A 56,233-nucleotide genomic window follows, 5' to 3' on the forward strand; every position below is an offset into this window, starting at 1 on the left:
GAATGCCGGCCTTTTTCGTTTTGGGATGCCAGTTCCGCATGAATCCTTCCGGATGTGGGTAGTGCCGGCCGCTGGCCGGCGCCTCATGAACCCATCCGGATATGCCAGCAGCCGGCCAGCGGCCGGCACTACCATCTGCGCCGCGCTTACAACGATCGGCTGATGGTGAAGCTGCCGAACACCGGCGACTGGCGCTGGCCATCGAATTCGCGGGTGCTGTGGTAACGGGCCACCGCGAATTTCCAGCGGCCGCGCATCACTGCAATGCCATAACCGCCCTGTGCCACGACGTGGCGCTTGTCCACGCTGTGGCTGCTGCGGAAGGTGTTGCCGTCCAGCGTGATGTCGCGGATCACCCATGCTGCATCGGTGGTCACGAACATGTGCCACGACCAGCCACTGGCACGCCCGCCCCGGGTCGGTGCGGTGTTCTCGCCGGCCGGGCGCAGTGGCGTGCTGCCGAAGTCGTCGGGCAGCTTCCAGCCGAAGCGCACTTCGCCACCCGCGTTGGCCTTGGTTTCCAGGTTGCCGATTGCACCGCCATAGTGGCTGATCGCGTCCCAGCCCCAGCCACCAGCGTTCACGCTGGCATCGGCCGGCCAGCGGCGCATGCGCTCGTGGGTCAGCATGAACACCGGCTCGTTGTGCAGCTGGTTGTCCCAGCCTTCGAACTTCTTGTCGTTGAGGATGTTGTGCACCGCATCCTGCACCTGCTTGCCCTGTGCCCACGGGCCCACCACGCCCAGCGCCAGCTGGGTGGTCTGCAGGCGGTCGCCGCTGCGCGCGTTGAAGCCGAAGCTGGCCAGCAGCACACCGACATACGGGCGGTCATCCTCGATCAGGTCGCGGCGGGTCGGATCGGTCGGGGTGAAGATGCCCTGGCCGATGCTGAAGATCATGTTCTGCTGCTCGAACTTTCCCGGGTGCAGGCCTTCCAGGTACTGGTTCACCCAGCGCGCCATGCGCGGCAGGCAGGGGTCGTCGGTGTAGTCCACCAGATTTGGTGAGACCAGGGTCAGCTGCGCGCCATTGGTGTAGCCCTGGTCCTGGTGGCGGCCACCGAACAGGTCGTTGTCGACGCGGAAGTTGATCTGCGGCGGGTGGTCGCGCATTGCGTCCGGGCCACATTGTTCGGCTGCCTGGGCAGCAAGGGGAAGCGCGGTGGCCAGCAGGCCAGACAGCCCGAGGGCTATGAAACAGCGTTTGGAAGGGGGGCTCATGGGGGGCGGATTCTATTTGTCGTTTTCAGCCGCGACACGGTACCCCCAGGCGGTCCGTGAAACGACCACACTGCGCTCACTTGTCTGTTCCGAAAACAACATTGTCCACCCGACACAATGGGATACAGCATCTGGGGGGCATCGGTCGGGAGGGGCCGCCGGGCACAGGGATGGCTCAGGATCCAGGCACTGGCGGGGGGGCGACCCGGATGTCCAGTCAGCTGCGGTTGTGGTTGGGGGCACCTTGCCCTATTCTCTGCGCCGGCGCCTGGGGGGCGTCGCAAAGGATTCAGGTCCCAGACCCTTTCTCAACCCATGGATTGTGCTTCGCCGTCGGCGAGGTGCTGGATGACTCTAATGAACAAATCGAATTCGCTCGCCCATGCGCTGGCCTACGCGCTGCTGGGTGTCGGTCTGGTGGCCATCAGTGCCCCGGCTTCGGCTGGCCTGCGTGACAGTTTTGCCAACAGCCGTACCTCTGCCCAGGAGCAGAGCAAGAAGGGCCAGGCCGAGATTCCGGTGTGCGCCAAGCCGCTGGGCTCCATCTCGGTGATCGAGCCGGAAGACGTGGTGAACTGGTGGACCGGCCAGCAGCTGCCGGCGCCTTCGAAGCTGATCAAGGTGTTCGTCAACAAGTCCAAGTGCTTCACCCTGGTGGACCGTGGCGTCGGCATGGCCGCGGCCCAGGCTGAGCGCGCGCTGGCCAGCGAAGGCCAGTTGCGCGGCCGTTCCAACATCGGCAAGGGCCAGATCCGCGCTGCCGACTACGTGCTGGTGCCGGACCTGATCTCGCAGAACAGCAACTCCGGCGGCAACGCCATCGGTGGCCTGCTGGGTGGCCTGATCGGCGGCAAGGCCGGTGCCGTGGTTGGCGGTCTGAACTTCCGCAGCAAGACTGCGGACGTGACCCTGACCCTCACCGACGTGCGCTCCTCCGAGCAGGTGGCCATTGTCGAGGGCAACTCCAAGAAGACCGATCTGGGCTGGGGTGCCGGTGGCGGCCTGTTCGGCGGCGGCGGAATCGGTGCGATGGGCGTGGGCGGTTATGCCAACACCGAAATCGGCCAGGTGATCACCCTGGCCTACCTGCAGGCCTACACCAACATGGTGGCCGAGCTGGGTGGCCTGCCGGCCAATGCGTCGGCGGCCAACGCCGGCCAGGCCGTGACCATGCTCAAGGCCGGTCGCCTGCTGGCCAACGCCAAGGGCACCGGCGCGCCGGTGCGCTCGCTGGAGCCGGGCATGCTGCTGTACCCCACCGGTGTCAAGGAAGGCACGATGTGGGAAGTGGAAGACGAAATGGGCAACAAGGGCTGGGTCAACTCCACCCTGATGGAAACGGCCAAGTAATCGGCCTGCGTACCGGCTGCGTACCGGTACGCGCCCACCGGGGGCCGGCCTTCATAGGCCGGCCTTTCCGCTTGCAAGGCCCCCCTTGCAACGCAGCGGCTCGGCGATGCTGCGTCTGACGTTGATGAATACTCTTGGGTTTGTTGCCTCCCGGCCCGATAATGGGGGCATGGAAATCAAGTCCGACAACCCCGACCACGGCTTCCAGTTCCCCGGCCAGTTCGAGCTCAGCGCGATGGGCCCGGCCAACCGCGGCCTGGAACATGAGCTTCCCCGCCTGCTGCTGGCTGCCGGTATCGATGTGGTCAATGAACGCATCAGCTGGAAGCACTCGACCAATGGCAGGTACGTGTCTGTGCGCATGGTGTTCAAGGCCGAGAGCCGCGAACAGTACGATCTGGCGCACCAGGCACTGCGTGACCACCCGGAAGTGAAGTGGACGCTGTAGCCGACAGCTGCCCGGCCGAAGCCGCCCCGGAACACCGTGCGCCGCGTCCGGCGGTAGTCCGTGATCTCGGTCGCCAGGCCTACGAGCCGGTATGGCGTGCCATGCAGCGCTTCACCGACCAGCGCGGCGACGCCGATGCCGACGAGCTGTGGGTGGTCGAGCACGATCCGGTGTTCACCCTCGGCCAGGCGGGCAAGGATGAGCACGTGCTGGCGCCGGGTGACATCCCGGTGCTGCACGTGGATCGCGGCGGCCAGGTGACCTATCACGGCCCCGGCCAGATCGTGGTCTACCCGCTGCTGCGCCTACCGCGTCTGGGTATCGGCGTGCGCGACTATGTGTGCCGCATCGAACAGGCGATCATCGACACCCTGGCCGAGTGGAACATCGGCGCCGAACGCCGCGACGGCGCCCCCGGCGTCTACGTCGGTGACGCCAAGATCGCCGCGCTCGGCATCCGTGTGCGCCGCGGCTGCACCTTCCATGGCCTGGCCTTCAACGTGGCCATGGACCTGGAACCTTTCCACCGTATCAACCCCTGTGGCTATCAGGGGTTGCAGGTGACCTCGGTAGTAGACTTGGGCGGGCCCTCCGGGATGGAGGCCGTCAAGCCGGTGCTGCTGGACCACCTGGCCCGCCAGTTCGGCCTGCTGCTGCAGCACTCGTCTGAACTGCCTGATTTTTCTGCGGCCGCCTGACCGCCACCCGGAACTGCCATGACTGAATCCACCGCCCGTTCCATTCCCCTGCAGATCGTGCAGGGCGATTCCTCGTCCGCCGCGCCGTTGCAGGCCGGAGTCAAGCAGCTGGGCGGTGACAAGATCAACCGCTCGCCGGTGCAGTTCGCCGACGCGCCGGTGTTGCGCAAGCCGTCCTGGATCCGTGTGCGCATTCCTTCGGGCAATGCGGTGCAGAACCTGAAGGCCAAACTGCGTGAGAACCGCCTGGTGACGGTGTGCGAGGAGGCCAGCTGCCCGAACATCCACGAGTGCTTCGGCCACGGCACGGCAACGTTCATGATTCTCGGCGAAGTCTGCACCCGCCGCTGCTCGTTCTGCGACGTTGCCCATGGCCGCCCGAAGCCGCCGGATGCCAACGAGCCGGCCAGCCTGGGCCAGACCGTGGCCGATATGGGCCTGAAGTACGTGGTGGTGACCAGCGTCGACCGCGATGACCTGCGCGATGGCGGTGCCCAGCACTTCGTCGACTGCATCAGCGCGATCCGCGAGAAGTCGCCGGGCACCCGCATCGAAGTGCTGACCCCGGACTTCCGTGGCAAGGGCCGCATGGAGCGCGCACTGGAAATTTTGGCGCAGAACCCGCCGGACGTGTTCAACCACAACATCGAGACCGTGCCGGACCTGTACCGCAATGTGCGCCCGGGTGCGGACTACCAGTGGTCGCTGAACCTGCTGAAGAACTTCAAGGCGCAGCACCCGGAGGTGCCGACCAAGAGCGGCATCATGCTGGGCCTGGGCGAAGAGTTCGAACAGATCAAGGCCACCATGCGCGACCTGCGCGCGCACGACGTGGACATGATCACCATCGGTCAGTACCTGCAGCCGACCGCGCACCACCACCCGGTGCTGAAGTACTGGACCCCCGAGGACTACAAGGCGCTGGAAGACTACGGCTACGAGCTGGGCTTCAGCCACGTGGCGTCCGGCCCGATGGTGCGCTCGTCGTACCACGCCGACGTGCAGGCCAAGGGCGCCGGCGTTTCCTGATGCCCCAGGCGGGCGCGGCCCGCCGCCTTCGGTGGGTGCGGACCTCCTCACTGGTCGGTGCGAACCTCCTCACTGGTGGGTGCGAACCTTGGTTCGCACGCTTCCGCCGGGCATGGCCCGGCGCTACCGGTAGCTGCTGACCTCTTCCCGGGTGGGTGCGGACCGTTGGTCCGCACGCCTTCGCCTGCATTCACAATTTGCTACACCGGCCCCGCTAGGCTGGTTTTCCACCGAACGCGGCCGGGTGACAAACCTGGCAACTTTCGGCACTGTCGTGGTGTCTGAACACCCCGCAGTCTCCCCCTTGGCAAGGCGCCTTCGAGCACGTCAATGAAATTCAAAGCCCCCGCATTCCTGATGGCCCTGGCGCTGGTTGCGCCGCTGGCATTGGCGGCCAAGGCCGACTCGCCTGCATTGCCCGCAGCGGCCACCGCCGATCAGGTGACCACCTCCAAGCTGGTCTACGGCCTGCTGTCCGACAGCCGTTATGCCTACCGCCCGCGCGCGCTGGACGAGGCCACCTCCAAGGACGTGTTCAAGCGCTACCTGGAGACGCTGGACGGCGGCAAGCAGTACTTCACCCAGGCCGACGTGGCGCGCTTCGCGCCGTTCGAAGCCAATATCTCCTCGGCCATCCGTGGCGGCGAGCTGGAGCCGGCGTTCCAGGTGTTCGCTGTCTACAAGCAGCGGGTCGGCGAGCGTGTGGCCTATGCACGCAAACTGCTCAAACAGGAACCGGATTTCACCGCCGACGAGCGCTTCGAATACGACCGCAAGAAGGTGCCGTGGGCGGCCAGCAGCGGCGAACTGGATGAGCTGTGGCGCAAGTCGGTCAAGAACGACTGGCTGCGCCTGAAGCTGGCCGGCAAGAAGCCGGATGACATCCGCAAGACGCTGGACAAGCGCTATGCGACGCTGCAGAAGTCGGTCAATGAACTGAAAGGCGAAGACGTCTTCCAGTTCTTCATGAACGCGTACACCAGTGCGGTCGATCCGCACACCGATTACTTCACCCCGCGCACCGCCGAGAACTTCAACCAAGCCATGTCGCTGTCGCTGGAAGGCATCGGCGCGCAGCTGCAGCGCCAGGACGATGTGGTGGTGATCCGCGAGATCATTGCCGGTGGTCCGGCGGCGGTGGACGGCACGCTGAAGCCGGGTGACCGCATCGTCGGCGTCGGCCAGGGCAAGTCCGGGCTGGTCGAGGACGTGATCGGCTGGCGCATCGACGATGTCGTGGCCAAGATCCGCGGCGCCAAGGACACCGAGGTCAAGCTGGAGTTCATTCCCGCTGCAGAAGGTGCCGACGGCAAGCACCACACCCTGGTGCTGACCCGGCAGAAGGTGCGCCTGGCCGAACAGGCCGCCAAGGGCGAGACCATGACCATTCCGGCCGCCAACGGTGAGCCGGCGCGCAAGGTGGGTGTGATCAAGCTGCCGACCTTCTACCAGGACTTCGAAGGCCGTCGCCGCAACGCCGCCGACTATGCCTCGGCCACCCGTGACGTGGCCAAGCTGCTGGCCGGCTTCAAGACCGACAAGCTGGACGGCGTGGTGCTGGACCTGCGCAACAACGGTGGTGGTTCGCTGGATGAAGCCATCGAACTGACTGGCCTGTTCATCGAGCAGGGCCCGGTGGTGCAGGTGCGCGAGTCCGGTGGCCGCGTCACCGTCAACAGTGACCGCAACCAGGGCGTGGCGTGGGATGGCCCGCTGGCGGTGCTGATCAACCGCGGTTCGGCTTCGGCCTCGGAGATCTTCGCAGGTGCCATCCAGGACTACGGTCGTGGACTGGTCATCGGTGAGACCAGTTTCGGCAAGGGCACCGTGCAGAACATCGTCGACCTGGATCGCTGGCCGAGTGGCGAAACCCAGCGCTTCGGCCAGGTAAAGCTGACCATTGCCCAGTTCTTCCGCATCAGCGGCAGCAGCACCCAGCACAAGGGTGTGGTGCCGGACCTGGCCTTCCCGGCCAGCGTCGATGCCACCGAATTCGGCGAGAGCACCTACGACAACGCGCTGCCGTGGACCCGCATCGCTGCCGTGCCGCACACCCAGTACGGCAACTTCGCGCCGCTGCTGCCGAAGCTGGAAACCCGCCATGACGCGCGCATCGCCGCCGACAAGGAGTTCCAGTGGTGGAACGAGGACGTGGAGCAGTTCCGCACCGAGGCGGCGAAGAAGTACATTTCGCTGAACGAGGCCACCCGCCGCGCCGAGCGTGAGCGCCAGGACACCCAGCGCAAGCAGCGCCAGGCGATGCGCAAGGAACTCGGCCTGGCCCTGGACCCGCTGGCCGATGACAGCAACGACGACGGCCTGACCGGCAACGAGCGCGACATCGTCAAGGATGCCGCCCGCGAGAAGGCTGCCGAGAAGCGTCCTGACCCGCTGCTGCGCGAGTCGGCCTCGATCCTCGCCGATGCAGTGAACCTGCTGGCCAACGACCGCCCGCTGTCGGCGCAGGTGCTGCCGCAGTCGACCGGTGCCGGTCGCTGGGCTGACTGAGGCTGGTTTCGAAGCAACCCGAAGGGGCCGGCAATGCCGGCCCCGTTTCGTTCCAGGACCTCGTTTCCGGTAGCGCCGGGCCGTGCGCGGCGAGCGAAGCGGATCGCGCGCTTCCGCCGGGCATGGCCCGGCGCTACCGGCGCATGAACCAGCAGCAACGGGAGCGGCCCGGAGCGCCGGTTTCGACCTGCCGCACACGGCTTCAGGACTACCCTTGGCGCTACCGTTCTCGCAGGAGTACCCATGCGGGCCTCCCGTCTTTCCAGCACTGCCGTGGCCCTCAGCAGTGCCCTGATCCTGTCGGCCTGCGGTGGTCGTGCCGCCGACAACACCGTGCTGCGCGAATCCTTTGATTCCGGCGATACCTTCTCGCGGACCGTCGACGGCCGCGCGCCTGACGCCTGCGAGGCTGCGCGGCGCACGCTGCTCAGCCAGGGCTATGCGATCGCCCGTTCCGACGATGCGCAGGTGGAAGGCAACAAGAACTTCCAGCCGCGCGAGGATGACCACGAACAGTTGGTGCTGCGCATTTCCTGCGCACCACGCGGCAACCAGGCACTGGTCTTCGTCAGCGCGGTGCAGGACCGCTATGCACTGAAGAAGAGCCCGACCTCAGCCAGTGTCGGGGTCGGTGCACTGGGTTCGGTGTCGCTGCCGTTCGGCAGCAACGACGACTCGCTAGTGAAGGTGGCCAGCAGCACGGTGACCGACGCCGAGTTCTACCGTCGCTTTTTCCAGCGCCTGCAGCAGTACCTGCCGGCGGATGCAGGCAAGCCGGCTGCCTCGCCGCCGCCCGCAGTGCCTGAGCCCGCACCGGCCGCCACGGACCAGGGTTGAGCGTGCACCGCAGGTTGATGTGCGTGGCCCTGCTGCTGGCCTCACCGCTGGTCACGGCAGCTCCTGTCGACTGCACGCAGGGCCTGCTGCAACGGTTGGGCTGGCGCTTTGATGAAACCGCGCTCAGTGCGCCGAAGGTGCACGGCGGCCCGGTGTGCACGCGCGCATCGCTGGCCGAGGCGCAGGCGGCGGGTGATCTGCGCGTGCAGTGGCCGGCAGACATGCCCACTGCAGCCCGACAGATGCTGCTGCAGGCGCTGTTGGACGATCCGGCCACGGTCTGCGCCTATGCCTTCCAGCTGGGGGCTGCCACGCAACGTGCGGCCTCGGCATTGCAGGGCAACGCCAGCTTCCGCTTCTCCGGTCCGCAGCTGGGCTGGATCGGCTTCGGCCTGCCGGGCTCGCGCGCGCAAGGCTGGCAGCGCACGCGCAGTTTCGGCCGCGGCTTCGTGCCCAGCACGGGCAACAGCCAGGCGCTGCAGGCCTTCTACAGCGGTGCCGTGCGTGCCGAATGCGGGGTCGGTCGCCAGGTCGCGCAGCTGGCCACCCAGCGCGAACTGTATGGCGATGCTGCGTTCGACACTGAGTTTGCAGCGGATGAACTGTCGATCGGTACCTTCCTCGCACTGCACGATACCGACAGCATTCTGCTCGGCGCGCACGCGGGCGACTTCTTCGCCGATGGCAAGGCGGTGCGCACCTCGGCGATGGGGCGGCAGGCGTTCGTGGGCGTGCCCGGTTTCATCGAACATGTGTACGACAAAGGCACGCTGGACGATCTGAGCAACCAGGCCGAGAACTTCGTCGTGGTTTCGGTGGGCGAGGGGGCGGCGCAGGCGCTGGCCGTACACGGCGGCCTGGCCTGGTACGACCAGCGCAATGCCGAACTGTGGACGCTGGCGCAGCGCATTCCGCGCGTCGGCCGACGCTATTTTGAACGACTGCTGTTCGAGCGTGACCCGGATCTTCGTGCACGGCTGGAACCGCGCTACCACGACTCGCTCGCGCGCATGGACCAGCTGCTGGACGATCCGTTCTACCAGCAGTTCGTGATCTATGTGCATCCACGCGGTATACGTCCCATCGGCTACCACGTCGCCCGCCTGCTCGATCGCAACCCGCGAACCCCGTTTTCGATCGACCTGGCGGTGCACAATCTGCATACCACGCTCTACCGGCGTTGGCGCGAGGCGCAGCTGCGCCACTGCGCGGCTACCGGCAGGCCAGGCAGCCTGACCCTAGACCCCAACTGAAGGTGAAACAATGGATATTGCAATGATCGGCCTCGGCCGCATGGGCGCCAACATGGCCCAGCGTCTGCATCGCGGCGGCCACCGCGTGGTCGGCTACGACCCGGGCGAGGGCGCGCGCCAGCGTGCCGCAGAGGCCGGCCTGGAGGTCGTTGATTCGCTGGCCGCTGCCGTTGCTGCGCTGCCGGTGCCCCGCGTGGTGTGGTTAATGGTGCCGGCGGGCGAGATCGTCGACCAGACCCTGGGCCAGCTGACCCCGCACCTGGCCGAGGGTGACATCGTCATCGACGGCGGCAACTCCAACTACCAGGACTCGATCCGTCGTGCCAAGGCACTGGCCGAGGTCGATCTGGGCTACGTCGACTGCGGCACCAGCGGTGGCGTGTGGGGCCTGCAGGAAGGCTACAGCCTGATGGTGGGGGGCGAAGCGTCGGTGGTGGAGCAGGTCGCACCGCTGCTGCGCACGCTGGCACCGGCAGAAGACCGTGGCTGGGCGCGCGTCGGTCCGTCCGGCGCCGGCCACTTCACCAAGATGGTCCACAACGGCATCGAGTACGGAATGATGCAGGCCTACGCCGAAGGCTTCGCGCTGATGGAGCGCAAGCAGGAAATGGAACTGGACCTGGCGCAGGTGGCCGAGGTCTGGCGTCATGGCAGTGTGGTGCGTTCGTGGTTGCTGGACCTGAGCACCGAAGCCCTCAAGCGCAATCCGTCGCTGGATGGCATCGCGCCATATGTGGAGGATTCCGGTGAAGGCCGCTGGACCGTGGCCGAAGCGATCGCGCTCGATGTGCCGGCACCGGTGATCACCTTGTCGCTACTGGAACGCCTGCGTTCGCGCGAATCCAATTCGTTCACCGACCGCCTGCTGTCGGCGATGCGCAACGAGTTCGGCGGCCACGCGATCAAGAAGTCGTAAGTCCCGCAACGGGGTCGGATCCCCGTCATGCCGGTAGCGCCGGGCCATGCCCGGCGGAGGTTCCAGCACCGCTGCGCTCGCCGGGTGCGGCCCGGCGCTACCGAGCTGTCTCATTCCGATCATTTCCACGCCATCTACGCATGGCGTGGATCTACGGATCACCCCAACACCACCCGCCGCCCTTCGCGTGCGCTGTCCATGCCGGCCTGCAGCAACCGCATCAGCTGCAGCGCCTGCACCGCGCTCACCGTTGGCTCGCCTTCGCCGTGCATCGCCGCCGCGAACTGTGCATACAGCCGCCGGTAGTCACCCGACAGGTTGTCCACGGTCTCGCGCTGCACGTTGTCCTCCGCATCGCACTGCACCCGCTCGCCATGCCGCGGATCGATGCCCCAACCGGGCGCGCCGGGTGCGATGCCACGGCGTAGCTGGGATTCCTGCACGTCCAGGCCATGCTTGATCCAGCTGGCCTTGCTGCCATGCACGCTGAAGTGCGGCGTCTGCGCCGCTACCAGCGAACCGGCATGCACGATGGCGCGGTGCTGCGGGTAGTGCAGCACCGCGTGGAAGTAATCGATGCCGCTGCCACCCTTGCGCTGCACGTCCAGGTCGGCCGTGATCGCCTGCGGCCAGCCGAACAGCACCAGCATCTGGTCCAGCAGGTGCGGACCCAGGTCATACCAGAGACCACTGCCGGGGCCGTCCTGCTCGCGCCAGCGCTCGCGTACCTGCGGCCGGTAGCGATCGAAGTGGGCGTGGCATTCGGCAACGTCACCCAGCACGCCTTCGGCGATCAGCGCCTGCAGGGTGAGGAAGTCTGCATCGAAGCGCCGGTTCTGGAACACGGTGACAATGCGTCCTGCATCGCGCGCGGCCGCCAATACCGCTTCCGCTTCGATCACGTCCAGTGCGAATGGCTTGTCGACCAGGACGTGCTTGCCCGCAGCCAATGCAGCGATGGCCAGCGGTGCGTGTTGCTCGTTCGGTGTGGCGATCACTACCGCGTCTACCGCGGGATCATCGAAGACCTCCTGCGGCACAGTGCGAACGTGCACATCACTGAATGTGCGCAGCAGGGTGTCGCGCTGCGAACTGACAACGCTGTGCAGTGCAAGACCGGGGCTGTGCTGGATCAGCGGCGCGTGGAAGACGCGGCCGGCAAGGCCGTAACCGATCAGCGCCAATTGCAGGTCGGGACGCATGACGAAGCTCCGGCAATGGGGAAAGGCAGGGTAAACGAGGATGGGCGACGACCCAAACTGAACCGTTGCCGTTCCAGGGGCCGCGATTCACGGCAGCATGACCGTGACGCCACGCGTGCTGCACGAGCTCCCGTCCAGACTGGCAGCACATTCCGCAGGAGTACGACACGATGAGCAATACGACCCGCACGCTGATTACCTCGGCCCTGATGCTGGGCCTGGCACTGTCCTCCTCGGCCGCATTCGCCAAGGATCCGGCCGCGAAGAGCCCGCCCAAGACCGATCATGCGGCGATGACCCACGCTGACCGCCATGATTCCAACGAGCCGGTGACCGACAGCTGGATCACCACCAAGGTGAAGGCCGACCTGTTGGCCAGCAGCAATGTTCCGGGCACTGAAATCAAGGTGGAAACCGTGAATGGCGTGGTCAGCCTGAGCGGTGCCGTGGCCACCCAGGCCGAGAAGGACAAGGCGGTCACCACCGCCAAGGGCATCAAGGGCGTGACCCGCGTTGATGCCGCCGCATTGAAGGTCAGCGCGGCTGCCAAGCGCTGAGCCTGGTGGGCGCCCGGTTGAGGGGCGCCCAGCCACCCCTGTAGCGCCGGGACATGCTCGGCTGCCTTTTGGGTTGCAGCCGGGCATGGGCTCGGCGCTACAGGCCAGGTTTGCGAACCCGTTCAGCCAGCTGGAGCAGAAACTCCAGAGTTGTGACCGCCTGCGCTATATTGCCCGTTCCGCCGCAGCCGGGCCGGTCTCGGCCTCCGCTCCGCGGCCGTGCTGACGAGGAACTATGGCGCAGGTTTTCAGTGACGACGTCTGGGATCGCTGGCGATTGCCGGCCCTGGCGCTGGCGGCTGCCGCGATCATCGTGGTGCCGTGGTTGACCCTGCGCAAACTGCAGCAGGACAACGAACAAGCGATGGCCTGGGTCAACCACACCCAGGCCGTGGGCGTGGCCCTGCAGCAGCTGCAGGCCGATGTCCGCGATGTCGAATCGGCCGCACTGACGCTGTCCAAGGGTGTGGACGCACCGGGTCTGCGCGAACGCATGGCCAAAGCAAATGAAATACCGGGCCGTCTGGCTCAGCTCGGCCGCATGACCCGCGACAACCCCGAACAGCTGATCCGCATCGGCCGCATCGAGTCGATGCTGGATGGACGCCTGGCGGTGGCGCGCGAGCTGGCCAAGTCAGAACCGAACAGCGACCAGCGTGAGCTGGTGCAGGACCTGAGCACGCGTTATCCGATCCGTGGTCTGGTCGAGGAACTGCAGGCCAGCGAGGAGAAGTTGCTGGCACTGCGCGCCGAGCAGGCCGCGCGCCAGCGCAGGCAGACCGAGTTTGTTTCCTGGAGCTCATTGGTGGTGCAGCTGGCGCTGCTGGGTCTGGTGCTGTGGTTGCTGCAGCGACAGATCGGCCGCCGCCTGCACGCGGAACGGCAATCGCAGCGCTCGGCCGCGCGAGCGGCGTCGGTACTGCAGACCGTGCGCGAACCGATCGTGCTGCTTGACCGCGAGCTGCGCGTTCAGCTGCACAATCCTGCGTTCGCTGAACTGTATGGGCTGCAGGATGAGCGCGCCGACGGCCTGCTGCTGGAATCGGTCGGGGACGGTGCCTGGCGGGACCCGGTGATGCGCCAGCGATTGTCCGATGTGCTGCTGCGCGGGCGCGAACTGTGGGACTTCGAGCACGAACAGCGCGCCGCCGACGGCATGGTGCGCTACATGCTGCTCAACGCGCGGCGCATGCCGCTGCCCGATACCGATGACGAAGTGGTGCTGATGACCGTCAGCGACATCACCGTGCAGCGGGCGGTGCAGCTGCGCGTGGAAGAGCTGAACCGCCAGCTGGAAGGCAAGGTCGCGCAGGTGTCCGAGGTCAACCGTGAGCTTGAGGCCTTCAGCTACTCGGTCTCGCACGACCTGCGTGCGCCGCTGCGCCATGTTGCCGGTTTCTCCGACAAGCTGTCGCGCCATCTGGGCGAGCAGGCCGACGACAAGAGCCGCCATTACCTGGAAGTGATTTCCAGCTCGGCGCGGCGCATGGCGGCCCTGATCGACGACCTGCTGGTCTACTCGCGGCTCGGTCGGGCGGCGATGCGCCAGCAGGCGGTGGACATGCAGTCGCTGGTGGCAGACACCCGCGCCATGCTCGATTCCAACCTTCAGGCCGAGGCCGAGAACAACGGCCTTGCACACCATGTCGAGTGGAGCATCGCGCCGCTGCCGATCGTGGTGGGCGATGAAAACATGATCCGCCAGGTCTGGCTGAACCTGCTCGGCAATGCGGTGAAGTACTCGGGTAACCGCGAGCCGGCGAAGATCCGCGTGGACTACCAGCTGCAGCCCGATGGCGGTCATCAGTTCACGGTCAGCGACAATGGTGCAGGCTTTGACATGGCCTATGCCGGCAAGCTGTTCGGCGTGTTCCAGCGCCTGCACAAGGCCAGCGACTACCCCGGTACGGGCATCGGCCTGGCCAGCGTACGTCGCGTGATCACCCGCCATGGCGGCCGTATCTGGGCCGAGGCCGAACCGGATGTCGGCGCCACCTTCCACTTCTATCTGCCTCCCGCGATCGACGCGGACAAACAAGGTCCTTCCGCATGACGACTCTGCGCACCATTCTTCTCGCCGAAGACAGCCCGGCCGATGCCGAAATGGCGATCGACGCCCTGGAAGAGGCGCGTCTGGCCAACCCCATCGTCCACGTCGAAGATGGCGTGGAAGTGATGGACTACCTGCTGCGCCGCGGCGCCTTTGCCAGCCGTGAGGAAGGCCTGCCGGCGGTGTTGCTGCTGGACATCAAGATGCCGCGCATGGATGGCCTGGAAGTGTTGCGGCAGATCCGCGAGCACGAAGAACTCAAGCGCCTGCCGGTGGTGATCCTGTCGTCCTCGCGCGAGGAAAGCGACCTGGCCCGCAGCTGGGACATGGGCGTGAACGCCTACGTGGTCAAGCCGGTGGACGTGGACCAGTTCTTTGGCGCAGTGCAGACCCTGGGCAAGTTCTGGGCGTTGATCAACCAGGCACCGGAACTCGAGTGAGCCCATGCCCCTGACCGGTCCCGCCCTGGGGGCGCTGCGCATCCTGCTGGTGGAAGATTCCCCGGAAGATGCCGAGCTGATGTCCGAACAGATGCTCGATGCGGGCCTGGAAGCCCGTTTCGAGCGTGTCGAGAGCGAGGTCGAACTGCGCCAGGCGCTGGCCGCGTTCGTGCCGGACATCGTGCTGTCCGACCTGAGCATGCCGGGGTTCTCCGGTGACGACGCGCTGCGCATCGTGCGCGAGACCTCACCGGAAGTGCCCTTCATCTTCGTCTCCGGAACCATGGGTGAGGAGAACGCGGTGGCGGCGCTGCAGAAGGGCGCCAACGACTACATCATCAAGCACCTGCCGGCGCGCCTGCCGTCGGCGGTGGCGCGGGCGATCCGCGAGGCGCGCAGTGCTGTTGAACGCGCACGTGTGGAAACCGAACTGATGCGCGCGCAGCGGCTGGAAAGCCTGTCGCTGCTTGCCGCCGGCCTCAGCCATGACCTGCGCAACATCCTGCAGCCGCTGCTGATCATGCCGGACCTGCTCAAGGCCCGTACCGAAGATCCGCAGCTGCATCACCTGGCCGATGTCATCGCCGAGTGCGGCCGCCGTGGCCACGAGATGGCCGAATCGATGCTGTCGTTCGTGCGCGGCTCGCGCAAGCCGAGCGAGCGCATCGAGATCAATGGCCTGTTCGATGCGGTGGCCCTGCTGTTGCGCAGCAACGTACCCGATGCCGTGCGTCTGGAACTGCAGGTGCAGGACGAGGGTCTGGTGGTCGACGCCAACTACACCGAACTGCAGCAGGTGATGTTGAACCTGGCGCTCAACGCGATCCAAGCGATGCCCAACGGTGGCCGCCTGAGCCTGACCGCCAGCCACGCCGGCCAGCGCGACGGCGTGGACTGGATGCAGATCCGGGTGGTCGACGAAGGCATCGGCATGGATGCGGACACGCTCTCGCACCTGTTCAATCCGTTCTTCACCACCAAGGCCGATGGCACCGGCCTGGGCCTGATTTCCTGCAAGCGAATCGTTGAAGGCGCCGGCGGCAGCATCCACGTCAGCAGCCAGCCGGGGCAGGGCACCTGCTTCGAGCTGCGCCTGCCGATGCATGACGCCATTGATGGCAGCGAGCCGATCGAGCAGCTGGTGGCGCTGGGCAGTGGTCAGTCGATCCTGGTGGTCGATGGCGAAGCCACCCGTCTGTCGCTGCTGGGCAATGCGCTGTCCAGCCAGGGCTACCAGTTGCAGCTGGCATCCGATGGCCCGGCGGCGCTGCGCTGGATGCAGCAGGAGGCGATGCCGGCGCTGGTGATCGCCGATGCTGGCTCCAAGCTGCTGCCGGCCAGCCAGCTGCTGGGCGAAATGGCTACGTTGGGTTACCGCGGCCCGGCGCTGGTGCTGGAAGACGCCGAGGTGGCAGTGCCGGCCGACGCGTTCCCGGCAGGCGTGCAGGTGCATGCGCTGCGCAAGCCGCTGCAGATGCAGCAGGTCTTCCGCGCGGTGGCCGAAGCGCTGGGCTGAGCACGCGCCGCCGGGCATGGCCCGGCGTTACCGAAGGCCGTGGGTAGCGCCGGGCCATGCCCGGCGGCAGGTCAGGTTGGTTGTTCCAGGGTTTCCCAGGGAAAGCGCGGCAGGCTGTCCACGGCCTGCTCCAGCCGCCGCGACCAGTTCTGGTGGATGTCGGCATACAGCGCTGAATCCGCCCCCAGCCGCAGCTGTTGGCCGATGCGCAGTTCGCCATCGCGCAGCAGTGCCAGGTCGATCGGCAGGCCCACCGACAGATTGGAGCGGATGGTGGAATCCAGCGAGACGATGGCCGTGCGTGCGGCATCTTCCAGGCGCGTGGCCGGGCTCAGGATGCGGTCGAGGATCGGCTTGCCATACTTGGATTCGCCTATCTGCAGGTAGGGCGTCTCCGGCGATGCGGCGATGGCGTTGCCCAGCGGGTAGACCATGTACAGCCCTGGGCGTTCACCGGCAACCTGGCCGCCGAAGATCAGCGTGGCCTGGGTGTTCACCCCGTCATGGCCGTGCTCGCTGTGCTCGGTCTTGACCTGGCTGTCGACCAGTAACTGGCCGACGTACTCGGCGGCTTCGAACAGATGGGTCATGTCGCGCAGATTGGGCGTGCGCCGTTCGCCAGCATCGCGCCCCAGGCGCGACACCAGCAGCTGGGTGGTGGCCAGGTTGCCAGCCGCCATCAGCACGTAAGCTGCCTGGCCGGGATATTCGAACACGTGCAGCTTGCGGTGCACGCGCACATCGTCCAGCGAGGCATTGGTCCGGGTGTCGGCAGCGAAGACCAGGCCCTCGTCCACCTCGATTCCAACGCAATAGGTCATGTCGGTGCCCTATCATGTGCGTCCCGGATTGTAGGCAGGCCGCCGTGACGACGGCATGTCCACGCCCCCCCAAGTGCCGTCACCTGAACCGCATGACCACCGTGCTCCTGAGCCTGGGCAGCAACGTCCAGCCCCGCCGCTACCTCCATGCCGCGGTAACGGCCCTGCGCGAGCGCTTCGGTGCGCTGCAGGTGTCGTCCGCCTACCGTACCGCCGCGGTCGGCTTCGATGGCCCGGCCTTCCTCAACAATGCGGTGGAGATCGAGACGAATCTGCCGCTGCAGGAACTGGACGACTGGCTGCACGCGCTGGAAGACGCGCACGGCCGTGACCGCAGCGGGCCGCGCTTCTCCGACCGGACCCTGGACATCGACGTGGTGTTCTACGGTGACCTGGTGGTGGAAGGCCCCGGCCATCTGCGCATTCCGCGCCCCGAGCTGAAGCATGCCTTCGTGCTGAAGCCGCTGGCGGACATCGCACCGGACTTCATCGATCCGGTCAGTGGCCAGGACCTGGCCACGCTGTGGCGCGCGCACACGCAGTTTGGCGAGGCGTTTGAGGTGGTGGACCTGGATCCGGGCGCGGTGGATTGATCCGACGCAGCCACCCATGGGTGGCTGAACGATCAACTGACCGTGCGCCCACCATCCACGCGCAGGGTGTGGCCAGTGACGAAGCTGGCCTCGGCCACCAGCCAGTACACGGCCTCGGCGATCTCCTCGACCGTACCGATCCGCGCCAGCGGCGTGCGTGCCAGCAGCGCCTCGCGGGCGAAATCGTCCTTGCCCTGTTCCGGCCACAGGATCGCGCCCGGCGCCACTGCATTGACCCGCACCTTCGGTGCCAGCTCCAGCGCCAGCGAGCGGGTAGCCATTTCCAGCGCGGCCTTGGCCATGGTGTAGGCGATGTGGTCGCGCATCGGGTCGGTGCCGTGCAGGTCGGTCAGGTTGACGATGCAGCCCTGCTGGCGGCGCAGGTACGGTGCGGCCGCCTGTGACAGCAGCAGCGGCGCGCGCGCATTGACCGCATACAGCTCGTCCATCGCCTCGGCTGTCACCTGGCCCAGCGGGGTGGGGAAGAAGTTGGAGGCGTTGTTGACCAGCGCGTCCAGTCGTCCGAAGTGGGTAACGGCCTGCTCCACCAGGTCGGCCAGGGCGTCGGCGTCACGCAGGTCGGCCTGCAGGGCCAGCACGCTGCCCGGGCGTACGTTGTCGAAATCGAACGCGGCCTGCTGCAGTTCGGCGCTGGAGGTGTTGGCGTGCAGCACCACCGACCAGCCACAGGCGTGGAACTGGCGGGCGATGGCCGCACCGATCCGGCGCGCGCTGCCGGTGATCAGGACCACGGGGTGGGTGTCGCTCATCGAGGGTCCTCCAAGGCTCGGCTATCCTGTGCACCATTGTCACCGCATTCGAAGACGCCATGCAGCCCACCTTCCCCCTGCCCGAAGCCGATGCCCTGGCCCACAGCGACCAGCTGGCCGCCGCCCTGCGCGCCGAAATCCTTGCGCAGGGCGGGGCGATGCCGTTCTCGCGTTTCATGGAGTTGTGCCTGTACGCTCCCGGCTGGGGCTATTACAGCGCCGGCGCCAGCAAATTCGGGGGCAGCGGTGACTTCACCACCGCGCCTGAGCTCGGCAGCCTGTTCGCAGGCAGTGTGGCCAATGCGCTGGCCCCGGTGTTCGCCCAGCTGGGCGCGCAGGCGCGGATGCTGGAACTGGGCGGCGGTACCGGCGCCTTTGCCGAGGCTGTGCTGCTGCGCCTGGCCGAGCTGGACGCGCTGCCGTCACGCTACGCGATCCTCGAACCCAGTGCCGACCTGCGCGAACGCCAGCAGCAGCGGCTGCAGCAGAACCTGCCGGCTGATCTGGCAGCACGCGTGGACTGGGTCGACCGCCCGTTCGAAGAGGACTGGGAGGGCGTGGTGTTCGCCAACGAAGTGATCGATGCATTGCCGACCCCACGTTTCCTGATCAGGGACGGCGAGGTCTATGAAGAAACCGTCGAGCTGGATGGCGATGGCAACTTCATCCGTGGTGCGCAGCCGGCCGATATCCTGCTCAACGGCGCGGTGCGCCACATCGAGCGCTACCTGGAAAAGCCCTTTGCCGAGGGCTACCGTTCCGAGGTGCTGCCGCAGCTGCCTTACTGGCTGCAGGCGGTGGCCGGTGGCCTGAAGCGGGGCGTACTGCTGTTCGTCGACTATGGTTACAACCGCGGCGAGTTCTATCAGCACGACCGCGACGATGGCACCGTGCGTGCCTTCTATCGCCACCACGTGCACAACGATGTGCATCGCTGGCCGGGCCTGCAGGACATCACCGCTTCGGTCGATTTCACCGCGATGGCCGAAGCCGGCCTGCACGGCGGTTTCGAGCTGGCCGGCTACTGCAGCCAGGCCAGTTTCCTGCTCGGCAACGGGCTGGACCAGGTGCTGCTGCTGGCCGAGGAGCGTACCGACGAGGTCGGCCGCATCCAGCTGCGCGACCAGGTGAAGAAGCTGACCCTGCCGACCGAGATGGGCGAGCGCTTCCAGGCGATCGGCCTGCAGCGGGGCGTCGACTTCGAACCGGCGTTCGAGTTGGGTGACCTGAGCTGGCGACTGTGAGCCACGCGTTGCCGGTGATCAAGCCGCTGCAGCGGCCGCGCCTGTGGGCCATGCTGTGGGCGCTGGCGGTGCTGTTCGTGATCGTGGTCTGCCTGATCCCGCCGCCGCCGATTCCATTGCCGGAAAACAGTGACAAGGGCGAGCACTTCCTGGCCTATTTCATCCTGGCCGGTAGCGCGGTGCAGCTGTTCCGTCGGGGCCGCCCGCTGCTGTGGGTGGGTGTGGGCCTGGTGCTGATGGGTATCGGCATTGAGTTCGCGCAGGGCGCGCTGACCAGCAACCGCATGGCCGACCCGATGGATGCCATCGCCAATACAATTGGCGTGTTGGCCGGCATGGCCACCGCACTGACCCCACTGCGCGACCTGCTGCTGCGCTGGCGCGGGTAAAGGCGTGCCAACCAAGGTTGGCACCTACCCGTAGATCCACGCCATGCGTGGATGGAATTGGTAGATCCACGCCATGCGTGGATGGAATTGGTAGATCCACGCCATGCGTGGATGAACTGCCCGAGGTGCCGACCAAGGTCGGCACCCACCAGGACAGACCTGCCGTTATTTCCCCAGCGTAACCTCATCCAGCACCCACATCGCCGGGCGCGTATCGCCGGTGAAGTTGATGCACAGGTCACCGGTGCCCTGCGTACCCTTCGGCAGCGCTGCACGCAGGGTCACGAAGCCATCGGCATCGGGCTTGGCCGGCAGCGGCACTCCGGCAATCACCTTGCCGCTGCAGTCGCCGCGACGCACCTGCATCTCGCCGTGCGCACGCCTGGCCTTCTCGAAGCGACGCTTGGGCTCGTCGTGGGCCAGCTGGAAGTAGTACGGAATGCGGCCCGCACGCACTTCCACGCTGCCGATGCCGTCCAGCTGCGCCTGCGGCCAGCGCCAGCACGGCTGGAAAATGTCCACGTTGAACACCGCACGGGTGCCCTCGCGCGGGCCATCGTCCTCCAGGCGCAGCACCAGACCCTTCTTGCCCACGCAGCTGAGCAGCTCATCGCTGCGTCGGCTGAGCAGCGACTGTGCGGTGAATGCCGCCACCGTCGGCTTCGCCGCCAGCATCTGGCCTTGGTAGAACGCGGCGGCCTGCACGGTGGTTGGCAGTTTTCCGGTCAGCGGCTGCTGGTACAGCGGCGACTGCGCAGTCACCGGCTGGCCATCGGTGCTGTAGCGCACCTCATAGCCCAGCGGGTTGGCCAGCGACACGGTCACCGTGTCGACCGCGCGGTTGTCGGTGTAGTCCACGCCCACTTCGAACGGGGTCTGCGCGTAGGCCAGGCCCCAGGCGCGGTAGCGCTGCAGCTGCGCCGGCAGGCGCGCGAGGAAGTCGCGGAAATCGCGATGTTCCGGCGTGCTCCAACCGGTCTCGGCCACCGCGGCCAGGCGCGGGAACAGGTTGTGCTGCAGGCGTGCATAGCTGCGCGTGTGCTCGGTGAACATGTTGGCCTGCAGGCCGAGGATGTGCCCGCGCTTGTCGGCAGCCAGTTCGGCAGGCACCGGTTCGAAGTTGTACAGCTTGCCGAGGTTGACCTGGGTCGGGCGGCCCGGCGGTTCGTTCGGCGAAGCCGTCTGCAGGTAGTCCAGATAGAGGTAACCGACCGGCGACATGATCACGTCATGCCCGGCACTGGCCGCAGCCAGGCCGCCTTCGGTGCCCTGCCACGACATCACCGTGGCCTGCGGCGGCAGCCCCCCTTCGAGGATTTCATCCCAGCCGATCAGGCGCCGGTCGTGTTCCTCCAGGAACGTCTCCAGTCGCTTGATGATGTGGCTCTGCATGGCCATCTCATTCTTGATGCCCAGTGCACGCATGCGCTGCTGCACCTGCCTGGACGCTTCCCACTGGTCCTTGACCGCCTCGTCGCCACCCACGTGCACGTACTTGGCCGGGAACAGCGCGATCACTTCCTCCAGCACGTTCTCAAGGAAGGTGACGGTGCTGTCTTCCACGTTGAACAGGTTCGGGAACACGCCCCATTCGCTGATGGGCTTCAGCGGGGTGCTGATCGAACCCAGCTCCGGGTACGCGGCAATCGCGGCGGTGGCATGGCCAGGTACGTCGATTTCCGGAATCACCTGGATATGCAGCGCTGCGGCATAGGCGATCACCTCGCGGATCTGCTCCTGCGTGTAGAAACCGCAGTACGGGTGCTCCTGGTCGCTGACCGGATCAACACCACCATCGCCGGCCGGCAGGCGGCAGCTGCCCACCTCGGTCAACTTCGGGTAGCGCTTGATCTCCATGCGCCAGCCCTGGTCATCGGTCAGGTGCCAATGGAAGGTATTGAGCTTATGCGCAGCCATCGCATCGAGCACGCGCTTGATCTCGTCCAGGCTCTGGAAATGCCGCGCCGAGTCGAGCATGAAACCGCGCCAGCTGAAGCGTGGCGCGTCCTGGATCTGCACCGCCGGCAGCACGCCGTTGCTGCCGCCGGTAGCGAGTTGGGCGAGGGTGGTCGCGCCATAGAACAGGCCGGTTTCGTTGCCAGCCTGCACCAGCACGCCCTGTGCGGTGCTTTCCAGCGTGTAGCCCTCGCCGCTGTCGCGGAAGGTCGGCACGATCTGGAAACGGATGCCGCCGCTCTGAGGTGAGGCCTTGCCTTTGGCCAGTGCGAGGCGCGGGCCTCCACTGCGGGCCAGCAGGTCGGCGAACTGTGCAGCGACCCGCTGTGCGGCTTCGCCTTCGGCCTGCAGCGCGGTATCGGCGCGGAGGGTGATGCCGCTGCCCTTGCCAGGCTGCACCTGGGTGGGGGCGGGAATCAGCATCAGGCTGCCGGCGCGCAGTTGTGGGCCGGGTGCTTCAGCGGCGGGTGTGGGATCGGCGGCAAGTGCCGGCATCGCCGGCAGCATGGCGAGCAGGCTGCCCAGCAGCACTGCGCTGCGCATCCGGGCGCGGAAAGGCTTGACCATCGGAACGACTCCTTGGAACGGTGCGATGAACGCTATACATGAAAAACGCCGGGCCCGGAATGACCCAGGCCCGGCGTGCGTGCACGACTCGGCGATGTTGCCGCCGCTGGATCAGTACTTGAAGCGGAAGTTGAGGTAGTACTGGCGACCGTTGCTGTAGAACGAGGTCGGGATGGCCGCGGTCTGGTAGTACTTGTAGGTCGGGTTGTTGAGGTTCAGCGCATCGAAGCTGATGCTCAGCCAGTCGGTGGCCTTGTAGCTCAGCGATGCCGACAGGGTGCCGAAGTCATCCTGGTAGTACGGGTTGGCACCGGACAGGCCGATCAGGAACGACGAACGGCGCGTGTAGCTGACGCGTGCACCGAAGGTGTCGTTCTCGAAGTAGGCACCCACGTTGTAGGTATTCTTCGAAGTGCCGAGCAGGTTGTCGGTTCCATCGGCCCAGGTGTGCTCGGTGCTGCCATCGGCGTAGGTATAGTTGGCGTTGACGCCGAAGTACTCGCCGATCGGCTGCTCATAGGCCACTTCGATGCCGCGTACCTTGCCGTCGGCATTCTTCGGACGCGAGATGTCGTACTCCTCCAGCCGGTTGGTCAGCTCGCTGAACAGCATCTGCTTCTCGGTGCTGAAGGCCACGTAGTCCTTCAGGCGCATCGAGTAGGCACCGACCGACAGCATGCCGCGCGGCATGAAGTACCACTCCAGGTTGGCGTCGAAGTTGGTCGAGATCACCGGCTTCAGCTTCGGATTGCCGCCGCCGCCCTTTCGGTTCAGGTCCGAACCGTAGGACGAAGCACCCAGCGCCGAGAAGTCGGGCAGGGTCTGGGTCTGCGACGCTGCGAAACGCAGTACCAGGTCATCACGCAGGTCGAACTTCAGGTTGGCGCTGGGCAGCACGCGGTTGTGCTTGTTCTCGAACGCCTGGCGCGTCCAGGCACCGAACAGGCTGCTCACGTCCGGCACGGTCGAACCGGTGGCTGCGGCGTAGGTGTCGATGTCCTGCTTGATGTTGACGTAGCGCAGGCCGACGTTGCCGCTCCAGCGGTCGCCGCTGAAATTGCCCTGCACGTAGGCGGCGAAATTCTTCTCGGTGACCTTCCATTCGGCGCCGTAGTTGTGGCGGCCGTCGGGGCCATCATTGCCGGACAGCCATTCGGAATTGTTGGTCACCGCGTCGCGCAACGCCGCTGGCGTGTAGTACCAGATGTTGCGCGGGAAGCTGCCGCCGATGTCGCCGGCGAAGCCACCCGGGTAGTTGGCGGTGGGGCTGCCGCGCAAGGCGTCCCAAATGTTGCCCGGGGTGGCGCCTTCCGGCGACTTTGCTTCACGCGTGTGGTCGGCGTAGCGCGCGCCGAAATCGATCGAACTCAGTACGCCTGCGTTGAAGTACTGGCTGAAATCGACGTTGGCCCACTTTTCCTTGTCGATTGCAGTGACCTGCTGGTTGCCCCAGGTGCCGCCCCAGCTCGCGCCGGCGGGGCTGAGATCGCCACCCACATTCCAGTCCACCGGCGAGCCGTTGCCATGAGTGGTCCAGTTGGCACCACCACCGTTCGCGGTCAGCAGCTCGGCGATGTACTGGCGCGGCGTCTCGCCAGTGCCCTTGGTGGTACCGGCCTGGAACTTCGCAGTCAGGTTCTCGCTGACCTGCCAGTCGGCATCCAGGGTGATGTAGTTGGTCTTGGCCGTCGACTCGCGGTAGATCATGTCGTACACCGCGTAGTTCGTGCCTGGCTTGCCGGCGTAGCTGGCCTGGGTCAGCACGCCATCCTTGACCACGTAGCCCGGATCAGGAGCCTGCGACTTGCCGAAGCTGTTGCCGAACATCATGAAGTTGCGGTTGTAGTTGTTCGCTTCCAGCTTGGAGCTGAAGCCGCTGAGTACGAAGCTCAGATCGTCGGTCGGCTTGAACTGCAGCGAAACCAGGCCGCCAGTGCGCTTGCGGGTCTGTTCGAACAGGGTTGAGCCCAGCAGGCCCGGAACCTGTACGCCGACCAGATCCGGGTTGGTCTTGGCCACCGGATCGTTGGCTTCAATAGTGAAGAAGCCACCCGGGATTTCCTGCGCTTCGCGGCGCAGCTCGCGCTTCTGGCTGAAGGCCTGCAGCATCACGCCGAAGGTGCCTTCATCGTTCTTGTAGTTGAACAGGGCAGACAGCTGCGGGTCGTTCGACTTGGCCTGGTCCGAGCGCACCGCGCCGATCGAACCTTCTGCGGTGAACTGCTTGGAGAATTCCAGCGGCTTGCGGGTGATGATGTTGACGGTACCGGTGGTGCCGCCGTCCTGCAGCTTGGCCTGCGAGGACTTGTTCACTTCCACCGAGCTGACCAGTTCCGACGGCAGCAACGAGTAGCTGACGCTGCGGCCGACGTTGTTGCCCTGGCTGAGCACGAACCAGTCGGCCGAGCCGACAGTGTGGCCGTTGATCAGGGTCTGGGTCAGGCTCGGGCTGGTGCCACGCAGGCTCACACGGTCGGCTTCGTCGAAGCCGCCTTCATCGGCGCTGGACGAGCTGATGTTCACGCCCGGCAGGCGCTGCAGGGTGTCGGCGACATTGTGCGCGGGCAGCTTGCCCACGTCTTCGGCGGTGACCACTTCCACGCGCGCATTGGATTCGCGCTTGGTGTCCAGCGATTTTTCCATCGAACCACGGATGCCCGTGACCGTCACGGTGTCCAGGTCGGTGGCGGTCGGGGCGGCCTGCTGCGCGTGCGCACTGAAGGCGAGGCAGCTGACGATGGCGGCCGAAAGCAGGGTCTTGCGGGTGTTCATGATGTCTCTCCTCATCACTCGATTGGATGCCGGCGGCGGTGTTCGATTACGGTTGCGATGACATGCGCGGGGCGGCGGCAAAGTCCCGTGCGTTGGCGTGCCACGTACTGCGTGCTGCGATTGCGTTGAAGCCTGTTGCGGTGTCAGGCGGCCGACTGCTGCAGGTACCAGCTGGCAGCGCCGACCACGCCCAGCTGGCCGTGCTCGACCACCTTCACCGGGATGCGTGCCAGCGCTTCGCCCATCGGCCCCTTCTGCAGGTAGCGCTCGACGAAGGTGCTGGCGTGCAGGTATTCGCGGATCTGCGGCAGGATGCCGCCGGCCAGGTAGACGCCACCGTGGGCGCCGTAGAACAGCGCCATGTCGCCGATGGTGCTGCCAAGCAGGCCGCAGAACACATCCAGCGCCTGGCGCGCGTGCGCATCGGTATCGGCCATGGCGGCGGCAGTGACTGCATCGGGGCTGGCCAGCGTCGGTACCTGGCCCTGCAGTGCGCACACCGCGCGGTACAGATTCATCAGGCCCGGACCGGAGATCGCGTGCTCGATCGACACATGCGCGCGGTCACGCTGCATGTGGCGGACGATGGCCATTTCCAGTTCGGTGCTGGCCGCCAGCGTCGGCTGGCCGGCTTCGGTCGGCAGCACCACCGGGCCGTGCGCGGTGGGAATCCACAGCGCCGCACCGAGGCCGGTGCCGGGGCCGACCACCAGGGTCGGGCCACGCGGGGCGGTGTCCGGCCCGCACAGGTGCAGTACGCCGCTGGCGTCCACCTGCGCGGCGGCATAGGCCACCGCTTCGAAGTCGTTGACGATGTAGACCCGCTGCAGGCCGACATCGGCCTCCACCTGGCGTGCCGACAGCGGCCACGGCAGGTTGGCGGTGATCACCGTGCCGTCCTCGCGGGCGTAACCGGCACTGGCGACCACGCAATGCGTGGGGCGCACGCCGTTACCGAGGAAGTCGGACAGGATCGCGCTGAGGCCGGAATGGTCGGCATTGCGGTACTTGCGGTATTCCAGCACCTGCACCGGATGGGCGGCATCTCCGCTGGCCTGGACCCGGGCAACGCGCACATGGGTGCCACCGACGTCGGCGGCCAGGAACGAGGGCGCGACTCGGGACAGAACATGCGACGGGGCGGGGTGGCTGGCGGTCACGCGGGCTCCTGCTGCAGGTGGGGCCGCACCCAGGATCGGGGGCGGCGATTGGGGCGGAGTCTGTAACCCCGCTGACAACGATGTCAACGAGTTCGTGACACTTTCGTTGCTGCGTTGCAACGAATGCAGCGGGTGGTAAACGTTTACATGGCGTGAGTGCCGCTTTCACACGGGAACCATTGCAGCACGGGGCTCAAGGGCTGCGGCGCATTCAGCACGACGCGTTGCGATCAGCTTGCGCAGTGCAGCACGAGGGTCACGGGGCTGCGGATGGAAGTTGACAAACGGTCGCTGTCCACCGAAAGAATGTGACAACGTTGTTCCCAGCCACTCTCCGACGCCGCGTTCTGCGGCCGTCGCCGCAGGAGCCCTCCTGATGTCCGCCGTCCCCGCTGCAAGCGCGCGCCCGAACGTGGCCACCTCCATCGCCATCGTTGGCGTGTTGTTCTTCCTGATCGGCTTCTTCACCTGGCTCAACGGGCCGCTGATCACCTTCGTCAAGCTCGCCTTCGAACTCAGCGAGGTCGGCGCCTTCCTGGTGCTGATGGTGTTCTACCTGTCCTACTTCTTCCTGGCCCTGCCGGCGTCGTGGATCCTGCGCCGCACCGGCATGAAGAAGGGCCTGAGCCTGAGCCTGCTGGTGATGGCCGGTGGTGCCGCGCTGTTCGGTGAATTCGCCACCCAGCGCTGGTATCCGGGCGCGCTTGGCGGCCTGTTCGTGATCGGCAGTGGCCTGGCCCTGCTGCAGACCGCGATCAACCCGTACATCTCCATCCTCGGTCCGATTGAAACCGCCGCGCGCCGCATCGCGATGATGGGCATCTGCAACAAGATCGCCGGCATCCTGGCGCCGATCGTGATCGGTACTGTGGTGCTGCATGGCATCGGCGATCTGTCGGCGACCGTGGCCGCTGCCGATGAAGCGACCAAGGCGCAGCTGCTCAACGAATTCGCCGCCAAGATCCACGCGCCGTATCTGGCCATGGCTGGCCTGCTGGTGCTGCTGGCGGTGGCTGTGCTGTTCTCGCCGCTGCCGGAAATCAAGTCCTCCGAGGCCAACGCCACGCCGGTTGCCGCTGGCGCCGCCGAGCGCCGCAGCATCTTCCAGTTCCCGCATCTGTGGCTGGGCGTGCTGTGTCTGTTCGTCTACGTGGGCGTGGAGGTGATGGCCGGCGATGCGATCGGTACCTACGGCCATGGTTTCGACCTGCCGCTGGACCAGACCAAGATGTTCACCGCGTTCACCCTGTTCGCCATGCTCATCGGCTACGTGGTCGGCCTGCTGGTGATTCCCAACGTCGTGTCGCAGTCGCGCTACCTGACTTTCTCTGCCGTACTGGGCGTGGTGTTCTGCCTCGGCGCCTGGGCCACCCACGGCTACGTGTCGGTGGCCTTCGTGGCCCTGCTGGGTTTTGCCAACGCCATGATGTGGCCGGCGATCTTCCCACTGGCGATCCGTGGCCTGGGCCGCTTCACCGAGACCGGCTCGGCCCTGCTGGTGATGGGCATCGCCGGTGGCGCGATCATTCCGCAGCTGTTCGCCGTGCTCAAGCAGCACATCGATTTCCAGCTGGTGTTCGTGCTGCTGATGGTGCCCTGCTACCTGTACATCCTGTTCTATTCGGTGATCGGCCATCGCGCCGGCCTGCCGCAGGACAAGGTCTGATCGGCGATGATGGACGGCAGTCAACCCCAGGTAAAACCCATGCGCAGAGCGACCATCAAGGACGTTGCGGAGAAGGCCAAGGTCTCGCTGAAGACGGTCTCGCGGGTGATCAACAACGAACCTTCTGTGATGCAGGCCACCCGTGCGCGGGTGCTGCGTGCCATCGCCGAACTGGACTACGAACCCGATCCGTCTGCGCGCAACCTGCGCAGCGGCACCACCTTCGTGATCGGGCTGGTCTACGACAACCCGAACCCGTACCACATCATCGGCGTGCAGAACGGCGTGCTGGCCGCGTGCCGCGAGACCGGTTTCGGCCTGCAGATCCATCCCTGCGATTCCAGCTCGCCGCTGTTGGCCGATGAGCTGGCTGACTGGGTGCAGCGTTCGCGGCTGGCCGGGCTGGTGCTGACCGCACCGATGTCCGAGCGCCGCGACCTGATCCAGGCGTTGACCGCGCGCGGCATCAAGCTGGTGCGCATCATCGCCGCGACCGAAGACCCGGCCGACGGCGCCTGCGTGTTCGTCGACGACCGTGAGGCGGCCTATGAGATCACCGAGCACCTGATCCAGCTGGGTCACCAGCGCATCGGCTTCCTCTGGGGCGGCATCTCGCACCGCTCCTCGGGCGAGCGCTACGCCGGTTACGAAGCCGCGCTGAAGGACTACGGCATGATCGTGGACAAGCACCTGGTGGTGCAGGGCGACTACACCTTCGACGACGGTTTCCGCGGCGCGCGCCGCCTGCTGGCGCTGCGTGAGCCGCCCACTGCCATCTTCGGTTCCAACGACGAAATCGCCGCCGGTGTACTGGCAGCGGCGAAGTCGGCCGGCATGAACGTGCCCTACGACCTGTCCATTGCCGGTTTCGAGGACAGCCCGTTCTCGCGCCAGTCGTGGCCGCCGCTGACCACCGCCAAGCAGGCTACCGAAGACATCGCCCGCCATGCCGCGCGCCTGCTGATCGCGCAGCTGCGCAGCGATGCCTACGACGATGCGCCGGCACCGCTGCACAACCAGGGCTTCGTGCCGCAGCTGGTGGTGCGCGGTTCGACCGCGCCGATGCGCCCGGCCGGCGCACGCCCCCTTCCTTCCGATCCTGCCTGAGCCTGCCATGTCGCTGTCAGACCCCACCGCTACCCTGATGTTCGCCGAGGCCGCTGAAGCGGCCGACGTGGTCGCCCGCCAGTTCTCGCGCAACCACGCCACCATGGAAACCCTGGCCGCCAGCCTGCGCGCCGCGCCGCCGCCGTTCGTGGTCACCTGCGCACGTGGCAGCTCCGACCATGCCGCCACCTATGGCAAATACCTGCTGGAAACCCAGCTGGGCCTGGTGGTTGCTTCGGCCTCGCCGTCGGTGGGTTCGGTCTATGCCGCACCGCTGCAGCTGCGTGGCGCGCTGTTCATCGTCATCTCGCAGTCGGGCAAGAGCCCGGACCTGCTGCGCAATGCCGAGGCCGCCAAGGCCGCTGGCGCGCGCGTGATCGCGCTGGTCAACGTCGAGGATTCGCCGTTGGCGCAGCTGGCCGACACGGTCATTCCGCTGCATGCGGGTGCCGAAAAGAGCGTGGCAGCGACCAAGAGCTACCTGGCGTCGCTGGCGGCACTGCTGCAGCTGGCCGCGTACTGGAAGCAGGACAGCAGCCTGCGCAATGCACTGGATCTGCTGCCGGATGCGATGCGCGAGGCCTGGCAGTGCGACTGGACGTCGGTGACCGAGGGCCTGGTGGACGCGACCAATCTGTTCGTGCTCGGCCGTGGCCTTGGCCTGGGCGCGGCGCAGGAAGCTGCACTGAAGTTCAAGGAAACCTGCAGCCTGCATGCTGAAGCCTACAGCTCGGCTGAAGTGAAGCATGGCCCGATGGCGCTGGTTGATCGCGGTTTCCCGGTGCTGGCCTTTGCCCAGCCCGATGAAACCGGCGCCGGTACCCGTGCGGTGGTCGAAGAATTCACCGCGCGCGGTGCGCAGGTGTGGATGGCCGGTGCCGGTGGCAACCTGCCGGTGGCGGCCGCGCCGCATCCGCTGTGCGCACCCCTGCTGACCGTGCAGAGTTTCTATCGCGCGATCAATGCGCTGGCGCTGCGCCGTGGCTTCAACCCGGACCTGCCGCCGCATCTGAACAAGGTTACGGAGACGGTGTGATGGCCACTGTGCTGCGCAACGCGCGCATCCTCGTGGGTGAAGAGTTCCGCGACGATCTGGCGGTGGTGATCGAGGACGGCCGCATCAGCGCGCTGCTGCCCGATGCCGCACCGCAACTCGGCCACGCCGCCGAGCAAGTCGATCTGGGCGGCGGCTGGCTGCTGCCCGGCTTCATCGACGTGCAGGTCAATGGCGGAGGCGGGGCGCTGTTCAACAACACGCCGGACGTGGCAGCGCTGCGTACCATCGCACAGGCGCACCGCCGCTTCGGCACCACCGCGATGCTGCCAACGCTGATCAGCGACGATGTGGGCGTGATGCGCGAAGCGATCGCGGCGATGCGGGAGGCGATCGCGCAGGGCATGCCGGGTGTGATCGGCATCCACCTGGAAGGGCCGTACATCGCGCCGGCGCGCAAGGGCACCCACGATCCCAGCAAATTCCGCGTGCCGGACGAAGAAGAGATCGCGTTGGCTGCATCGCTGGACAACGGCGTGACCCTGCTGACGCTGGCACCGGAACGCGTGCCGTTGGAGACCATCCGCGCGCTGGTCGAGCGCGGCGTGATCGTCGCCGCTGGCCACACGGCTGGAACCTACGAAGAGATTCGTGCCGGCCTGGATGCCGGCGTGCGTGGCTTCACTCATCTGTACAACGCGATGTCGCCGCTGCAGGGGCGTGAGCCCGGCGCGGTGGGTGCTGCGCTGGAAGACCGCGACAGCTGGATCGGCATCATCGTCGACGGCGTGCACGTGCATCCGGCCAGCCTGCGCGTGGCGCTGGCGGCCAAGCCGCGCGGTCGCTTGCTGCTGGTGACCGATGCGATGCCGCCGGTGGGGGCCGACGACCCCAGCTACGTGCTGTACGGCGAAACCATCACTGCCATCGACGGTGTGGTGCGCAATGCCGCCGGTTCGCTGGCCGGTTCTGCGCTGGACATGGCCACCGCCGTGCGCAACACCGTGCAGCTGCTCGGCCAACCGTTGGCCGAAGCCGCACGCATGGCGTCGACCTATCCAGCGCAGTTCCTCAACGTCGACGACCGCCTGGGCCATATCGCCGAGGGCTACCAGGCCGACCTGGTGCTGCTGGATGACGCCCTGCAGGTGCGGGGCACCTGGATTGCCGGACAGTACGAGGCCGCTTGATGAACGGTACGCCGCCACGCCGGCTGGGCTCGATCGATGCCCTGCGCGGCATCACCGTGGCGGCGATGCTGCTGGTCAACAACCCGGGTGACTGGAGTGCGGTGTTTGCACCGCTGCGTCATTCGGACTGGCACGGCTGCACGCCCACCGACCTGGTGTTCCCGTTCTTCCTGTTCCTGGTCGGCGTGTCGATGGCCTTCAGCGTGGCGCCGCGCGCGCTGGACGCGGCGGCGCGACCTGCACTGGCGCGTGGCGTGCTGGAGCGCGCGCTGCGCATCCTGGTCGCCGGTGCGCTGCTGCACCTGCTGATCTGGTGGGCGCTGGATACCCATCACTTCCGCATCTGGGGCGTGCTGCAGCGGATTGCGGTATGCGCGGCGCTGGTGGGTGTGCTGGCGGTGTATGCGCGGCCGCGCGTGCAGGTGGGCGTGCTGGTCACGTTGCTGGTGGGGTACACGGTGCTGCTGCTGGGCATCGGTGAGCTGGCGCCGTGGACCAACCCGGCCAGCCGCCTGGATACCGCACTGTTCGCACCGTGGATCTATCAATGGCACGCCGATACCGGGCTGGGCCATGACCCGGAAGGGTTGCTGAGCACGCTGGGTGCGTTGGCCAGTACCGTGCTCGGCCTGTTGGCCGGAGACCTGCTACGCAGCGGGCGTGCCGCGGCGCTGGCGGGGCTGGGTGCGGTGAATGCCGCGCTGGGCCTGCTGTTGGCCGTGGTGCTGCCGTTGAACAAGCAGCTGTGGACGCCCAGCTACGTGCTGTGGACCGGCGGCCTTGCGGCGCTGGCGCTGTGGCTGGGCCACGTGCTGATCGACCAGAAGGGTTGGCCGGCACTCGGCAGGCGCTTCGGGGTGAATGCGATCACCGCGTATCTGGGGGCATCGGTGATGTCGGTGGTGCTGATGGCTACCGGTGTTTGGGGGTGGGTCTGGCAGCAGCTGGCCACCGCGATGCCGCAGGCGCTGGAGCTGGCGTCGATGCTGCAGGCGCTGGTGTTCGTCGCGCTGTGGTGGGGCGTGGCGTGGTCGCTGGATTGGCGGAAGATCTATCTGAAGATCTGACCCCATCCGCCAACGGCATCCACGCATGGCGTGGATCTACCAGGTGCCATGAGTGAATCGATTGGCGATGCAGGGTCAGTAGATCCACGCCATGCGTGGATGCTTTGCGCGTGATTCCCGAATACCGGAAAAAATGAACGATTTCAGCCACATCACATCGGCGTGAGGGCTGGGCGATTTCACATCTGAACTGTGATTTCCCGCACGCAAGTTCACCTATCGAAACGGTTCACCACACGGCAGACTGCAAGCGCAGTGCCGCACATACGCAGTTCCTGATTTCCCGCCCAGGAGTGCCCCATGTCCCGTGCCGTTCCGCGTGCGTTCCGCCCGCGTCGCCTTGCTGTTTCCGTGTTGCAGGCCCTCGCCGTTCCCTCCCTGCTTCTGACGACCGCCAGCGTCGCCTGGGCCGGCTGCAACAACCCCGCACCGACCGCCGGCCAGACGGTCACCTGTGATGCCAACGCGCCGAATCCGCAGACCACTCCCGTTACCGCAAATGGTGCGGCCGGCATCACCGTGAACGTCGCCAGCGGTGCACAGTTGCAGCAGAGTGGTGGTGGATCGGCCATCGCGCTGGTCGGCGCCGGTGGTCACCTGTTGTCAAACCAGGGCGCGATCAGTTCGGTGGGCGGTGTGGCCGTGCAGCTTGGGGGGGGCAGTCGCGTCGACAACACCGGCAGCATCAGCACCGGCAACAACATTGCCCTTCAGTTTGTCGGCGGCGGTAACAGCGTGGTGATCAACCGGGGAACCATCAGTGGCCGTACAGGCGTGCAGTTCGATGCCGGCAACGATCGCTTCGAGATGCAGAGCGGCAGCATCACCGGAGGCGTACTGCAGGGCGATGGAAACGATGTGCTGCTGCTCAGTGACGGCACGATCGACAGTGTCGACCAGGGCGGCGGCGATGACCAGATGACCGTCACCGGCGGCACCGTCACCGGTGTGGTGGTGCAGGGCAGCGGTCGCGATGATTTCGTCATGAGTGGCGGCACGATCGGCGCGCTGCAGCAGGGCGACAACATCGATACCTTCCGCATGAGTGGCGGCCGCATCATCGGCGCGTTCGAGGATGGCGATCAGGCCTGGATGACCGCTGGCCGCATCGGCCGCGTCAACATGAAGCTGGACAAGAACCTGTGGGACCAGTCCGGCGGTACGGTTGACGGCAACGTGGTGACCGGCTTCGACACCGATACCATCATCATCTCGGGCACGGCCTACATCGGCGGCAACATCAGCGTCAGTGGCGGCAACGACAGCGTGACCATCACCGATGGCACCGTGCGCGGGCAGGTACTGCTCAGTACCGGCAACGATACGTTCAACTGGAGTGGCGGCGGCATCGTCTACGGCGCGATCGACATGGGCCCGGACAACGACGTGGCCAACTTCAGCAGCCTCAACCAGGGCAACCTCGGTGCGGTGCCGCTGTTCGACGGTGGCAGTGGCATCGACCAGCTCAACTTCAGCAACGTCAAGGCTGCGGGCGTGGGGCGTTTCCAGAACTGGGAGGCGATCAGCCTGGCCAACAGCACCGAGCTGACCTTCGATGGCGATCTGGTGCTGGGCGACAGCGCAACAGGCACCGGCACGCTCACCGTGGATGACACCAGTACCGTCTATGCGGGCAGTGGCGGCCATGCCATCCGTCCGTTCAACAGTGGCGCACTGGTGGAGATGGTCAATGCCGGGCGCATCGACCTGACCGGTACCGGTGCCGGCGACGTGTTCACCGTACGTGGCAACTATCGCGGTGATGGCGGTGGCCTGTACCTGCGTACCGTGTTGGGCGCGGACAATTCCACCAGCGACCGCCTGGTGATCGATGGTGGTACTGCCACCGGGACCACCGGCATCGGCGTGCTCAATGCCGGCGGCAGCGGCGCTGCCACGTTGGCCGATGGCATCCTGGTTGTGCAGGCCTTGAATGGTGGCCGCACCGCGCCGGGCGCGTTTTCGCTGTTCGCACCGGTCGCGGCCGGTGCCTACGAGTACTTCCTGTTCAAGGGTGGTGTCAGTGCCGGTACCAGCGAGAACTGGTACCTGCGCTCGACCCTGGTGGCCGGCCCGGCACCGGCGCCAAACGGAAGCGGTATCAATGGCGTGCCGCCGCCGCCGACGCCACCCGTCGCACCACCGCCACCGATCACCCCGGCACCGCCGCCGCCGCCCGAAGGCGCCACCGATCCAGATCTGACTGCCGGCGAGACCGCGCCACCGCCGCCGCCACCGGAACCGGCGCCTGTGGCGCCGCCCAGTGATCCCGCGGTGCCGGACGTGCCGGTGGCCGGTGGTGCGCTGCCCGGAACCGGTGCGCCGCCGACGCCGGGCGCACGCCCCGCCGAGGGCGCAGTGGTACCGCTGTACCGCGTGGAGACTGCCACCTATGCCGTGGTGCCGCCGCTGCTGCGCGAGACCTCGCTGGCCAGCCTCGGTACCTTCCACGAGCGGCAGGGCGAGCAGCGCCTGCTGTACAACCAGGGTGCGTTCCGCACCGCATGGGGCCGGCTGGTCGGGCAGAGCAGCGAGATCCATTGGAAGGGGGATGCGCAACCGGGCTTCGATGGTGACGTGATGGGCCTGCAGGCCGGCCTTGATGTGTGGGCCGCCGCCGCAGACAGCCATCGCAACCAGATCGGCGTGTTCGTTGGCCGCACCCGCGCGCAGGGCAAGACCACCGGCCTGGCACTGGGTTGGGAGAATGTGCAGGTGGGCCAGAACCGCCTGGACGACAAGCACGTAGGCCTGTACTGGACGTTCACCGACAACGGCGGTGGTTACATCGATGCCGTGGCGATGCAGAGCCGCTACGACGGCCGCGTGCGCTCCTCGCGCGGGCTGGGCTTCGGGATCAAGGGCGATGGCACCAGCCTGTCAGTGGAGGCAGGCAAGCCGCTGCTGCACGTTGGTCAGTCCGCATGGTGGCTGGAACCGCAGCTGCAGGTGATCTGGCAACGCACCTCGCTGGATGACCGACGCGATGCGGTTTCAACCGTGCGCTTCGACAACGACAATGCCTGGACCGGGCGCGTCGGCCTGCGTCTGGCCGGCGATTATCAGTTGGCCGACAACGGCTGGCAGCCGTATTTCAAGCTCAATTACTGGCATGGCCGTTCCGGCGAAGACCGCATCCGCTTCGATGACGATGTGATCGTCAATTCGCAGCGCTCGCGCGCGCTGGAAGCCGGTGTGGGTGTGGTCGGGCGCTTCAACCGCACCATCAGTGCGTACGCGGTGGCCGACTACACCCGTGAACTGGGTGGTGATCGCAACGAGAAGCGCCGCATCATCGAAGGCAACATCGGCCTGCGCGCGGACTGGTAGCGCCGGGCCATGCCCGGCGGCATGACCCGCTCTGGTGGGTGTCGACCTTGGTCGACACGAACCGTGCCGCTGTCATGATCCTGTAGAGCCGAGCCCTGCTCGGCTCTGGTAGGTGTCGACCTTGGTCGACACGAATCCATCGGTGCCACTACCCCACGCATGCACCCGGCGCCACCAGCGCGCTGGCATGATCGGCCAACACCACCACCGCGTGCAGCAGGCCTTCCTCCACCTGCGGCGGACACTGTGCCGCCGCATCGTCCGTCTCGCGCGCCGACTGCGCAGCCAGCAGTACCCCGCCGCACGCAGACAATGCTGCCAAGCAGCGCGTCGCCTCCGCCAGTTCCCGGCCACGCACATCGCTGAGTTGCCGTTCGCGCCAGACCTGACCATCGGCGGCGTGGCTTTGCGCGATGCCGTGCAACCGGGCGAAGAAGGCCGGCGGCGGAGCGTGTTCATGGGCTTCTGTGAGCGCATCTTCCAACGCTTCGGCTGCGGCATTGGAGAGCTGCAGGCCGGGCATTGCGGCACCGAGCAGTACATGCAGACGTGGATAGGTGGGGTAGAGCGTGGTCATGGCAGCAACCTCACAAGGCTGGGCCACCTGCAGGGATGCAAGGTGGCGGGCGGTGCGGGTTGGCGTGCCGGTGAAGCTCCCCAAAGGAAACGAAGCCGGCGGATCGGAAGGATCCCCACGCACCGCCCGCCGCAGGACGACGGACGGTGCAGTATTCGAGCCCGCGACATGGTCGCAAGCCCGACTTCAGGTAGCTTCATTCAGGACGCCAATCCCGGCCAGCGCAGGAGGCGCCGACGGAGGCAACCTTCTCGCGTTCTACGTGGCGATGACATGGGCAAAGTTGCAATTTACTGATCGCGTGCACGCTGTCTTGCTGCAACCCGCGGCGGGGCCAGATACGACAGTTCGCGCATGGCGAAAGCCATCACCTGCGGGCTATGCTGTGCGCCTGCCTCAACGACAAGGAAACGTCACATGCAGGTTCGCAAGGGAGTGCGTCGTATTGGTGCGCTGGTGATCGCGCTGGTGGCTGCCAACGCCATGGCCGATACGCCCAAGGCAATCGAGGTGCCCTCGCCGGAGGCGGAGGCCGAGATCCTCAACCTGCTTGAACGGCAGGCGCTGTATCGCGACCGGGTGGACTGGCCTGCCACCCGCACACGACTGCAATCGGTGAAGGGCGACCCCGTGAAGCGGCTGACGTTGCTGCGCGAAGCCATTGCGGTCAGCACTGGCAATCATGGCGTATGGACGACCACCCAGCGCCAGAGCGAATCCCTTGCGCGCGCGCAGCAGGTCGGCGCCGCCGCCGTGGAAAGGGCCAAGGCCGCCGATGCGGTGGATGCGCGCATCGGCTGGCTGGTCATCGAGGGATATGCCTCCACGCCCGGCGCGACGCCACAGGAAGCGTTCCGTCAGAACATCCAGCGCGCCGCGCGGTGGCAGCAGGTCATCCGCAGCAAGGACGACGGCATGCGCTGTGGCTGGATCGTCGACCTGCGTGACAACAGCGGTGGCAACATGTGGCCGATGCTGCTGGGCATGGCACCGCTGCTGCGCACCTCGGTGGTGAACAACGAAGATGTGGGGTCGTTCGAAACCGCACAGGGGCCGGAGCGCTGGACGTTGACCGCGACCGCCGTGCAGCGTGCAGGCAAGCCGGTGCTGGACTTCGGCCAGACCGGCTATGTGCTGCGGCAGCCTGGCGCGCCGGTGGCGGTGCTGTTCGGACCGCGTACCGGCAGTTCGGGCGAGGCCTCGGCACTGGCGTGGCGTGGCCGCGCGCAGACGCGCAGCTTCGGCCAGCCGACGGCAGGGGTCTCGACTGGCAACAACGTGCGCACACTGGCCGATGGCAGCCGCCTGTTGTTGACCACCACCGTGATGCGCGACCGCAATGATCGTGGTGATGGGTTGAAGATCGAGCCCGACCAGCGCATCGAGGGTGATGCCGCCACTTTGGCCGCCGCCCAACGCTGGCTGCTGGCCCAATCGGCCTGCCAGGGCCGCTGATACATGTTGCTGATCGGCCAGCAGGAGCGGGTGGTGGTGGTCGGCCCAACCGAAGCCCACCACTGCCTGCGCTGCCAGACGGAAACCGAGTTCGCGCCCCAGCTGCGCTACAAGATGGCGCGCATCGACCTGCTGTTCGGCCTCACCTACCAGCGCCGCTACGAGCTGGCCTGCACCCGGTGCGGGCACGGCTGGGTGCTGGACACCGACACCATGGACCAGCAGCTGGGCGGGGTGCCGATCCCGTGGCGGCACCGCTTCGGCCTGCCGCTGATGCTGGTGGTGGTGGCCGGTCTGGCTGCGCTGGGCTGGCTGTGGCGGAACGGATTCATCGGTTGAGGACCGGGCCTGTTAAAGTCTGCCCTGCAATCACGTACCGGAACCGACCATGGACCACGACACCCCGTTCGAACCCCTCAACGACCTCGAGGTGCGCCTGCTGCAGGCCCAGGACGGCACGCTGACCGCAGCGCAGTTCCTCGACGGCCTGCTGACCTCGACGGCGTTCGTGCTGCTGGACAAGGCCATTGGTGAAGACGGTGCCTGGGACGAGAGCATTTCGCCGCTGGTGCTGACCAGCGAGAGTGGTGAAGCGATGTTCGCGGTGTTCACCGCCCCCGAGCGCGCCGGCCTGTGGCACGAGCAGCTGCCGCAGTTTGCGCATGCCATGCCGATCGCGGTGCACGCGCTGCTGGCCGGTATCGGCGACGGCGTCGGCCTGGTGCTGAACCCGGGCCTGGACGTGGGCATGGAGATGATTCCCGATGCCGTGGCCCAGCTGAAGCAGCGTGCGGCGGCGATCACCCGCGGCATGGCGCATTGAGGTTGATTGCGAGGTAATTGGCCGTCCTCTTCCCTCCTTTGTGGCTGAAGGCGCCGAGGGCAGGCCGAAGCGATGAGATTTTTTAATCGATCTCTTCTTGTGTACGAGCTTGGACTTCTAGTCGTATTCATGCCGGTCGCATTCTTCATCACCCGGTTCAATCCGGTGGAGACACTCCGGCTGGGCGGATGGCTGTTCCTCTTGATGCAACCAATCTTGTTGGGTGCGCACGCCGTAGACCACTTCTCGCGCAAGCGCCGTCGCTAGGTAGTTGATGTGAAGGTGCCGGCCAGCGGCCGGCACTACCAGGTGCTTCAGCGGGCGGCAGCGATGGCCTTCACTCGCGCCTTGGCCAGCGCTTCGCCGATGGCCGGGCCCTTCAGATGGGTGGTGTCCAGATCCCGCGCCTGCACTGACAGCGCCGCCTGGTGCAGGCGCTTCAGCGTTTCGCCCTGCGGGTAGTCGCTGTCCTCGAAGCCGAGCCGGCCGCGTTTGTCGGCCTCGCAGCACAGTGCGATGCGGGCCACGCGTTCCGGCCGGCGCAGCGCATCGCAACGGCCCAGCAGTTCCAGCACGGTGGCATCGCGCAGTTCGTCGATGCGGTGCACGTTCAAGTGTTCGCGGCAGACCGCCTCGGCCAGCTGCTGGTGCTCGGTGGGAATCTTCAACCGCGCACACAATGCCTTCAGCGGCTTGATGCCGCGCTGCTCGTGCATGATGTGGCGCGGCCATTCTTCCGGCGGGGTCAGGCCCTTGCCGAGATCGTGGGTGAGGGCGGCGAAGCCGACCAGATCATCGCCCGGCGCCAGCTTCGCGGCCATGTCGCTGACCATTTCCTGGTGGATGCCGGTATCGACCTCGGGGTGGAATTCGGCACGCTGCGGCACGCCGTACAGCGCTTCCAGTTCGGGCAGGATCGGGCCCAGCGCATGTGCATCGTGCAGCGTGCGCAGGAAAGCGGAGGGTTGGGCGCTGACCAGTGCTTTGCGTAGTTCCTGCCAGACACGCTCTGGCACCAACGCATCCAGTTCACCACTGGCGGCGACATCGCGCATCAGGTCCATGGTTTCCGGCGCGACGCTGAAGCCCAGCGGCGCGAAGCGCGCCATGAAGCGTGCCGCGCGCAGCACACGCAGCGGATCCTCGACGAACGCAGGGCCGACGTGGCGTAGTACGCGTTGTTCAAGATCGCGGACGCCGCCATAGGGATCGACCAGCGTGCCGGTCTCTTCCTCGCAGGCAATCGCATTGATGGTGAAGTCGCGGCGCTGCAGGTCTTCTTCCAGCGTCACCGCCGGATCGGCATCGACCACGAAGCCGCGGTAGCCACGGCCGGATTTGCGCTCGGTGCGCGCCAGGGCGTATTCCTCACCCGTCTTCGGATGCAGGAACACCGGGAAATCGCGGCCCACCGCAGTGAAGCCCTGCGCTTCCATCTGCGCGGGCGTGGCGCCCACGACGACCCAGTCGCGGTCACCGGCAGCGCGTTGCAGCAGGCGGTCGCGCACGGCGCCGCCGACAAGATAGATCTTCATGTGGAGGATGATGGCACGGTAGCGCCGGGCCATGCCCGGCGGGATACAGCGTGGCGTCCGCCGGGCATGGCCCGGCGCTACCGTCATCGGCGATCAGTCCCCGCCCTGGTCGGCGTTGGCCGCGCAGCTGAAGCTCTTGCGCTTGTCCACCAGGCGGCCCATCAGGCGGTCGCTCAGCGGCAGCGCATCGCCGTTGAGGCGCCAGTCGTAGATCACGCTGAAGGCCAGCACACGGGCCACGTACTCGCGGGTTTCCTTGTAGCTGATGGTCTCGATCCACAGGTCCGGGTCAAAGCCCGGGCGCTGGCCCTGCCAGCGCGCGGTCGGGGTCGGGCCGGCGTTGTAGGCAGCGATGGTCACGTACGGCAGGCCGTCGTACTTGTTCATCAGCTGGCGCAGGTAAGCGGTGCCAATGGCGATGTTCGTGTCCGGGTCATACAGGCTGTCGGCGCCGCCGTAGCCGGTCAGGCCGATCGACTTGGCCACGCCGGCACCGGTGGCCGGCAGCACCTGCATCAGGCCCATGGCGTTGGCAGGCGAGCGCGCACGCGGGGTGAAGGTGCTCTCGGCACGGATCTCCGCGGCGACCCAGGCCGGGTCGATGGCATTACGCGCCGATTCGCGGCGGATGGTGGCATCGTGGTGCAGCGGGAAGCGCAGGTCATACAGGCGCTGTTCCTGCGGCTGCTTGCCGAGGGCGAACACCGCACGGTCGAACCAGCCGTTGTCCTGTGCCACGCGTACCGCGAGGCGGCGCTGGGTGTCATCAAAACGCGACAGCGCACTGTTCCATTCGGCCACGGCCCAGCCGGCGCGATCAATCTGGTACAGCGCCATCGCGCGCTGGATGGCCGGATCGCGCGCGATGGCGGCCTGCGCCTGCGCGCTGTCGTTGGGTTTCCACGGGCACAGCGTATAGCCCTGCTGCAGCTTGTCCGCAGCGAGGAAGCCGTGGAAGGTCGGTGCGCGTGCGGCCTCGCGGAACAACGGCTGCGCCTGCTGGGCCTGGCCGGTCTTCTCCAGCATGCGGCCTTCGAAGTAGCGCCAGCGCGGGTCGCTGCGCTGCTTGCTGGCCATCTTGCGGATCGCGGTCAGCGCCGCTGGCCAATCGCCGCGCGACATCGCTTCGCGCACACGCCATTCGTGCAGGCGCTCGTCATAGGCCGACTCCGGCACCGCGTTGAGGCGACGCGCCGAATCGGGCAGGTAGGAGGCCACCGTCCACAGTGCGATCTGGTACCGCACCTGGCCCTGCTGGTCTGCACTCAGGCCCAGGGCCTGGGCGTACTGCGGCAGCTGCTGTTCGGTGGCGGCCGGGTCGGCCTTGGCCAACTTGGCCAGACCATCGGTGGCGATACGCCGGCTGCGTTCGTTGCGCGGCCAGTTCAGGGCGCTGGCATTGGGCTTGTCGACAAAAGCGGCGTACGTGCTGGCCAGTGCCAGATCGGTAGCTGGCAGGCCGCGCGCGGCGCTGCGCATCACCGCCGGCTGCTGGGCGTCGGCGGCGGCGTCGATGCGTTCCCAGCGCAGGGCGTCGCTCAGGCCGCCCTGCGCCTGCAGCACGGCGAAAACGGCATCACAACCATCGGGCAGGGACTTGCCGTTCTTGCGCCACAGGTCCTGTGCCTCGCCGATCCACTGCGGATCGACCTTGCCTGTCACCTGGCGCGCGGTCAGCTGCGCGCAGCGCAGGCCGGCGTTGTCGGTGGGAACCCAGTTGGCCAGCAGGGTCGGCCACTCCTGGCGGCGTGCGACCGAGGGCAGCCACACGCTGCGGAACGTGTTGGCCACGGCCTGGCCGTCGTAGCGCTTGAGGAAGGCCTGCGCCTGCGCGGTATCGACCGTGTCGATGTTGCGGCGCAGGTTGGCGTACTCCAGCCAGCCGTAAGCCGGGTGGCGACTGAGCGCGCCGGCCTGGCCGGGATCGAACTGGCCGCGTTCGGCGGCAGCGATCGCGGCTTTCAGCTGCGCGTTCTGGGCATCGAGGGACTGGGCATTGGCACAGCCGATCAGCAGCGTGGTGGCCAAGGGCAGCAGGGACAGGGCGGTCGAAGAGCGTCGGGTCATGGCGACCAGCATAGCGGGCAGTGGCTGAATTCAGTTTCGCATCGCGTGCACGGTGTTGGCAGGCAACGGCAGCTGAATGCCACAGCGGTGGGCACTGCCTCGCAGGTCCGCAGGCGCCGTAGTGTCGACCTTGGGCGAACGGCCCGGCTGCAGGGAGCGGCACATGGCGTTCAGTAGCGCAGGAAGAAGCGGCCCGCTGGCGGACATCAATGTCACGCCACTGGTGGATGTGATGCTGGTGCTGTTGATCATCTTCATTGTGACCGCGCCGATCGTGGCCCGGCCGATTGCCGTGCAGTTGCCACAGGCCACCGATCGCGTGGTTGACCGTCCCGATCCACCGCCGCCGATCGAGCTGCGCCTGGATGCATCGAACCAGCTGAGCTGGGATGGCCAGCCGATGGCGATCGGCGAACTGCAGGCGCGCTTGCAGGCACAGGCGGGCGAGCATGCCGGCAACCTGCCGGAGCTGCGCATCGCCACCGATCCGGCCGCCGAGTACGAAGGCATGGCAAGGATTCTGGCCGCGGCCGAGGCGACCGGTATGGAGCGCATTGCGTTCGTGCGGTAGCGCATTGTCTCACTGCCGCTCATGCGGTGATTGCTGCATGGGCGGCGCTTGCCCTGCTGACAGCGTCGCATCCAGTATCCGCAGAAAGGCCATTTCAATCTGCGCTGGAACCGGGGTTGGATGCGCTCGCCACTTTCTGGTCTCAAGGTCATGTTCAACGTCGAAAGCAGTCAACTCGGCTCTCTCGAAATCCACCACAACCGTCAATCCTGATCCCGAGGCCAAGGCCGCATCGCTGGGAGAAGCGCAGTTGTTGCACTCGATCACGCCGCCTGCTCTCGATTCGTCTGCCAGGGAAAGAAGCAGCGTCAACACCATCGTGACGCCCAGCACGGCAGTCATTGTTTTCATGATTCGGCCCTCCCACGAATGGCTGGAGATACGAGTCTGCGCGGGGTCGATTTGCGGTGCCTTCTGAATGAAGGAATTTCAAACTATTCCTAGAACGGGCCCGCAAAGACCTTTTCCATGAATGCGGCAGCACCCGGCGCGCGCTGTCGCAGCCGGCATCAAGGCTGCCTGCTGTGAACAGTATCGTCCGGTCATAACCTGTAGCTATCTGACGCAATCGGCCCGCAATTGCGTCAATTTCGCGTGAAAGAGTGTCGATCATCACGCCGCGATTTTTACCACTTGTTTACAAAGGAGACGGCGCCGCCATGCAGGGAGGGAGTGCGGCAGCCCAAGTCCCGACATTCCTTTGGAGAGAGAGCGAATGAATCACCTGCACCACCGCCCTTTGGCGGTTGCCGTCGCGCTGTGCGTGATGACCCTGGCACCGTTGGGTGCCGCTGCACAATCCACCACCAATCTGGACGCGGTGGAAGTCACCGGTACCCGCATCAAGCGCGCTGAGGTGGAAGGCCAGGTGCCGATCCAGACGCTGACCCGCGGCGATATCGAACGCACCGGCCTGACCTCGATCGGCGAAGTGCTGCAGCAGCTCACCGGTTCCGGTTCGGCCCTCAACGCCAAGTTCAACTCGTCCGGCAACTTCGGCTTCCCGCCTGATGGCAGCGGTGTGGGCGCCGGCTCGGCACAGGTCGATCTGCGTCATCTGGGGGCCAAGCGTGTGCTGGTGCTGGTCGATGGCATCCGCTGGGTCAATGAGTCGTCCGCATCCGGCGTCGGCTCGGCCACCGACCTCAATACCATTCCGCTGGCCATCGTTGAACGCATCGAAGTGCTGGAGGATGGCGCGTCATCGCTGTACGGCTCCGACGCCATCGCCGGCGTGGTCAACATCATTACCCGCCGCGACTTCGATGGCGGCCAAGTGACGCTGAACTACGGTGAGTACAGCAAGGGCGACGGCACGCAGAAGGGCGTGGACCTGGCGTGGGGCAAGAGCGGCGACCGCTACAGCCTGTTCCTCGGCGCCAGCTGGACCAAGCAGGACCCGGTGTTCGCCAAGGATCGCGAGCAGTCGCGCTTTCCGATTCCGGGCACCGGCCTGGCATTCGGCAGCGGCGGCATTCCGCAGGGACGCTTTGCCTTCGTCGATCCGAACACCGGTGCGTCGCAGAACATCGTGCCCAATACCGGCGTGAGCAACCCGCGCTACGACGGCAGTGCCGGCTGCGCGCGCACCGATGACTATCACTGCTTCACCAGTGCTGATCGCTTCAACTTCGCCGAATACAACATGGTGCTGACGCCGTCGGAGCGTAAGGGCCTGTTCGGCCAGTTCCGCTTCGACATCACCGACAACGTGCAGTGGTATGTCAAGGCGCTGGGCAACCGCCGCGAGTCAACCAACCAGGCAGGTCCGGAGCCGCTGTTCTTCGGCCCCGATGGTGCCACCGGCAATCCGCTGGCCGACAACATCACCGTGTCCGCGCTCAATCCCTACAATCCGTTCGGCTTCGATCTGGTCTCCGGCGACAACTTGAGCCTGATCGGTCGCCGCCCGGTGGAAGGCGGCGCGCGCGTGTTCGAACAGAAGGTGGATACCACGTACTTCGCCACCGGTTTCGTCGGCAACTTCCAGGCGGCCAACCGCAGCTGGTACTGGGACGTCAACGGCATGTACAGCAAGAACAAGGCCGAACAGACCAACTACGGCAGCTACAACATCTACAACGTCAACATGGCGCTCGGCGATCCGGCAATCTGTGCGGCGACGCCGGGCTGCGTGCCGCTGAACATCTTCGGCGGCGTTGGTTCTATAACCCCGGACATGTTGAAGTGGATCCAGCCGGTGGTGCGTGACCGCAGCCAGAACGAACTGAGCCTGTTCACCGCCAACCTCTCCAGTGAACTGTTCACGCTGCCGGCCGGTCCGGTCTCGTTCGCCACCGGTTTCGAATACCGCAAGTACGAAGGTTCGTACCAGCCGGATCCGCTGACCGTGGCCGGCCATTACAACGGCGTGCCATCGCAGCCCACCTCGGGTTCCTATGACGTCAACGAGGCCTACCTGGAGTTGAGCGTGCCGATCTTCGCCGATTCGACCTTCGGCAAGAAGCTGGACCTGAGTCTGGCCGGCCGCTATTCGGATTACTCCACCTTCGGTGGTGAATTCACGCCCAAGTACGGCCTGCGCTGGCAGGTGACCGACGATTTCGTGCTGCGCACGACCTATGCCGAGGGCTTCCGCGCACCGTCGATCGGCGAACTGTATGGTTCGGCGGCGCGTGCCGACCTGCAGCTGTTCGATCCATGCTCGGTGGGCCTGGGCGGTACGCCGCCGCGAGGCAGTGCGGCCAACTGTGCTGCACTGGGGGTGCCGGCCGGTTTCCAGCAGGCCAACTCGCAGATCTCGGTGACCACCGGCGGCAACAGAGAGCTGGACCCGGAGCGGTCGCGCAGCTTCAGTGCAGGCTTCGTCTGGAGCCCGTGGTTCGGCAACAACACTTCGTGGTCGGAACGCTTTGACGTGGAAGTGACCTTCTATCGCCACGCCATCGATGGCGCGATCCAGGCGATCAATGCGCAGACCCAGCTGGACCTGTGCGTGGACACGCTGGACTCGATCTACTGCGATGGCATCACCCGTGCCAGCACCGGTGCGGTGAGCAGCTTCAACAACCGCCTGACCAACCTCGGCTCGATCAAGACCGACGGCTGGGACGTGGACCTGTTCTGGACGTTGCCGCAGTCCTCCATCGGCCAGTTCAAGCTGGGCTGGAAGAACACCTTCGTCGGCCGCTACGAAGCCACCGGCGCGGCCGGCCAGAAGCAGCCGCAGAAGCCGGGCGTGGAGGTGGCAGACAGCTCGATTCCGGAATGGACCAGCAATGCCAGCATCGGCTGGACACTGGACCGCTGGAGCGCCAACTGGACGGTGCGCCATATTTCCGAGCTGACCGAAAACTGCGGTGATGCAGCAGCGTTCCCGATCTGCAGCAACCAGGCCGCAGGTACCAACACGCTGTCGGCCACCACCTTCCACGACATGCAGGTGGGCTACAAGATCGACTGGATGAAGGGGCTGCAGCTGACTGCCGGCTTGAACAACGTGTTCGACAAGGATCCGCCGATCTGCCTGTCGTGCTCGTTGAACGGCTACGACGCCTCGACCTACGACATCCCGCGTGGCCGCTACTGGTACCTGCGCGCGGACCTGCGCTTCTGATGAAGGGGCGGCGCCGGGCTCAGCCCGGCGCCGTTGCAGGGTCGAGCCCTGTTCGACCGCCCTGTGTGATGGAGTCGGGCAAGGCTCGACTCTACAGACGCCGGTTGGATCAGAACGCCCAGGTGAACGTCAGCGAGCCATTGCGGCCGTCGCCGTAGGCACCGTAGCCGGTGATCTGCGAGTAGTACTTCTTGTCCAGCAGGTTGTTGAGGTTGGCCTGCACGCTGAACTCCGGCGAGATGCGGTAGCGCACGAAGGCACTGACCAGTGCATAGCCTTCCTGTTCGAAGCGACCGACCACCGGTGCGGCGTAGTAGATGCGGTTCTGCCAGTTGGCACCGCCACCGACGGTCAATTCCTGCAGCGACTGCGGGGTGTAGCTGGTGAACAGCTTCAACGCGGTCTGCGGCAGGTTGGTGTTGATGTCGGCGCCGTTGATGTCCTTGGCCACGTAGCGCGAAGCACCGAAAGTCGCGTTCCAGCCGGGTGCCAGTTCGCCATTCACTTCGAACTCGAAGCCACGGCTGACGGTACCGCGCGCAGCGATGTAGGCGGTCTCGTTCAACTGCCCGTCGACCTTGTCCATGGTCGCCTGGCCAACGTTGTCCTGCTCGATGCGGAACACCCCCACGGATGCATTCAGTCGGTTGTCGAACCACGCGCCCTTGACGCCCACTTCGTAGCTCTTGCCATCGACCGGATCGAGGTAGCGGCCCTGCTTGTTGCGCAGCGTCTGCGGCTGGAAGATCTCGGTATAGCTGGCGTAGGCGGAGTAGGTATCGTTGATGTCGTAGACCAGCCCGGCATACGGCGTGGTCACTTTGTGCGAGCGGTCGTTGCCTTCGTCTTCGCTCTTCCAGTCGGTGTAGCGCGCGCCGATGATCAGCTTCAGCGGATCGGCCAGCGACAGGCGCGCGGCGGCATAGCCGGCCTTCTGGGTGATGGTGCCCTGGCTGGCAAGCTTCAGCGGTCGCCAGTTCGGCTGCGGGAAATCACCGGTCCAGCCGAAGTAGCTGGCCAGGGGCAGGTACTGGGCATTGGGATCGGTGGAATCCGGCTGGAAGTCACCGTAGTTGGTGAATTCGCGCTTGTTGTAGCTCAGGCCGGCCATGAACTGGTGTTCGCGGCCGAACAGCTGGAATGGGCCGTCGATGTAGCCATCGATGCCATCAACCTTGCGCTCGGTGTTGTAGAAGCCGGCCATCGGCGTGATGCCGGCGCCTGTGGTCTTGTTGAACGCGGTGTAGGCCGGATAGAACAGCTTGTCGTCGGCCTTGGTGCGGTCATGCGTGGCGCCGATCTTGAACTTCCAGCCGTTGCTGAAGGCATGTTGCAGGGTGGCGAACGCACGCTTGCTGGTGGTGTCCCAGTAGGTCCAGTCCGGCGACGGATTGAACGAGGTCGGGTAGTTGGTCGGGCTGCCGTCGGCGTACCACATCGGGAAGCCGCCCCAGGTCGCGCCGTTGGCGCGCTTCTGCTGGTAGTCGTAACCCACGCTCAGCTGCGTATCCGGGGTCAGGTCGGCATCGATGACGGCATAGCCCAGTGTCTTGCGCTGGTTGTAGCGGTCCATCTGGCCATCGGTGTCCAGGTAGCTGCCGATCACGCGGCCGCGCACGCTGCCACTGGCGTTCAGTGCGCGTCCCACGTCCACGGTGGTGCGGGTGCGCCCCCAGCTGCCGACGTTCACCGAAACACTGCCGGTCAGCTCGGCGCTGTCGGCATGCTTGCGCACCAGGTTCACCGACGCCGACGGATTGCCGGCGCCGCTGAGCAGGCCGGTGGCGCCGCGTACTACTTCAACGCGGTCGTACAGCGCCAGGTCCAGACCGGAATCGCCGTAGCTCCAGTTCTGCACCATCTGCGTCGGCAGGCCATCGAACTGGTAGGCATCGATGTAGAAGCCACGGGCATAGAACTCGGTGCGCTCACTGTCGGACTGGGTGCTGGTCACGCCGGTGGTGTTGGCCAGCACGTCGATGATGTCGTCCAGCTTCTGATCTTCGATGCGCTGGTGGCTGATGATGCTGATTGACTGCGGGATCTCGCGGGGTGCCAGGTCGAAGCGGGTACCGGCCGAGGTGCGGCGCACCGAGTAGCCTTCGGCGCGTTCGCCCTTGACGACGACCTTGTCCAGCGTGGTCGGGTCGGCGGCGGTGTCGGCGAAGGCGGCCGGAGCCACGGCACAGAGAACAGCAAGCACGGCAACGGACAGCCGCTGCGGCTGCAGGGTACGGAAGGCGGGACGGGTCATGGGAGTCCTGGACAAGCACGCGCGTTTGGCCGTCATCCAGGAGGCGATGCGCTACGGGTGGGGGAAGGGCGGGCAGGCCGTCCTGGCACCACCGGAATCGAAAGAAATGGTAATACGAACTATTCCCATTTACAAATCATGAACAGATCGGTGCGCGGGTGCGCAATGGCGGTCAGCGCAGCAGCGGCAACGGGTCGCGGGGGCCGTTCGAGCCGTAGATGCCCCAGTGCAGGTGGGGAGGCGTGCCCTTGGCATTGCCGCTGTCGCCGACATGCCCAAGCAGGTCGCCGGCCTGGACCACCTGGCCACGCGCCAGACCGTCGGCCCAGTCCTCCAGATGCGCGTAGTAGTAGCGTTCCCGTCCGGGCCCGATCACCCACACCTGGCGGCCGCCGAGGCCGCGATCGCTGACATCCGCGATGACGCCGGCAGTGACGCTGCGTACTGGCGTGCCGCGCTTGGCGAAGATGTCGATGCCGGCGTGGGAGCGGTCACGGCCACGCGGCGCACCGAAGGTATCGGCAATCTGGCGCGGTCGGATGCCGTCCACCGGCACCGGCAGCTGCGTGGCCGGAGGCATCCGCGCGAGGGTCCACATCATCTTCGGTGCGGCGGCCCAGGGGCTGTTCCACAACGCCATCATCGCAACGACGGCAATGGTCAGGCATAGGCCGCGCAGGAACCAGCGGCGCAGGCGGTGGGCAGGGGAGGACGGTGTACTCATGGTTTCGAAGTGTAGAGTCGAGCCATGCTCGACTGCTTCAGCTTTGCGGTCAAAAGGCAGTCGAGCATGGCTCGACGCTACAGAACCGCCAGCAGCGGCACCTCGAAATTCCGCTTCAGCGTGCCCAGTGCCACCGAGGTGCGGAAGCGTTCGATGTTGTCATCGCCGCCGAACAACCGCTCGGTGATCGCTTCGTACTCCTCCATCGACGCCGCCGAAAGCAGCAGCAGGAAATCGCCGTCGCCGGTGATCGAGTAGCACTGCTGCACGGCAGGGTCGTCCTGCACGCGGTGCTTGAACGGCGCCACGCGTTCGCGCTGCTCGCTGACCACGCGCACCTCGACGATGATGGTCAACGGCCGTCCCACCTTGGCCGCGGCGACCACCGCCACATTCGCTGCAATCACGCCGCTGTCCTGCAGGCGCTTGATGCGGCGCTGCACGGCCGGGGTAGACAGGTGTACGGCCTCGGCGATTTCGCGCTGTGGCAGGGTGTTGTCCCGCTGCAGCAGGTCGAGGATGGCGCGGTCGAAGCTGTCGAGCACGGGGGCGGTGGCCATGGCGAGTAGAAGTTGCACGAACGGGCTGTCAATTGAGCCAAGTGCTCGGCGCCGGCGCAATAGACTTTGCCCATGCAGACCTCACGACTTGCGCCGATGTTGCCGGCGCTGGCGGTGCTTGGCTCGGTCACCTCGCTGGCCATCGGCACCTCCTACGCAAAACACCTGTTCCCGCTGATCGGCGCGCAGGGCACCAGCGCGCTGCGCGTGGGCTTTTCGGCGCTGTTGCTGCTGCTGTTCTGGCGGCCGTGGCGCTGGAAGACCAGCCGCGTGGATGCGATCACCATCCTGCGCTACGGGCTCACCCTGGGCCTGATGAACCTGCTGTTCTACATGGCCCTGCGCACCATTCCCTTCGGCATTGCGGTGGCCATCGAGTTCACCGGGCCGCTGACGGTGGCAATGCTGTCGTCACGACGACCGATCGATTTTGTCTGGGTGGGCTGCGCGGTGGTGGGGTTGTTGCTGCTGCTGCCGCTGGGTGGCGGCCCGGCGCTGGACCCGGCCGGCGTGATGTATGCGATGGGCGCAGCGGCGTGCTGGGGCCTGTACATCGTGTTCGGCAAGCGTGCCGGTCATCTGCACGCCGGGCATTCGGTCTCGCTGGGCCTGCTGGCCGCGTCGCTGGTGGTGGTGCCGGTGGGCGTGGTGCATGCCGGCGCCGCGCTGCTGGACCCGAAGATCCTGGCAGCCGGCCTGTTGGTGGCGCTGGTGTCCAGCGCGATTCCGATGTCGCTGGAGATGATGGCGCTCAAGCGCCTGCCGAAGGAGACGTTCGGCATCCTGATCAGCATGGAACCGGCGGTGGCCGCGCTGTGGGCGATGCTGCTGCTGCACGAGCACCTGCACGGGTTGCAGTGGCTGGCGATCGGCTGCACGGTGCTGGCCTCGGTGGGAAGCACGATGACCGCGCGGCGCCTGAAGGTGCCGGTGGTGCAGGCCGGGTAGCGCCGGGCCATGCGCGGCGGAGAGCGTGCGGACCAACGGTCCGCACCCACCAGAGCGGCTGTCCGCACCCACCAGAGCAGCGTGCCAACCAAGGTTGACACCTACCAGGAGCGTTCAGCGCAGGGCGTCGGCCGGGACGTCGATCGCCATTGCCAGCGCGAGGTGGTCGGAGAACGCGGCCGGTACGGCTTCCACGGTGCGGGTCTGCAGGCCGCTGCTGACCAGGATGTGGTCGATGGCACGGTCGGGGCGCCAGCTGGGGAAGGTCGGCACGATGCAGCCCGGGGGCTGCAGCCGGGTCTTCTGGTACAGCACCTGCATTTCCGGCCGCTCGGCCAGGCAGTTGAAGTCGCCCATCAGCACGGCGTTGGGGTGGTCAGACAGCAGCTCGGCGATGAAACCCAGCTGCGACATCCGCGAGCCGGCACCCAGTGACAGATGGGCCACCGCCACCGCCAGACCTTCCTCACCCTCACCAAACTTGGCCAGCAGCACGCCGCGCCCGCCGATGCGGCCGGGCAGGGCGTGGTCCTGCACTTCCACCGGTTCCAGCTTGCTCAGCAGGCCATTGGCGCTGGACGCAACCCCGCCCATGCGCCGGTTCGGCTGGTGGCTCCAGTAGTTGAAGCCGGCGCGCTGGGCCAGGTAGTGGGTCTGGTTGGTGAAGCCCGAGCGCAGGCTGCCCGGGTCGGCCTCCTGCAGGCCGACGATGTCGTGTTCGCGTGCCAGAGTGGCGATCGCGTCAAGACTGCTGCGCTTGCGACCCGCCGGCAGCGCATGTGACCAGCTGCGGGTCACATAGTCACTGTAGCGGCGGGTACTTGAGCCGGCCTGGATGTTGGCCGTCAGCAAGCGCAGGGTCCGTGTACGGGGGGAATTCACGGCCAGGAAACGCTTCTCTTGGATCAGTGAGCCTGGGCCGCACCGCGCTCGCGGGCGATCAGGTGGTCGGCAATGCGCAGCATGTCCGGGAAGCTCTTGCCCTTCACCAGGTACTTGCCGTTGACGATGATCGACGGGGTGCCGGTGATCTGGCTGCGCTGGGCGAACTGCTTGGCCGAGTTGGTCTTGGCATTCACCGCGAAGCTGCCCATGGTGGCGGCGAACTGCTTCGGATCCACGCCGTAGGCACCGTAGAACTTGGCGATGTCGTCAACCGAATCGGTGCCGCGCTCGCCCTTCAGGGTCTTCTGCGAATGGATGGCAGCGTACAGGGCTTCGTGGGTCTTCTCCTGCACGCCCAGGGTCTGCGCGGCGTAGAAGGCGCGGGCGTAGTTGTCCCAGGTGCCGCCGAACATGGCCGGCACGTAGACGAAGTTCACGTCGCTCGGCAGGCCGGCCTTCCACGGGCCGACCAGCGGCTGGAACGCGGCGCAGGCCGGGCACACATAGCCGAAGATCTCGGTCACTTCGATCTTGCCGGCGGCCGGCTGGAACGGCTGGCCGTTCGTGATCACCTGGTAGTCGGCGCCTTCCACCGGAGCCGGGCCGGTCAGCGCGGCGGTGGTCGGTGCCGGTGCGGCGGCCGGTGCAGCTTCAGCGGGAGCCTTCTCGCCTTCGGAGGTGGCCGGGGCAGCACCCTCGGCGCCAGCCGCCGGAGCGGCAGGCTCGGTGGTGGTCGGGGCGGTCGCCGGCTCGGCCGGGGCGGCGGTGGTGTTGGTGCTGCCGTCGTCGGCCTTGCAGGCGGCCAGGATCGGCAGCAGCGCTGCGAGGGCGAGGGCGTAACGGATCTTCATGGAAACGTCTCCAGCATCTGGAAAGGTGGGGCCGGCAACCGGTGCCGGCCAGAGGGAAATGATGACATGCGGCGGCGACAGCGCCGTGTCGATGGTGTGTATTGGTTCAGCGGCCGCGAGCGGCGCGGGCCTGGGCGATCAGCGCCGAAGCGATGCGCAGCTGGTCATCGAAACTGTTGCCACGCACCAGGTACTGGCCGTTGATGATGATGGCCGGGGTGCCCGGAATCCTGGTGCGCTGGGCAAAGGCGCGGGCGGCGTCGACCTTCTTCTGCACGGCATCACCACGCAGGGCCAGCAGGTAGCGGTCCGGGGTCACGCCATAGGCCTTGTAGAAGTTGGCGAGCTCATCGGCCGAAACGTTCTGCATCGGCAGCGTGCCTTCCTGGTGCAGGGCCTTGAAGACCGCCGCATGGCTGCGCTTGGCCACGCCCACCTGCTCGGCGGCGTAGTAGGCCAGGGCCCAGGCGTCCCAGGCGCCACCGAAGGCGGCCGGGACCGGCGTGAAGCGCACGTCGGCCGGCAGCTTGGCCGCCCAGGCTTCCAGCTGCGGTTCGAAATGAGCGCAGTGCGGGCAGGTGTAGCCGAAGATCTCGACCACTTCGATCTTGCCGGCCAGCGGCTGGAACGGACCCGGCTGGGCGATGCGCTCGTAGTCTTTGCCTTCCACCAGCGGCGCGTTGGCAGGGGCGGCGGCGCTGACTGCCAGCGGCAGCAGGACCAGCAGGGACAACAGCAGGCGGGAAATCAACCTCATCGACACGCATCTCCGTTGAAAAAAGCAACGCCGGCGCAGTCGCCGGCGTGAAGGAAACATACCGCAGGCGCGGGCCGTGGTGGCGGCCCGGGCCGACCAATGGTGGTCAGGGGGCGGCGACCGGTTGTGCCGGCGCAGGCGCGGCAGCCACGTCATCGGCCTTGTTGTGCAGGCCCTGCAGGTAGCTCGAGAGCGCCTGCACCTCCTGCTCGCTCAGTTTCTGCGCGACGGTGGCCATGATCTGGAAGTGCGCCTTGTCGGTCTCATGGGTCTGCCCGGCCTGGTATTCCTGCAGGCGCCGCGCGACATAGCTGGCGTGCTGGCCACCGAGATGCGGATAGGCCGGACCGGGATTGCCGGCGCCGCTGGGGCCGTGGCAGGCCATGCAGGCGGGCAGGCCGCGCTTGGCATCGCCGCCGCGGTACAGCTGCTGGCCGATCTCGTAGAACTTCATGCCCTTGTAGGGGCCTTCGGTGACCGCCGTGTCGTCGGCGATGCCGGCGGTGGCCTTCTGGGTGGCGAAGAACGCACCGATATCGCGCATGTCCTGCGGGGTGAGGTTCTGCACGAACGGTACCATCGCCACCGCCGCACCGGAGCTGCGCTGGCCATTGGCGATCAGGGCCATCTGCTGGGCCACATAGCGCTCGCTCTGGCCGGCGATGGACGGGTACATCTCCACCGTGGAATTGCCGTCGACGCCATGGCAGGCCGCGCAGGCCGATGCCTTGGTCTGGCCGGCCTTGGCATCGCCCCAGTGGGTCTTGCTGAAGTCCACCTCCAGCGAGGCGGTGTTGATCGGCCCGTTGTCGGGCAGCGGGGTCAACGTGGTCTGCGCGAACGCAGCAGCGGTAACGACTACAGCAGTGGCAAGGGCGGATACGGCAAGAACGCGAGCGTGGCGCATGCTAAAGCTCCGTATGGACCGGGCCGGGCGGTGGCCGCCGGCATCGCCCGGATTATCAACGGCGTTTCCGCGCACGGTCAACGCAGCAGTGCAGCAAAATGCCCGCAAAGGCCGCCGGCACGGGCGCGCGGCGCCGCAACATGCGATCCTATAGGCATGTCATTGCTCATCGAACGCGCCCAATACCACCTCTCTGCCCACAATATGGGGCAGCTGCCGCCCGATGAAGGGGCCGAAGTGGCCTTTGCTGGTCGCTCCAACGCCGGCAAGTCCAGCGCGCTCAACGCGCTGACCCGGCAGAACAGCCTGGCCCGGGTCTCCAAGACGCCTGGCCGCACCCAGCAGCTGGTGTTCTTCCAGATCACCCCGGACGCCCATCTGGTCGATCTGCCCGGTTACGGTTACGCCAAGGTGCCGCTGGATCTGCAGGCGCACTGGCAGGCCTTCATCGACAGGTATTTCCGCACCCGCGAAGCCTTGAAGGGCCTGGTGGTGGTGATGGACATCCGTCACCCGCTGAAGGATTACGACCGGCAGATGCTGTCCTACGCCGTGCAGCGTGGCCTGCCGGCACACGCACTGCTGACCAAGGCCGACAAGCTCAGCCGCAGCCAGCAGATGCAGTCCTTGCAGAAGGTGCGCAAGGAGCTGCATTCGGCCTATGGCGACAGCGTCAGCGTGCAGGTGTTCTCCGGCGAGGACCGCACCGGCGTGGAAGAAGCCCGCGGCGTGGTCGGCGGCTGGCTGGGCCTGGAATAACGCGCTCCGGTCGCCCGGCTGGCAGCCGGGCGCTATCGATCTGCCTGCTGGTAGTGCCGGCCGCTGGCCGGCAACCTCACCGACCGTGGTCGGCACCTCATTTCAACGGCGAATACTCCGCCGGCACCCACGCATAGGCGTTTCCCTCGCTACGCACATGGCCCAGGCCCGGGAACGGCAGGTGCGCACCGGCCACCCACCAACCGTTGGCGGTGGCCTGCTGCAGCAGGCCGCGACGGCTGGCGATGGCTGCCTTGCGGTCCGAATCGGCCTCGAACGCCGCTTCCGGGTGCGCGAACTGCACCGCGTGGAAGTGCAGCACATCGCCCCATACCAGCAGTGATTGGCCCTGGCTGTCGAACCGGTAGGAGACATGGCCAGGGGTGTGACCATGGGTATCCATCGCTACCGCACCGCCGGGCAGGGTATCGCCCGGGCTGAAGGTGTGCAGGTGGCCACTGGCCTGGTACGGCGCCACCGCGTTGCGCGCCAGCGGGAAGGCGAAACGCACGCCCTTCGGCGCGGTGGCCTCGCTGGCCGGGTTGAGCCAGTAGTCGGCATCGGCCTTGGACAGCCACACCGTGGCATTCGGGTAGGCCGGCTTGCCCTGTGCGTCCAGCACCCCACACAGGTGGTCCGGATGGGCATGGGTCAGCAGCACCTCGTCCACCTCGGCCGGGTCCACGCCAGAGGCGCGCAGGTTTCCCAGCACCTGGCCCAGGCCAGGACCAAAGCACTGCGCGGTGCCGGTATCGACCAGGGTCAGGTGGTTGCCCTGGCGGATCAGGAAGGCATTGATCGCGGTCTGCAAGCCCTTCTTGTCTTCCGGCACGTAGCGGCCTTCCAGCAGCCGGCTGACCAGCGTCGGTGGCACGTCCACCACTTCCTGCCGGCCGAGCGCGACCACACCGTCGAACAGGGCGGTGACCTGCAGGGCGCCGACGCGCTGGTGATAGATACCCGGTACCTGCTGGGTGGGGGCGGGCGAAGTGGCCTCGGCCAACGCGGCCAGCGGCAGGGATGACAGGGCCAGCAGCAGGGCGCCGCGCAGCGGCAGGGGACGCAGGGTCATGGTGGTTCTCGGTGGACGACGGGCGGTTCCGTTGCCGCATAGCGTGCCGTGGCCGACGTGTGCGCGGCGCTCAAACCACTACGCGGAATGCTCAGGGAAGGGGTGTTGTCTGCAGGGCTGCGCCCTGCACCCGCAGACGCAACGGCAACAGCCGAAGCAACAGCAACAGCCGAAGCAACAGCAACAGCCGAAGCAACAGCAACAGTGGGCTATCCGTGGGATGGCGGGGTGGGTCCGGTTGCGGGAGACGCCGTAAACCCT

47 protein-coding genes are annotated in these 56,233 nt (G+C 66.4%); 28 read left to right on the plus strand and 19 right to left on the minus strand.

Annotated features, from left to right (window positions below; genetic code table 11):
• Window positions 1-146: 146 nt before the first annotated feature.
• Complete coding sequence (locus ABR323_RS20910) at window positions 147-1,220, minus strand: lipid A deacylase LpxR family protein (protein ID WP_439450683.1); 1,074 nt, start codon at window positions 1,218-1,220, stop codon at window positions 147-149.
• A gap of 357 nt (window positions 1,221-1,577) precedes the next feature.
• On the opposite strand from ABR323_RS20910, the gene ABR323_RS20915 reads away from it, so the two are divergent.
• From ABR323_RS20915 to gnd, 8 genes are all read left to right on the plus strand, one after another.
• Window positions 1,578-2,570 (plus strand): CsgG/HfaB family protein, encoded by a 993-nt coding sequence (locus ABR323_RS20915; RefSeq protein ID WP_439450684.1) that lies wholly within the window; start codon window positions 1,578-1,580, stop codon window positions 2,568-2,570.
• Between the two features lie 169 nt (window positions 2,571-2,739).
• Entirely contained in the window at window positions 2,740-3,018 is a 279-nt protein-coding gene (locus ABR323_RS20920) for a YbeD family protein (RefSeq protein ID WP_135275125.1), read from the plus strand.
• Window positions 3,006-3,716, plus strand: coding sequence for a lipoyl(octanoyl) transferase LipB (gene lipB / locus ABR323_RS20925; protein ID WP_439450685.1), 711 nt, complete (start codon window positions 3,006-3,008; stop codon window positions 3,714-3,716). The genes ABR323_RS20920 and lipB overlap by 13 nt, the downstream gene beginning before the upstream one ends.
• 18 nt (window positions 3,717-3,734) lie before the next feature.
• The gene (gene lipA / locus ABR323_RS20930) at window positions 3,735-4,745 is read left to right on the plus strand and encodes a lipoyl synthase (protein WP_135275123.1); all 1,011 of its coding nucleotides are present in this window, start codon (window positions 3,735-3,737) and stop codon (window positions 4,743-4,745) included.
• A 330-nt stretch (window positions 4,746-5,075) separates the two neighbouring features.
• A complete protein-coding gene (locus ABR323_RS20935; RefSeq protein WP_135275122.1) occupies window positions 5,076-7,253 on the plus strand; it encodes a carboxy terminal-processing peptidase in 2,178 nt (725 codons plus the stop codon).
• Window positions 7,254-7,496: 243 nt separating this feature from the next.
• The gene (locus tag ABR323_RS20940; RefSeq protein ID WP_439450686.1) at window positions 7,497-8,090 is read left to right on the plus strand and encodes a DUF2242 domain-containing protein; all 594 of its coding nucleotides are present in this window, start codon (window positions 7,497-7,499) and stop codon (window positions 8,088-8,090) included.
• Window positions 8,091-8,107: 17 nt separating this feature from the next.
• Window positions 8,108-9,343, plus strand: a complete 1,236-nt coding sequence (locus ABR323_RS20945) for a hypothetical protein (protein ID WP_439450715.1) — start codon at window positions 8,108-8,110, stop codon at window positions 9,341-9,343.
• 10 nt (window positions 9,344-9,353) lie between these two features.
• The gene (gene gnd / locus ABR323_RS20950) at window positions 9,354-10,259 is read left to right on the plus strand and encodes a phosphogluconate dehydrogenase (NAD(+)-dependent, decarboxylating) (RefSeq protein ID WP_439450687.1); all 906 of its coding nucleotides are present in this window, start codon (window positions 9,354-9,356) and stop codon (window positions 10,257-10,259) included.
• A 158-nt stretch (window positions 10,260-10,417) separates the two neighbouring features.
• Here gnd and ABR323_RS20955 read toward each other — a convergent pair whose 3' ends face one another.
• Window positions 10,418-11,461 (minus strand): oxidoreductase, encoded by a 1,044-nt coding sequence (locus ABR323_RS20955; protein ID WP_439450688.1) that lies wholly within the window; start codon window positions 11,459-11,461, stop codon window positions 10,418-10,420.
• A 170-nt stretch (window positions 11,462-11,631) separates the two neighbouring features.
• Between ABR323_RS20955 and ABR323_RS20960 the strand changes: the two genes are divergently transcribed.
• The 4 genes from ABR323_RS20960 (at window position 11,632) to ABR323_RS20975 (ending at window position 16,024) form a co-directional block, all read left to right on the plus strand.
• Window positions 11,632-12,018: a BON domain-containing protein gene (locus ABR323_RS20960; protein ID WP_439450689.1), complete on the plus strand. Its 387-nt coding sequence runs from the start codon at window positions 11,632-11,634 to the stop codon at window positions 12,016-12,018.
• A 235-nt stretch (window positions 12,019-12,253) separates the two neighbouring features.
• Complete coding sequence (locus ABR323_RS20965) at window positions 12,254-14,071, plus strand: sensor histidine kinase (RefSeq protein ID WP_439450690.1); 1,818 nt, start codon at window positions 12,254-12,256, stop codon at window positions 14,069-14,071.
• Window positions 14,068-14,508: a response regulator gene (locus ABR323_RS20970; protein ID WP_087923644.1), complete on the plus strand. Its 441-nt coding sequence runs from the start codon at window positions 14,068-14,070 to the stop codon at window positions 14,506-14,508. Before ABR323_RS20965 ends, ABR323_RS20970 begins: the two co-directional genes overlap by 4 nt.
• Before the next feature lie 4 nt (window positions 14,509-14,512).
• Window positions 14,513-16,024: an ATP-binding response regulator gene (locus ABR323_RS20975; RefSeq protein ID WP_135275116.1), complete on the plus strand. Its 1,512-nt coding sequence runs from the start codon at window positions 14,513-14,515 to the stop codon at window positions 16,022-16,024.
• A 71-nt stretch (window positions 16,025-16,095) separates the two neighbouring features.
• Here ABR323_RS20975 and ABR323_RS20980 read toward each other — a convergent pair whose 3' ends face one another.
• Window positions 16,096-16,845, minus strand: a complete 750-nt coding sequence (locus tag ABR323_RS20980; protein ID WP_439450691.1) for a 20S proteasome subunit A/B — start codon at window positions 16,843-16,845, stop codon at window positions 16,096-16,098.
• A gap of 92 nt (window positions 16,846-16,937) precedes the next feature.
• Here ABR323_RS20980 and folK point away from each other — a divergent pair, with 92 nt between their 5' ends.
• Window positions 16,938-17,438: a 2-amino-4-hydroxy-6-hydroxymethyldihydropteridine diphosphokinase gene (gene folK, locus ABR323_RS20985; RefSeq protein ID WP_439450692.1), complete on the plus strand. Its 501-nt coding sequence runs from the start codon at window positions 16,938-16,940 to the stop codon at window positions 17,436-17,438.
• Window positions 17,439-17,470: 32 nt separating this feature from the next.
• Here the strand turns inward: folK and ABR323_RS20990 are convergent, their stop codons facing one another.
• Window positions 17,471-18,208 (minus strand): pteridine reductase, encoded by a 738-nt coding sequence (locus ABR323_RS20990; RefSeq protein WP_024957037.1) that lies wholly within the window; start codon window positions 18,206-18,208, stop codon window positions 17,471-17,473.
• A 59-nt stretch (window positions 18,209-18,267) separates the two neighbouring features.
• On the opposite strand from ABR323_RS20990, the gene ABR323_RS20995 reads away from it, so the two are divergent.
• Entirely contained in the window at window positions 18,268-19,452 is a 1,185-nt protein-coding gene (locus tag ABR323_RS20995) for a class I SAM-dependent methyltransferase (protein ID WP_439450693.1), read from the plus strand.
• Entirely contained in the window at window positions 19,449-19,841 is a 393-nt protein-coding gene (locus tag ABR323_RS21000; RefSeq protein ID WP_439450694.1) for a VanZ family protein, read from the plus strand. Before ABR323_RS20995 ends, ABR323_RS21000 begins: the two co-directional genes overlap by 4 nt.
• 165 nt (window positions 19,842-20,006) lie before the next feature.
• Here ABR323_RS21000 and ABR323_RS21005 read toward each other — a convergent pair whose 3' ends face one another.
• The 3 genes from ABR323_RS21005 to ABR323_RS21015 all read right to left on the minus strand — a co-directional run bounded on the left by ABR323_RS21005 (window position 20,007) and on the right by ABR323_RS21015 (window position 26,296).
• A complete protein-coding gene (locus ABR323_RS21005) occupies window positions 20,007-22,364 on the minus strand; it encodes a beta-N-acetylhexosaminidase (protein ID WP_439450695.1) in 2,358 nt (785 codons plus the stop codon).
• Between the two features lie 111 nt (window positions 22,365-22,475).
• Window positions 22,476-25,136 (minus strand): TonB-dependent receptor, encoded by a 2,661-nt coding sequence (locus ABR323_RS21010; protein WP_439450696.1) that lies wholly within the window; start codon window positions 25,134-25,136, stop codon window positions 22,476-22,478.
• Between the two features lie 143 nt (window positions 25,137-25,279).
• The gene (locus ABR323_RS21015; protein WP_135275109.1) at window positions 25,280-26,296 is read right to left on the minus strand and encodes a glucokinase family protein; all 1,017 of its coding nucleotides are present in this window, start codon (window positions 26,294-26,296) and stop codon (window positions 25,280-25,282) included.
• 376 nt (window positions 26,297-26,672) lie between these two features.
• Between ABR323_RS21015 and ABR323_RS21020 the strand changes: the two genes are divergently transcribed.
• The 6 genes from ABR323_RS21020 (at window position 26,673) to ABR323_RS21045 (ending at window position 35,650) form a co-directional block, all read left to right on the plus strand.
• Window positions 26,673-27,962 (plus strand): sugar MFS transporter, encoded by a 1,290-nt coding sequence (locus ABR323_RS21020; protein WP_439450697.1) that lies wholly within the window; start codon window positions 26,673-26,675, stop codon window positions 27,960-27,962.
• A 39-nt stretch (window positions 27,963-28,001) separates the two neighbouring features.
• Window positions 28,002-29,069, plus strand: a complete 1,068-nt coding sequence (locus ABR323_RS21025; protein WP_439450698.1) for a LacI family DNA-binding transcriptional regulator — start codon at window positions 28,002-28,004, stop codon at window positions 29,067-29,069.
• A 7-nt stretch (window positions 29,070-29,076) separates the two neighbouring features.
• The gene (locus tag ABR323_RS21030) at window positions 29,077-30,105 is read left to right on the plus strand and encodes an SIS domain-containing protein (RefSeq protein ID WP_439450699.1); all 1,029 of its coding nucleotides are present in this window, start codon (window positions 29,077-29,079) and stop codon (window positions 30,103-30,105) included.
• Window positions 30,105-31,253: an N-acetylglucosamine-6-phosphate deacetylase gene (gene nagA, locus ABR323_RS21035; RefSeq protein WP_439450700.1), complete on the plus strand. Its 1,149-nt coding sequence runs from the start codon at window positions 30,105-30,107 to the stop codon at window positions 31,251-31,253. The genes ABR323_RS21030 and nagA overlap by 1 nt, the downstream gene beginning before the upstream one ends.
• Entirely contained in the window at window positions 31,253-32,320 is a 1,068-nt protein-coding gene (locus ABR323_RS21040) for an acyltransferase family protein (RefSeq protein WP_439450701.1), read from the plus strand. The genes nagA and ABR323_RS21040 overlap by 1 nt, the downstream gene beginning before the upstream one ends.
• A gap of 300 nt (window positions 32,321-32,620) precedes the next feature.
• Window positions 32,621-35,650, plus strand: a complete 3,030-nt coding sequence (locus ABR323_RS21045; RefSeq protein WP_439450702.1) for an autotransporter family protein — start codon at window positions 32,621-32,623, stop codon at window positions 35,648-35,650.
• Between the two features lie 148 nt (window positions 35,651-35,798).
• Here ABR323_RS21045 and ABR323_RS21050 read toward each other — a convergent pair whose 3' ends face one another.
• Complete coding sequence (locus ABR323_RS21050) at window positions 35,799-36,227, minus strand: hypothetical protein (protein WP_439450703.1); 429 nt, start codon at window positions 36,225-36,227, stop codon at window positions 35,799-35,801.
• A gap of 417 nt (window positions 36,228-36,644) precedes the next feature.
• Here ABR323_RS21050 and ABR323_RS21055 point away from each other — a divergent pair, with 417 nt between their 5' ends.
• Genes ABR323_RS21055 through ABR323_RS21065 form a run of 3 tightly spaced genes read left to right on the plus strand, consistent with a single transcriptional unit; the run spans window position 36,645 to window position 38,505 of the window.
• Window positions 36,645-37,682, plus strand: coding sequence for a S41 family peptidase (locus ABR323_RS21055; RefSeq protein WP_439450704.1), 1,038 nt, complete (start codon window positions 36,645-36,647; stop codon window positions 37,680-37,682).
• 3 nt (window positions 37,683-37,685) lie between these two features.
• Window positions 37,686-38,021 carry a hypothetical protein gene (locus ABR323_RS21060; protein ID WP_439450705.1) on the plus strand — a complete coding sequence of 112 codons (336 nt, stop codon included), beginning with the start codon at window positions 37,686-37,688 and terminating at the stop codon, window positions 38,019-38,021.
• Window positions 38,022-38,070: 49 nt separating this feature from the next.
• Window positions 38,071-38,505, plus strand: coding sequence for an SseB family protein (locus tag ABR323_RS21065; RefSeq protein ID WP_180838424.1), 435 nt, complete (start codon window positions 38,071-38,073; stop codon window positions 38,503-38,505).
• A gap of 314 nt (window positions 38,506-38,819) precedes the next feature.
• On the opposite strand, the gene ABR323_RS21070 is transcribed toward ABR323_RS21065, so the two are convergent.
• Both ABR323_RS21070 and ABR323_RS21075 read right to left on the minus strand, forming a co-directional pair.
• The gene (locus ABR323_RS21070; protein ID WP_135275163.1) at window positions 38,820-40,040 is read right to left on the minus strand and encodes a multifunctional CCA addition/repair protein; all 1,221 of its coding nucleotides are present in this window, start codon (window positions 40,038-40,040) and stop codon (window positions 38,820-38,822) included.
• Window positions 40,041-40,133: 93 nt separating this feature from the next.
• Complete coding sequence (locus ABR323_RS21075; protein ID WP_439450706.1) at window positions 40,134-42,119, minus strand: transglycosylase SLT domain-containing protein; 1,986 nt, start codon at window positions 42,117-42,119, stop codon at window positions 40,134-40,136.
• A 151-nt stretch (window positions 42,120-42,270) separates the two neighbouring features.
• Between ABR323_RS21075 and ABR323_RS21080 the strand changes: the two genes are divergently transcribed.
• On the plus strand, window positions 42,271-42,678 hold the full coding sequence (locus ABR323_RS21080) for an ExbD/TolR family protein (protein ID WP_439450707.1): 408 nt from the start codon (window positions 42,271-42,273) through the stop codon (window positions 42,676-42,678).
• Window positions 42,679-42,687: 9 nt separating this feature from the next.
• Here the strand turns inward: ABR323_RS21080 and ABR323_RS21085 are convergent, their stop codons facing one another.
• Complete coding sequence (locus ABR323_RS21085; protein WP_135275096.1) at window positions 42,688-43,029, minus strand: hypothetical protein; 342 nt, start codon at window positions 43,027-43,029, stop codon at window positions 42,688-42,690.
• Window positions 43,030-43,393: 364 nt separating this feature from the next.
• Between ABR323_RS21085 and ABR323_RS21090 the strand changes: the two genes are divergently transcribed.
• Window positions 43,394-46,255 (plus strand): TonB-dependent receptor, encoded by a 2,862-nt coding sequence (locus ABR323_RS21090; RefSeq protein WP_135275095.1) that lies wholly within the window; start codon window positions 43,394-43,396, stop codon window positions 46,253-46,255.
• Window positions 46,256-46,364: 109 nt separating this feature from the next.
• Here ABR323_RS21090 and fhuE read toward each other — a convergent pair whose 3' ends face one another.
• The 3 genes from fhuE to ABR323_RS21105 all read right to left on the minus strand — a co-directional run bounded on the left by fhuE (window position 46,365) and on the right by ABR323_RS21105 (window position 49,793).
• Window positions 46,365-48,509 carry a ferric-rhodotorulic acid/ferric-coprogen receptor FhuE gene (gene fhuE / locus ABR323_RS21095; protein WP_439450708.1) on the minus strand — a complete coding sequence of 715 codons (2,145 nt, stop codon included), beginning with the start codon at window positions 48,507-48,509 and terminating at the stop codon, window positions 46,365-46,367.
• 172 nt (window positions 48,510-48,681) lie between these two features.
• Window positions 48,682-49,233 carry a M23 family metallopeptidase gene (locus ABR323_RS21100; protein WP_439450709.1) on the minus strand — a complete coding sequence of 184 codons (552 nt, stop codon included), beginning with the start codon at window positions 49,231-49,233 and terminating at the stop codon, window positions 48,682-48,684.
• Window positions 49,234-49,310: 77 nt separating this feature from the next.
• The gene (locus ABR323_RS21105; protein WP_439450710.1) at window positions 49,311-49,793 is read right to left on the minus strand and encodes an Lrp/AsnC family transcriptional regulator; all 483 of its coding nucleotides are present in this window, start codon (window positions 49,791-49,793) and stop codon (window positions 49,311-49,313) included.
• 72 nt (window positions 49,794-49,865) lie between these two features.
• On the opposite strand from ABR323_RS21105, the gene ABR323_RS21110 reads away from it, so the two are divergent.
• Window positions 49,866-50,741 (plus strand): EamA family transporter, encoded by an 876-nt coding sequence (locus ABR323_RS21110; RefSeq protein WP_135275091.1) that lies wholly within the window; start codon window positions 49,866-49,868, stop codon window positions 50,739-50,741.
• Between the two features lie 114 nt (window positions 50,742-50,855).
• Here the strand turns inward: ABR323_RS21110 and ABR323_RS21115 are convergent, their stop codons facing one another.
• The 4 genes from ABR323_RS21115 to ABR323_RS21130 all read right to left on the minus strand — a co-directional run bounded on the left by ABR323_RS21115 (window position 50,856) and on the right by ABR323_RS21130 (window position 54,141).
• Entirely contained in the window at window positions 50,856-51,593 is a 738-nt protein-coding gene (locus tag ABR323_RS21115; RefSeq protein WP_206141100.1) for an endonuclease/exonuclease/phosphatase family protein, read from the minus strand.
• A gap of 53 nt (window positions 51,594-51,646) precedes the next feature.
• The gene (locus ABR323_RS21120; protein WP_439450711.1) at window positions 51,647-52,477 is read right to left on the minus strand and encodes a thiol:disulfide interchange protein DsbA/DsbL; all 831 of its coding nucleotides are present in this window, start codon (window positions 52,475-52,477) and stop codon (window positions 51,647-51,649) included.
• Window positions 52,478-52,583: 106 nt separating this feature from the next.
• The gene (locus ABR323_RS21125) at window positions 52,584-53,234 is read right to left on the minus strand and encodes a thiol:disulfide interchange protein DsbA/DsbL (RefSeq protein WP_439450712.1); all 651 of its coding nucleotides are present in this window, start codon (window positions 53,232-53,234) and stop codon (window positions 52,584-52,586) included.
• A 106-nt stretch (window positions 53,235-53,340) separates the two neighbouring features.
• Window positions 53,341-54,141, minus strand: coding sequence for a c-type cytochrome (locus ABR323_RS21130; RefSeq protein ID WP_439450713.1), 801 nt, complete (start codon window positions 54,139-54,141; stop codon window positions 53,341-53,343).
• A 156-nt stretch (window positions 54,142-54,297) separates the two neighbouring features.
• Between ABR323_RS21130 and yihA the strand changes: the two genes are divergently transcribed.
• Window positions 54,298-54,900 (plus strand): ribosome biogenesis GTP-binding protein YihA/YsxC, encoded by a 603-nt coding sequence (yihA, locus tag ABR323_RS21135; RefSeq protein WP_135275086.1) that lies wholly within the window; start codon window positions 54,298-54,300, stop codon window positions 54,898-54,900.
• Between the two features lie 97 nt (window positions 54,901-54,997).
• On the opposite strand, the gene ABR323_RS21140 is transcribed toward yihA, so the two are convergent.
• Window positions 54,998-55,972: an MBL fold metallo-hydrolase gene (locus ABR323_RS21140; RefSeq protein WP_439450714.1), complete on the minus strand. Its 975-nt coding sequence runs from the start codon at window positions 55,970-55,972 to the stop codon at window positions 54,998-55,000.
• Window positions 55,973-56,233 lie beyond the last annotated feature (261 nt).

This window comes from Stenotrophomonas sp. ATs4, assembly GCF_051861585.1.
Classification (GTDB): Bacteria; Pseudomonadota; Gammaproteobacteria; order Xanthomonadales; family Xanthomonadaceae; genus Stenotrophomonas; species Stenotrophomonas maltophilia_AS.

What these genes read in the sequence shown, in the direction of transcription:
- ABR323_RS20910 (WP_439450683.1), bottom strand. Translation starts at nt 1,220, where the DNA reads ATGAGCCCCCCTTCCAAACGCTGTTTCATAGCCCTCGGGCTGTCTGGC.
- ABR323_RS20915 (WP_439450684.1), top strand. Translation starts at nt 1,578, where the DNA reads ATGAACAAATCGAATTCGCTCGCCCATGCGCTGGCCTACGCGCTGCTG.
- ABR323_RS20920 (WP_135275125.1), top strand. Translation starts at nt 2,740, where the DNA reads ATGGAAATCAAGTCCGACAACCCCGACCACGGCTTCCAGTTCCCCGGC.
- lipA (WP_135275123.1), top strand. Translation starts at nt 3,735, where the DNA reads ATGACTGAATCCACCGCCCGTTCCATTCCCCTGCAGATCGTGCAGGGC.
- ABR323_RS20935 (WP_135275122.1), top strand. Translation starts at nt 5,076, where the DNA reads ATGAAATTCAAAGCCCCCGCATTCCTGATGGCCCTGGCGCTGGTTGCG.
- ABR323_RS20940 (WP_439450686.1), top strand. Translation starts at nt 7,497, where the DNA reads ATGCGGGCCTCCCGTCTTTCCAGCACTGCCGTGGCCCTCAGCAGTGCC.
- ABR323_RS20945 (WP_439450715.1), top strand. Translation starts at nt 8,108, where the DNA reads ATGTGCGTGGCCCTGCTGCTGGCCTCACCGCTGGTCACGGCAGCTCCT.
- gnd (WP_439450687.1), top strand. Translation starts at nt 9,354, where the DNA reads ATGGATATTGCAATGATCGGCCTCGGCCGCATGGGCGCCAACATGGCC.
- ABR323_RS20955 (WP_439450688.1), bottom strand. Translation starts at nt 11,461, where the DNA reads ATGCGTCCCGACCTGCAATTGGCGCTGATCGGTTACGGCCTTGCCGGC.
- ABR323_RS20960 (WP_439450689.1), top strand. Translation starts at nt 11,632, where the DNA reads ATGAGCAATACGACCCGCACGCTGATTACCTCGGCCCTGATGCTGGGC.
- ABR323_RS20965 (WP_439450690.1), top strand. Translation starts at nt 12,254, where the DNA reads ATGGCGCAGGTTTTCAGTGACGACGTCTGGGATCGCTGGCGATTGCCG.
- ABR323_RS20970 (WP_087923644.1), top strand. Translation starts at nt 14,068, where the DNA reads ATGACGACTCTGCGCACCATTCTTCTCGCCGAAGACAGCCCGGCCGAT.
- ABR323_RS20975 (WP_135275116.1), top strand. Translation starts at nt 14,513, where the DNA reads ATGCCCCTGACCGGTCCCGCCCTGGGGGCGCTGCGCATCCTGCTGGTG.
- ABR323_RS20980 (WP_439450691.1), bottom strand. Translation starts at nt 16,845, where the DNA reads ATGACCTATTGCGTTGGAATCGAGGTGGACGAGGGCCTGGTCTTCGCT.
- folK (WP_439450692.1), top strand. Translation starts at nt 16,938, where the DNA reads ATGACCACCGTGCTCCTGAGCCTGGGCAGCAACGTCCAGCCCCGCCGC.
- ABR323_RS20990 (WP_024957037.1), bottom strand. Translation starts at nt 18,208, where the DNA reads ATGAGCGACACCCACCCCGTGGTCCTGATCACCGGCAGCGCGCGCCGG.
- ABR323_RS20995 (WP_439450693.1), top strand. Translation starts at nt 18,268, where the DNA reads ATGCAGCCCACCTTCCCCCTGCCCGAAGCCGATGCCCTGGCCCACAGC.
- ABR323_RS21005 (WP_439450695.1), bottom strand. Translation starts at nt 22,364, where the DNA reads ATGGTCAAGCCTTTCCGCGCCCGGATGCGCAGCGCAGTGCTGCTGGGC.
- ABR323_RS21010 (WP_439450696.1), bottom strand. Translation starts at nt 25,136, where the DNA reads ATGAACACCCGCAAGACCCTGCTTTCGGCCGCCATCGTCAGCTGCCTC.
- ABR323_RS21020 (WP_439450697.1), top strand. Translation starts at nt 26,673, where the DNA reads ATGTCCGCCGTCCCCGCTGCAAGCGCGCGCCCGAACGTGGCCACCTCC.
- ABR323_RS21025 (WP_439450698.1), top strand. Translation starts at nt 28,002, where the DNA reads ATGCGCAGAGCGACCATCAAGGACGTTGCGGAGAAGGCCAAGGTCTCG.
- ABR323_RS21030 (WP_439450699.1), top strand. Translation starts at nt 29,077, where the DNA reads ATGTCGCTGTCAGACCCCACCGCTACCCTGATGTTCGCCGAGGCCGCT.
- nagA (WP_439450700.1), top strand. Translation starts at nt 30,105, where the DNA reads ATGGCCACTGTGCTGCGCAACGCGCGCATCCTCGTGGGTGAAGAGTTC.
- ABR323_RS21040 (WP_439450701.1), top strand. Translation starts at nt 31,253, where the DNA reads ATGAACGGTACGCCGCCACGCCGGCTGGGCTCGATCGATGCCCTGCGC.
- ABR323_RS21045 (WP_439450702.1), top strand. Translation starts at nt 32,621, where the DNA reads ATGTCCCGTGCCGTTCCGCGTGCGTTCCGCCCGCGTCGCCTTGCTGTT.
- ABR323_RS21050 (WP_439450703.1), bottom strand. Translation starts at nt 36,227, where the DNA reads ATGACCACGCTCTACCCCACCTATCCACGTCTGCATGTACTGCTCGGT.
- ABR323_RS21055 (WP_439450704.1), top strand. Translation starts at nt 36,645, where the DNA reads ATGCAGGTTCGCAAGGGAGTGCGTCGTATTGGTGCGCTGGTGATCGCG.
- ABR323_RS21060 (WP_439450705.1), top strand. Translation starts at nt 37,686, where the DNA reads ATGTTGCTGATCGGCCAGCAGGAGCGGGTGGTGGTGGTCGGCCCAACC.
- ABR323_RS21065 (WP_180838424.1), top strand. Translation starts at nt 38,071, where the DNA reads ATGGACCACGACACCCCGTTCGAACCCCTCAACGACCTCGAGGTGCGC.
- ABR323_RS21070 (WP_135275163.1), bottom strand. Translation starts at nt 40,040, where the DNA reads ATGAAGATCTATCTTGTCGGCGGCGCCGTGCGCGACCGCCTGCTGCAA.
- ABR323_RS21075 (WP_439450706.1), bottom strand. Translation starts at nt 42,119, where the DNA reads ATGCTGGTCGCCATGACCCGACGCTCTTCGACCGCCCTGTCCCTGCTG.
- ABR323_RS21080 (WP_439450707.1), top strand. Translation starts at nt 42,271, where the DNA reads ATGGCGTTCAGTAGCGCAGGAAGAAGCGGCCCGCTGGCGGACATCAAT.
- ABR323_RS21085 (WP_135275096.1), bottom strand. Translation starts at nt 43,029, where the DNA reads ATGAAAACAATGACTGCCGTGCTGGGCGTCACGATGGTGTTGACGCTG.
- ABR323_RS21090 (WP_135275095.1), top strand. Translation starts at nt 43,394, where the DNA reads ATGAATCACCTGCACCACCGCCCTTTGGCGGTTGCCGTCGCGCTGTGC.
- fhuE (WP_439450708.1), bottom strand. Translation starts at nt 48,509, where the DNA reads ATGACCCGTCCCGCCTTCCGTACCCTGCAGCCGCAGCGGCTGTCCGTT.
- ABR323_RS21100 (WP_439450709.1), bottom strand. Translation starts at nt 49,233, where the DNA reads ATGAGTACACCGTCCTCCCCTGCCCACCGCCTGCGCCGCTGGTTCCTG.
- ABR323_RS21105 (WP_439450710.1), bottom strand. Translation starts at nt 49,793, where the DNA reads ATGGCCACCGCCCCCGTGCTCGACAGCTTCGACCGCGCCATCCTCGAC.
- ABR323_RS21110 (WP_135275091.1), top strand. Translation starts at nt 49,866, where the DNA reads ATGCAGACCTCACGACTTGCGCCGATGTTGCCGGCGCTGGCGGTGCTT.
- ABR323_RS21120 (WP_439450711.1), bottom strand. Translation starts at nt 52,477, where the DNA reads ATGAAGATCCGTTACGCCCTCGCCCTCGCAGCGCTGCTGCCGATCCTG.
- ABR323_RS21125 (WP_439450712.1), bottom strand. Translation starts at nt 53,234, where the DNA reads ATGAGGTTGATTTCCCGCCTGCTGTTGTCCCTGCTGGTCCTGCTGCCG.
- ABR323_RS21130 (WP_439450713.1), bottom strand. Translation starts at nt 54,141, where the DNA reads ATGCGCCACGCTCGCGTTCTTGCCGTATCCGCCCTTGCCACTGCTGTA.
- yihA (WP_135275086.1), top strand. Translation starts at nt 54,298, where the DNA reads ATGTCATTGCTCATCGAACGCGCCCAATACCACCTCTCTGCCCACAAT.
- ABR323_RS21140 (WP_439450714.1), bottom strand. Translation starts at nt 55,972, where the DNA reads ATGACCCTGCGTCCCCTGCCGCTGCGCGGCGCCCTGCTGCTGGCCCTG.